This window comes from Reyranella sp. (assembly GCF_004297405.1).
In the GTDB taxonomy this organism is placed as follows: Bacteria; Pseudomonadota; Alphaproteobacteria; order Reyranellales; family Reyranellaceae; genus Reyranella.
In genome coordinates this window covers 561,370-616,122 of sequence record NZ_SCVC01000006.1, presented here as the reverse complement: position 1 = coordinate 616,122, position 54,753 = coordinate 561,370, and the positions used below count along the sequence as shown (strand labels likewise).

The following is a 54,753-nucleotide window of genomic DNA, read 5'->3' as shown; positions in this document are numbered from 1 at the left end:
GGCGATCTCGTGGTCCATCGCGAGCACGGCGTCGGCCGCTACGAGGGATTGATTACGCTGGAGATCCAGAACGCACGCCACGACTGCCTGCGGCTCACCTACGAAGGTGGCGACAAGCTCTTCGTGCCCGTCGAGAACATCGACGTGCTGAGCCGCTACGGCTCGTCGGAGGAGGGCGCTGTCCTCGACCGCCTGGGTGGCGTGGCCTGGCAGTCGCGCAAGGCGAAGCTGAAGCAGCGCATTGCCGACATGGCGGACCGGCTGATCCAGATCGCGGCGGAACGCGCGGTGCGGCGCGGCGAGACCCTGAGCCCGCCCGAGGGCCTCTACGACGAATTCTGCGCCCGCTTCCCCTATACGGAGACCGACGACCAGCTCCAGGCGATCTCCGACGTCATCGAGGACCTGTCGTCGGGCAAGCCGATGGACCGGCTGATCTGCGGCGATGTCGGCTTCGGCAAGACCGAGGTGGCCCTGCGCGCGGCCTTCGTCGCGGCCCTGTCCGGCAAACAGGTCGCTGTCATCGGCCCGACGACCCTGCTGGCACGCCAGCATCATCGCAATTTTGTCGAACGCTTCCAGGGCATGCCCGTGCGCATCGGCCGCCTGTCGCGGCTGGTCGGAGCCAAGGAGGCCAAGGCCACCAAGGAGGCGATGAAAGAGGGCACCCTCGACATCGTGGTCGGCACTCATGCGCTGCTGGCCAAGAGCGTCGAGTTCAAGGATCTCGGCCTGCTGATCGTCGACGAAGAGCAGCATTTCGGTGTTGGCCACAAGGAGCGGCTGAAGGAGCTGCGCGCCGACGTCCATGTGCTGACGCTGACGGCGACGCCGATTCCGCGCACCCTGCAGCTTGCGCTGACCGGCGTGCGTGACATGAGCCTGATCGCCACGCCGCCGGTTGATCGCCTGGCCGTGCGCACCTTCGTGACGCCATTCGATGGCGTGACGATCCGCGAAGCGCTGCTGCGCGAGCAGTTCCGCGGCGGCCAGAGCTTCTACGTCTGTCCTCGCATCGAAGATCTGGCGGCCATCTCGGCCGAGTTGCGCGAGCTGGTGCCGGAGGTCCGCATGGCCATGGCACATGGCCGCCTGCCGCCAACGCAGATCGAGAACACCATGCAGGAGTTCGTCGAGGGCAAGTTCGACGTGCTGCTCTCGACCAATATCGTCGAAAGCGGCCTCGATATCCGTAACGCCAACACGATGATCATCCATCGCGCCGACATGTTCGGCCTGGCGCAGCTCTATCAGCTTCGAGGTCGCATCGGCCGCGGCAAGACCCGCGCTTATGCCTATCTCACCGTGCCACCGGGAAGAGCGCTGAACGAGGCAGCCGCCAAGCGGCTCGAAGTCATGCAGACGCTCGACACCTTGGGCGCAGGCTTCCAACTCGCCAGCCACGATCTCGACATCCGGGGCGCCGGCAACCTTCTGGGCGAGGAGCAGTCCGGCCACATCCGCGAAGTCGGCATCGAGCTTTACCAGCAGCTTCTCGAAGAGGCGGTGGCAGCGGCGCGCGACCGATCCCAGGAAGCGGAGCGGGCAGAATGGTCGCCGCAGCTCAACCTCGGCATTCCGGTGTTGATCCCCGAAGAGTATGTGCCGGACCTCTCGGTCCGCATGGGGCTCTATCGCCGTCTCGGTGGCCTCACCACCCAGGCCGAGATTGATTCCTTTGCCGCCGAGCTGGTGGATCGCTTCGGCAGGACGCCCGTCGAAGCGGAGTTCCTGCTGAACACGGTGGCGCTGAAACTGCTGTGCCGCGCCGCAGGCGTGGAGAAGATTGATGCCGGCGAAAAGGCGCTCGTCTTCTCTTTCCACGAGAACAAGTTCGCGCGGCCGGAAAGGCTGATCGGCTGGATCCAGAAGAACGCGCCGCTGGTCAAGCTCCGGCCCGACCACCGCGTGATCGTGCAGCGCGTTTGGGCCGACGAGCGGCAGCGGCTTTCCGGCGTGACATCGATCGTTTCTTCTTTGGCGAAGCTCGCCGCCTGACCACCGGTTTCTTCGGCTTCTTCTTCGCCGGCTTCTTCATCAGCGACCTGGCCGTGCGGCGTGCGCAGCGCAGCAGCCAGTCGCTGAGGCGCGTATCGCCTGAAGCACGGGCCAGCACCACGGCTCCGACCGCCAGGATGGCGACTGCCGTCGCGTCGGCATCCAGCCCTTTGCGGCCGCGCGCCTTGGCCAGCTCACCGATGACGGCATGCAGGACATTTGCATAGGCGAGCCGCGCAGGAAGCGTGGAACGCGCAATGTCGCCGGGCAGAGCGGCCAAGGTACAGGCGAGTGCATTGGCGGCAAGCTCTTCGCGGTCGAGATAGGCTTCGAGTGCGACCTCCGCGGACCCGCCGCGGACCTTCGGCAACAGCCCATGTCCCATGCGGACGATCTCGGCGAACAGGTCGTCCTTCGAGGTGAAATGGGCATAGAAGGCGCCGCGGGTTAGGCCGGCCGCCAGCATGATGTCGTCGATATTGGTCCCGGCATGGCCGCGCAGCCGGAAAAGCCGGGCGGCATGTTCGACGATCTCGGCCCTGGTCCGGGCCTTTCGGGCGGGGCTTTGCGGCATAATATGTCGATAATCATATCATATGATCATCGACATATCATCGACCGGAAACGAGTCTAGACCGTCGACTGAGCCGCACTTGTGGCGGCGTCGCGTTCGGCAAGATTGAAGACCTCGACGAAGGCGGAAGGCGGTTGCGCACCCGAGACGGCATATTTGCGGTTCACGATGAAGCAGGGCACGCCGTTGATGCCGAGGCGGCGGGCATAGACGTCGGAAGCGACGACCTCCTGACGGCCTTCGTCACTCGCGAGGTAGGCGCGGGCGCGCTCCTCTTCGATACCCGCACGGACCGCACATTCGATCAGGGTGTCGAGGTCGCCGATATCGAGGCCCTCTTCGAAATAGGCCTTGAACAACTCGGCCACGACCTCGTCCTGCCGTTCGATCTTGGCGCTCCAATGAACAAGGCGATGCGACAGCACCGTATTGGGCGTGCGCTTGATGCGCGAGAACTGGAACTCGATGCCAGCCTCGCGGCCGCTTTCGGCGATCGCCTGATAGATCTGGCGCGGACGGTCACCGCCGCCGAACTTCGCGCGCACATAGTCGTCCCGCGTCATGCCTTCGGAAGGCATGTCGGGGTTGAGCTGGAAGGGACGCCAGGCGACGGCAATGTCGGTGCGTCCGCTCTGCATCAGCGCGCGCTCGAAGCGGCGCTTGCCGATGTAACACCAGGGACAAATCGTGTCCGAAACGATGTCGACATAGATCATGCTGCGAGCTTACGCCTTTCGCGCCAGTGCAGGAAGAGAGCGGCCGCCACCACGAGCGCCAGGGCCACCGACGTAAGCCACGCCGCATTCCGCCAGCCACCGGACACAACGAGTGCGCCGGTGATCGGTGGCCCCAGCAGCGCACCGAGGTTGGAGCCCTGCATCAGGAGCCCCGTCGAGGCCCCAGCCAAGTCCGGCCGTGGCGTGTGGATCGGAATGGCCGTGAAGAGGGCGCCCGGCACGACACCGATGATCATCGAGTAAACGCCCGCCAGAACCAGACGCATCAGATCGGGTACACAATCGACGAAGATACCGGCGGCGCAGAACGCCATCGAGATTGCGGCGCCGACAATCATCGCAACCCTTGGCACGCCGTGATGCAACAGCCACCCGGCGGAAAGGTTACCGAGCGCATTCACCGCCGTGACCAGGGCCGTCACGATCGCCGCCGTCGACGCCGTAAATCCCAGGCGCTCGACCTGAAGGGTCGGCAGGAACCCCACCACGGCGAACCAGCAGCAGGAATAGGCGGCAAAGCAGAGAGCGATGGCGAGCGGTCCGCCACTCGTCGCCACCTCTCTCATCTCCGCCAGCACCGGATGGCGTCGCGCCGGCACGGGATCGAGTTCCTTTGCGGGTGCCGCGCGCAACAACAAGGCTACCAACATCACGGCCGCCGCGGCGGCTGCAACCAGCCAGATCACACGCCAGGAAGTGCCGGGCAGCACGAGAGCCGCGATCAGCATCATCGTGCCCGCACCGGCCGGCATATAGGTCGTCCACATCGCCATGACGATGCGCTGGTCGCGGGGCTGCGCGATCCGCAGCAGGAGAGCAGGGGCGGCGGCGGTAACCGCGATGAAGCCCAGCCCCTCGAAGACCCGGCCGACCATAAGCTGATCGACGCTTACCGCGAAGGCGCCCGCGAGACTCGCCGCGCAACAGAGTGCCGTGCCGAAGACGACCATCCGGCGATGGCCCATGCGGTCGGCGCTGAGCGCTATCGCCATGCCGCCTAGTGCCGTCATCAGGTTGACGGTCGACAACAACCAGCCGGCCTGCCGCAGGCTTGCGTCCAGGTCCTCACGGATCGAGGGCAGGGAGGGCGGCGCCTTGCCGACCTGGAACGCTGCGATGATGCCCGCCGCGACGAGCAGTCCGACCAGCGCCCAGGGCGTGCGCGGTGTGTTCAGTACTGCACCCGCGCCGTGATGGCGCCATCGACGATGAAGTTCGTCCCGGTCACGAACGAAGCCGGCGTGCCTGCAAGGAAGACGACGGTGTTTGCCACCTCTTGCGGCGTGCCCATGCGACCGAGCGGATTGCGCGCCAGCGAACGCTTGTAGCGCTCGCTGCCAGCGTCGCGCTGGCGGCCCCAGGTGTTGCCGTCTTCCAGAATGGTGCCAGGCGACACCATGTTGGCGCGGATACCTTTGGGCGCGAGATCGATGGCCAGAGACTTCACGAAAGGCACGAGTGCGGCCTTTACCGAGCGATAGGGCTGGGTCGGGCCGGACACTTCAACCAGCGACACCGTGCCGATGATCGTGAGCGTCGAACCGGCGCCCTGTTTCTCCAGGTGGGGCCGCACGTGATGCACGGAGTTCACGGTCGAGACGAGGTCGATCTCGATGGCCTTACGCCAGCCCTCGGTGTTGTCCTCGGTCCCGAGCGCACTCACGTTTGCCACGAAATGGTCGATCCCGCCTTCTGCGGCGAAGCCATCGACCCACTTCTTGAGTGCCTGGTTGTCGGTCACGTCCAGTGCCGTGCCCTGGACCCGGCCTTGCTTTGCCTGCCAGTCCTTCTCGCGTTCCTTCACGAGCTTCTCGTCGCGTGCGCAAAAGCCCACCACGGCGCCTTCGGCCAGGAAAGTATCGACGATGGCGCGGCCAATGCTCTTGGTGCCACCGGTTACCAGTACACGCTTGCCTTTGAGACCGAGGTCCATGTTTCCTCCGAACGGGTCGCTCGCCTATAAGGCCGGCATGAAACAGCGGAGCCATGGCCATGTCCAAGCGATTCGACCTTAGCGGCAAGGTGGCCCTCGTCACCGGCGCATCCTCGGGCCTCGGCGTCCATTTTGCGCGGACTCTCGCCGAAGCGGGTGCTGCGGTCGTCCTCGCCGCGCGACGTGCAGATCGGCTCGCGTCTCTACAGGCGGAACTGCAGAAGAACGGCGCGAAGGCTACGGCCGTGACGCTCGATGTGCAGTCGGGCGAGGCTGTTGCTGCAGCCTTCGATCAAGCCGAGAGCGCACTGGGCCCGGTCGACATCGTGGTGAACAATGCGGGCATCTCGATCGTGAAGCCGGCGCTGGAAATGCCCGAACAAGACTGGGACTCGGTGGTCGACACCAACCTGCGTGGCGCCTGGCTGGTGGCTCAGACCGCAGGAAAGCGTTGGGTCACCGCCAAGCGGCCCGGCACCATCGTCAACATTGCCTCCATCCTGGGCCTGCGCACTATCGGCCAGGTGGCGCCCTACAACGCCTCAAAGGCGGGGCTGATCCATCTGACGCGTGCGCTTGCCATGGAATGGGCGCGCCACCAGATCCGCGTCAATGCGATCTGCCCGGGCTATATCGAGACCGAAATGAACAGCGACTTCTGGAAGACGCCGGGTGGGCAACGTTTGATCGAGCGTATCCCGCAGCGCCGTATCGGCCAGCCTGAGCATCTCGACGGCGCGCTGCTGCTGTTGGCGTCGGAAGCCGGCGCCTTTATGACCGGCAGCGTGCTCACCGTCGACGGTGGCCACACGGTGAACTCGCTCTAAAGCTGGATGGCTCCATAGATTGGCGCCTTGCCCCAGACGAAGAGATCGTAGCCTGTTCTCAGGCCGAGCTTGAAGTACGGATCTTCTTCGACCAGGCGGACTGCTTCCGCCCGGTCCGAGACCTCGAGGACCCACAAGCCGCCACAGAACCATTCATCCGGTGAGGGCCGCAGACCTCCACCGATCTTGATCCTGTCGCTATGGGCGGCGAGATAGTCGAAGTGTTCCTTGTTGTGCTTCTTGCGAACCCAGTCGGCTGACGGATCGTCGCGAAAGAGGGCAACCCATCTCGCCATCGCGTCACCATCCGTTGATGCGGTCGTAGACGTCGACGACCGACTTGCCGCCGTCGAGGTCGCTGTCGACCACGTAGTAACGGTCGTAGGCCGCCGCGGTGATACAGGCGTGATTGGGAAGCACGCGGACGCGCGCGCCGACCGGCAGATTGCCGTAGGGCAGCGGCTCGTCGGCACCGACGAAGCCATGCTCCTGCGAGCAATCGACCACCGCCATGGCGCGCACCGGTGCATCGACGATCGTGCCGTAGCCAACCTTGGGCTGGAACTCCTGGGCGCTGATGTCCTTGGAGAGCGCCAGAGCCCCGGCATCGATCAGCAACTGGTTGCGGTGCGGATAGTGGCCGATCACCGAGGCCAGCACGGAGAGGGCGATGTCACCGGCACCGCAGGAGCCGATATACTCCTGGTCGAGGTCGTTGAAGACATAGACGCCTGGCCGCATCTCGGTGATGCCGGTGAAATCGCGCGACAGCATCGCCGTCGGTGTCGAACCACCCGAGACGATAGGGCAGGGAATGCCGGCAGCGCGCAGTTTCTCCGCCGCCGTGACGATCGCCAGCCGCTCCTGCTCGGCAATGGCTGCGATGCCGTCCGGCGTGCTCTGGTGATAGGAGTGGCCGGCATGGGTCATCACGCCCGCCAGCTCGACGCCTGGCGCCTCGTGCAGGACGCGGGCGATATCAAGCAGCCCCGGCAAGGCGGGGAAGGGCAGGCCGGCGCGGCCGGCGCCGCTGTCGATCTCGATGAAGACCGAGAATGTATTGCCGTCCGTCGCTGCCGCCGCGATTGCTTTGGCAACGGCGAGATTGTCGGTGACGACCCGCAGATTCACACCCTGGCGGCGCAGCTCACTCACGGCGGCGAGCTTCGACGGCACGATGCCGACGCCGTAGAGAATGTCCTTGAAGCCGCCGTCGGCGAAATAGCGCGCCTCGGCCAGGGTCGAGACGGTAATGCGACCGTCATGGCCTTCGACGGCCATACGGCCGACCTGAATCGACTTCGCGGTCTTGAGATGGGGCCGCAACATGACGCCTGCGTTACGCAGGCGCTCGCTCATGCGCTTGGTGTTGCGGCGCAGGATGGCGCGGTCAAGAATGAGGGCCGGCGTCGGCAGGTCGTCGATCGTCTGAGTGGACATGGGAACGAACCTAGCATGCCGATCGAGAACGAGCGCAAATTTGTCCTGAAGGATGACGGTAAGCTCGAAGCTCAGTTGGCCGGCCGGCCGGGCGTCTCACGCAACTTCCTGCGCCAAGCCTATCTCGATGCGCCGGGCCTGCGCATCCGCTCGATCGAGGCAGACGGCAAGACCGACCACGTCTTCACCTACAAACGCATGATCGATGGCCAGGTGGTCGAGATCGAGACCGGCCTCAGTGCTGTCGATTTCGCACGGCTGTGGACCCAACGCATCGAGAGCCTGCAGAAGGTCCGGTACTCCTGGGGGGAGGGTCGATTTCACTGGGATATCGACTTCTTCAGGCGCGACGACGGCTCGACCTACTTTGCGATGGCCGAAGTCGAGATGCCGGAGGAGGACATCGAGCCGCCGCCGCTGCCGGCCTGTTTGGCGGGCCATCTGCTGGGCATCGCCCCGGCAGGCGACCAGCGCTTCACTTCCAAGCGCATCGCCAACCAGGCTCACGCCGAGCAGCTGTTGGCCGATATCCTGCGCAAGGGCCGCGTCGACTGACTCAGGCGCGGCGTGGGCGGTTGCGCGGCACGGTGATGAGTTTCCACGGATCGGGAAGCTGGCCGACCGGGCAGTCGATCAGCATCGGTCCGCCCTTGGCGATGCCGCGCGCGATGGCAGTGCCCAGTTCTTCCGGGGAATTGGCGCGCACCGCGTCGATGCCGAAACTCTCGCCGAGCTTCACGAAGTCCGGGTTGCGCAGGTCCGAGGCGATGGTGCGGTTATTGAAGGACTGCTGCTGGATACGTCGCACATTGCCGTAGGCGCCATCGCTGAAGACGACCGCCACCACGCCGATCCCGTGCTGCGCCGCGGTTGCCATTTCCATGGCCGTGAACATGAATCCACCATCGCCGCTGATCGACACGACCGGCGTATCCGGTTTGGCCACCTTGGCGCCGAGTGAGGTCGCATAGCCCCACCCCAAGGTCCCCTGGTAGCCGGGAGAGAGAAAGGTGCGCGACTTGTAGGTCGGGTAGGCGAAGCGCGCGGCATAGCCCATCTGCGTCAGCTCATCGACCAGGATGCCGTCCTCGGGCAGTGCCTTGCGCAATGCCTCGAGGTAAGCGATCTGCGGTGACAAGGTCTCACGGATTGTCTTGTTCGCCGCCGCCTTCGTCTCGGCGACCTCGTCGGCGCGTCCGTTGCGCTTGCGATTGTGTCCGGCCAGGCGATTGGCCAGTGCCTTCAGGGTTGCCGTGGCGTCGCCCACGATGCCTATCTCTGGCTTGTGCTGGCGGTCCAGTTCCTCGCTGTCGACGTCGATGCGAATGATCTTCAGGGAAGGATCGACGCCCCAGTTCTGCTGCTGCGGTTGCAGACGCGTGCCGACGGCCAGCACGACATCGGCCTCGCCCCAGAAACGATAGCCGGCTGGCGCTGTAACGGAGAGCTTGTGCCGCCCGTCGATCACCCCCTGGCCCATGCGACCGGTCATCACCGGCGCGTCGAGCATTTCGGCGATGCGGGCCACGTGTTTGCCGGCACCTTGGGCGCCGCCGCCTACCACGATCATCGGCCGCTCCGCACTGCCCAGCAGCTTGGCGGCGCGTTCGACGGCTTCCTCGTCAACGGGGCAGGGATCGGGTGCTGCCGGCGTGCCCATCAGCTCGACCGGTGCGCGGCGCGCCCAGGTATCGAGCGCGCACTCGAGCGCCACCGGGCGCTGGCGGCCGGAAAGCAGACGGCGGAAGGCCTCGTTGACCAGTCCCGGAGCCGCCGCGGGCGAGGGAATACGGTCAGCCCACTTGGTGAGGCCGCGCATGATGGCGAGCTGGTCCGGCAGCTCGTGTAGCAAGCCGACATTGCGCCCAATCATCGACTGCTGGATCTGGCCGGTCAGCGCCAGCACGGGCGCGTTGACCGCATAGGCGGTCGAGAGCGCGGCCGTGGTGTTGAGGAAGCCGGGACCGGGGACCACGACATAAGCGGAAGGTTTGCCGGTCGCCATGGCATAACCCAGCGCCATGTAGGCACAGGCCTGCTCGTGGCGGGCGTGGATCGGCCGGATGGCATTGGTGCGATCGTAGAGGGCATCGAAGAACGCATCGTTCTGAACGCCGGGCAGGCAGAAGATCGTGTCGATGCCGTTCACTTCGAGCATCGATACGACAGCTTGCGCCGTGGAGAGTGTCTTCATGGAGTGGCCCGCCCTTTGTGGAAGCGGGAGCAACCATGCCGCTCAATGTCCGCGAAGGCTACTTCCCGCGCCTGCATATGAGAAATGATCCCGTGGGCCGGGAGATTTTTGAGGGCTCGTCGATCCCGTCATCGTCGACAGGATCGACGCTATTCCCTTCTTACTCTACGCGCGCGCCCGATGCCTTGATGATCGGCGCCAGCCGCGCTTCTTCGGAGTCGCGGTAGGCCGCAGTGTCGGCTGGAGAAGACCAGGTGGCTGTAGCGGCCAGGTCGAGGAACTTGGCCTTCAGGTCTTCGCTTTCCAGTGCCTTCTTCGAGAGCTCGGAAAGGCGCGCGATGATGTCGGGCGGCAGCTTGGCTGGGCCGGTCAGCGTGGTCCAGGAGTTGATGTCGAAGCCTGGCAATGTCTCCGCGATCGCCGGAACGTCGGGCACTACCGGCGTGCGCTCTTTGGACGTGACACCGAGTGGGCGCACCTTGCCCGGACGCGTCTGGGCCAGTGCTCCAGGAATGTTGTCGAAGATCATGTGGATCTGGCCGGCCAGAAGATCTTGCATCGCCGGTGCCGCGCCACGGTAGGGCACGTGGAGGATGTCGACGCCCGCCATCATCTTGAACAGTTCGCCGGAGAGATGGAGCGTCGTTCCGTTGCCCGCCGAGCCATAGGAGTACTTGCCGGGGTTCTTCTTCAGGAAGGCAATCAGCTCCGCGACCGTCTTCGCCGGTATGTCGAGATTGACGACCAGCATGTTAGGGAGCTGCCAGATCCTCGAGACGAAAGTGAAATCCGTCTTCGCATTGAACGGCAACTTGGCGTAGAGCGTCGGCGAGATCGCGTGGCTGGCAATGCCACCCAGACCCAGCGTGTAGCCGTCTGGTGGCGACTGCATCAGCGCCTCCATGCCGACATTGCCGCCCGAGCCGCCCCTGTTCTCGACAATCCATTGCTGCCCGCTCAGCTCCGACAGCTTGGCGCAGAAGAGACGTGAAAGCGTGTCGGTGGCACCGCCGGCGGGGAAGGGGTTGATGTAGCGGACGGCCTTGTTGGGATAGGTGCCTTGAGCTGAGACAATGGCGGGGGCGCCCAACACGGCCGCAGTCATTCCACCGGCAATGCCGCCGATGAGGGTACGACGTCCGATAACATTCCTTCGTTCAGTCATTTCATTTCCTCCCTTTTTTAAGTGACGAGAGCCTGCCAAAGCGCCCGGCTGCCGTCGACTGCAGTTTGTTGTCGATCGCCATGGCTTGCCACGCTCATACAAATGCCCGAAAAGGCGGTTTATTGGTGATTTTCGCCTATCGACTGCGGAGCTGTGGGAGCGCTGCGGTGGCACGAGGATGGATCATGTGGGGTTTCGCGCATCGAACGGCGTGGGCGTTGGCTGCCTGCGCCGTCGGTCTTGTATTCGGCAATGCGGCGGTGGTGGCGCAGCAGAAGCCGCAACCGCAACAGCCTGCCGCTGCGAACAAGACGCCCTCTCCAGCAGATGTCTGCTACGGCCTGACAGGTGCCGACGCTGCCACGAAGGTCGCTGCCTGCAGCGAGGCCATTACCAAGGGCACGTTGAGCGGGGGCGCGCTGGCACTGGCCTACCTCAATCGCGGTCTGGCCGAGAGCGGCCCCGACAGCGACAAGCGCTCCAAGGCTGACTATCGCCAGGCGATTAAGATCTTCACCGACGCAATCACCGTTTCGCCGCTCAACCCGCATCTCTATATTCAACGCGGTGTCGTCTACCAGACAATCGGTGAAGCCGACCGGGCGATCCTCGACTATAGCGACGCGATCCGGCTGGCACCGCGCGAGACCCTGCCGCTGATCAACCGCGGCGTCGTCCTCTACACCAGGAAGGACAACAACGAAGGCGCGATTGCCGATTTCAACGCGGCCATCAAGATCAATCAGCGCGAGATCAGCGCCTACGTCAACCGTGGCATCGTTCATCGCCGAAAGGGTGAACTCGACAAGGCGATCCAGGACTTCACCACGGCGATCAAGCTGCTGCCCGACAAGATCGAGCCCGTGCAAGTCAAGCTGGTGCCCGATTCGGTGACCAGCCAGCTCGCGCCGACTACGGACGACACCAAAAAGCGCATCGCCTTGCAGGGTGCCTTTGTCTATTTCCAGCGTGGGTTGGCCTGGTATGACAAGGCCGACTACAACAAGGCGATTGCCGACTTCACCGAATCGATCCGTCTCAACCCGCAGGATGCGGCGCCTTATGTCGGCCGCGGTGCGTCGTACATGTACAAGAACGACGTCCAAGCGGCGATTGCCGACTTCAGCACGGGTATCAAGCTGTCGCCTGGCCAGGCTTTCGCTCATGCGCAGCGTGGCATTGCCTACCACCGTATCGGCGACGCAGACCATGCGCTCGAGGACTATACGATCGCCCACGAGCTCACGCCCAAGGATCCGGGCCCGCTCGTCAATCGCGGCATCGTCTACTACACGAAGAAGGGTAAGTTCGACGAAGCGATCGCCGACTTCGACCTGGCGCTGAAGCTCAACCCGAAAGAAATCAACGCTCTGATCAACCGCGGCGTGACCTGGCGTCAGAAGAACGACGCTGACCGCGCCATTGCCGATTTCACCGAAGCAATCCGACTCGGTCTGCAGACCGCCGATATCCTGCGGTTGGCCCGCAAGAGTGGTTCAGCCCCGGATCCCGAAGTAGCGCAGACTGCCGATCAGGTCGCCAATGCCTACTATCAACGTGGCATGGCGATGATCGACAAGCAGGACTATGAGGCTGCCGTAAAGGATTTCGAGTCTGCGCTGGAGATCAACGAGAAGGATTCTCGACCCTATCTCGGTCGCGGCGCGGCCTATCTCAAGCTGGACCGGCCGAAGGACGCAAGAGCCGATCTGGAGCGGGCGATCAAGCTCGCTCCTGGTGTGGCTTCTGTCTATTTCGAGCGTGGCGCCGCTTACCATCGTGTCGACGACTACGACAATGCAATCGCCGACTACTCCGAAGCAATCAGGCTCGAGCCCAAGGAGCCACTGACCTACATCAATCGAGGCATGGCGTTGATCTTCAAGAACAAGGTCGACGACGCCATCGACGATTTCGATCGTGCCCTCAAGATCAGCCCGGACGACATCAATGCCCTGATACAGCGGGGGTTCGCTTACGGCCTCAAGAAGGATTTCCCCCGCGCCCTGGCCGATATCGGCGAAGCCTTGAAGCTTTCGCCGGGCAATCCGACGGCGCTGCTCTATCGCGCCCAGGTATTGGCGCTGCGCGGCGACGTGGCCAGGGCCATCGACGACTACAGCGATGCCCTGCGCACCGACAGCAACAATCCACGCATCTATGCCAGCCGCGCCGCGCTCTACAACAGCATCGGCGACTACAACCATGCGATCGACGATCTCAACCAGGCGATCAGACTGCGGCCCAAGGACCCCAACCCGTTCCTCAATCGCGGCATCGCCTATTTCAGCAAGAGCGACTATGCCAAGGCCATCAGCGACTATGACGAAGCGCTGAAGCTCGATCCGAAGATGGCACCGGCGCTCAACAATCGTTGTCTTACGCGGGCGGTGATGGGCCAGAACCTCGACGCGGCATTGGCTGACTGCAGCGAGGCCTTGAAGCTGCAGCCAGACGATCCGTATACACACGACAATCTCGGCCTGATCTACCTGAAACAGCAGCAATACGCCAAAGCCATCGCCGAGTACGATGCCTCGCTCAAACTCGATCCCAACCGCGCCCGTGCTCTCTATGGTCGTGGTCTGGCCCGTTCAAAAAAGGACGAGGGACCTGCCGGTGCTGCCGATATGTCAGCGGCTATTGGCATCCAGCCGAACATCAGTAACGAATTCAATCGCTACGGCGTGCGCTAAGCCAGAAGGCGCAACCCCTCACGTACGATCCCGGCATCGGTCCCCGTAAGGAGACCGTCGATCTCACCCTGGGTGCGCCGCCAGATCGGCAGCGCGTCATGCAGCAGCGTGCGGCCAGCCGCCGTCAAGATCACCAAACGACCTCGGCGGTCCGCGGGATCCACCTTGGTGTTCACCAGACCTCGGCGCTCCAGGGGCTTCAGGTTTGCTGTGAGCGTGGTGCGGTCCATCGCCAGCAATGCTGCGATGGAACCGATCGAGGGCGGGGCGGGTTGATTGAGCGACATCAGTAGGGAGAACTGACCGCTGGTCAGTCCGACTAGACGCAATGCCTCGTCGAAACGGCGCGCCAGGGTACGGGCCACGCGCTGAGCCGCCAAGCACAGGCAGTGGTCGCGCACATATTCCGTCGTCTCGAAGGTGACGGTTTCGAACTTTGACATGATGTATTTATGTTGATATCAACCTATTACGTCAAGACCCAATCCCACAGCAGGAGTAGAGCATGTCTTATGTGAGCGGATTCGTTGTCGCTGTCCCCGCGGCCAACAAGGAGACCTATCGCAAGCACGCTGCTGAAGCGGCGCCCCTGTTCAAGGAATTCGGCGCGACCCGTATGGTCGAGGCGTGGGGTGACGACGTGCCGGACGGCAAGGTCACCGATTTCAAGGGAGCGGTGAAGGCCAAGCCAGACGAAGTCGTCGTCTTTTCCTGGCTCGAGTTCCCCAGCAAGGAAGCGCACGACGCAGCGAACACCAAGATGATGAGCGACCCGCGCATGAAGGACATGGGCAGCAACATGCCCTTCGACGGCCAGCGCATGATCTACGGCGGCTTCGCCTCCCTGGTCGACGAGCGTGCAGCGGGCAAGACGGGTTACGTCGACGGTTGCCTCGTGCCAGTGCCGGCCGGCAACAAAGAGGCCTATCGCGATATGGCGACCAAGACCGCGGCTCTGTTCAAGGAATTCGGCGCCGTCCGCGTCGTCGAGGCCTGGGGCGATGCTGTGCCTGACGGCAAGGTCACCGATTTCAAGGGCGCGGTGAAGGCAACTGGTGACGAGCAGGTCGTTTATTCCTGGATCGAGTGGCCTTCCAAGGCAGTACGCGACGCCGGCTGGGAGAAGATGATGGCCGATTCCCGTATGCAGGGCCGGGCGATGCCGTTCGATGGCAAGCGCATGATCTATGGCGGTTTCGCCCCGATCCTCGACGTCTAAGACAAGCTTTGTTGGGAACCGGGCAGCCAAAAGCTGCCCGGTTTCACATCCCGACCCTTCCAACCGCTGCTCAAAACGGAACCCGAAGGCACACGCTGCTTGCCGTCGGGTGACGTCCCGCCTTAGCCTGCCCTCAAGAACGCAACGACGCGCACAAGCGCGCGGGATGGAAAGGGCTGCAGCAGCATGACCGATATTCAGTATTTGGCACCGCGGACGCTCGACGAGGCAGTGCAGGCCTTCGCCGCCAGTTCGGGGAAGGGGCGCATCCTGGCCGGCGGCACCGACCTGCTGGTGCAGATGCGTGCCGGCACGGTGACGCCGCACACCATCATCGACATCAAGAAGATCGGCGAGATGACCGCCATCGAGGAGACCGCGGGCGGCGGCTTTCGCGTCGGCGCCGGCGTATCGGGCGCGATACTGCGTGAGCATCCAAAGCTCAAGAAGGTCTGGCCGGGCGTCGTGGAGGCCGCGAACCTGATCGGTTCGACGCAGATCCAGGGACGCGCCACGGCAGGCGGCAATCTCTGCAACGGTTCGCCGGCGGGCGACAGCGTGCCGGCCATGGTCGCAGCCGGCGCCATCGTCACGATCCAGGGGCCGAAGGGCAGGCGAGAGCTGCCCGTCGAAGCGGTGCCCAAGGGACCGGGTCGCCTGAACCTCGAACCCGGCGAGATCGTCGTCAGCTTCACGCTGCCGGCGCGGCCCAAGGGATCGAGCGATGCCTATCTGCGCATGATCCCGCGCACCGAGATGGATATCGCGGTCGTTGGTTGTGGAGTCAGCCTGACCCTGGAGAAGGGCGTCTGCACCGCCGCCCGCGTCGGCCTGGGCGCCGTCGCACCGACCGTGTTGTTGGTCGAGGGCGCCGCCAAGGCGCTCATCGGTTCGAAGCTGGACGAAGCGGCACTCGACAAGGCCGCCAATGCCTGCCGCGCCGCCTGCCGTCCCATCGACGACAAGCGCGGCACCATTGCTTACCGCACCCAGATCGCGGGCGTGCTGCTGAAGCGCACCGCGGCGATTGCCGCCGAGCGCGCCGGAAGGAACTGAACACATGGCCAAGCTGCACGTTTCCACCACCATCAACGGCGAGCCGCAGGAATTCCTGTGCGATGCCGACCAGAGCATGCTCGATGTGCTGCGCGGGCCACTCGGTCTCACCGGCAGCAAGGAGGGTTGCGGTTCGGGTGATTGCGGCGCCTGCTCGATCACACTCGACGGACGGCTCGTCTGCTCCTGCCTGATGCTCGCGGCCGAGGCCGAGGGCCGGCAGATCGCCACGATCGAAGGCATGGCGGGTGAGGAGCTTCACCCGCTGCAGACCAAGTTCCTCGAGATGGCGGCGCTCCAGTGCGGCATCTGCACGCCGGGCGTGCTGATGGCGGCGAAGTCGCTGCTCGAGCGCAATCCAGATCCGACCGAGCACGAGGTCCGCTTCTGGCTGGCCGGCAATCTCTGCCGCTGCACGGGTTACGACAAGATCGTCCGCGCCGTGATGGAAACGGCTGCCGACATGAGGGGAGGCGCACGATGAGCACCACCACAACGACTACCGCGGGCGACGACAACAAGTGGATCGGCAAGCGCACGGTCCGCCCCGACGGCGCCGACAAGGTGACCGGCCGCGCCGCCTACGCTGCCGACACCAACATGCCCGGCATGATCTGGGGCAAGGTGCTGCGTAGCCCGCATCCGCACGCCCGCATCAAGTCGATCAACACCGCCAAGGCGGAAGCCCATCCCGGTGTGAAGGCCGTGGTGACGGCCAAGGATGTCGTGGATTTCCCGATCGCCAAGTCGGTGATGCTGGGCATCCAGGACATGCGCTGGATGTGCCGCAATGTCATGGCGCGCGAGAAGGCGCTGTTCGTCGGCCATCCGGTGGCCGCGGTCGCCGCGACCTCGGAGAAGATCGCGGCCGAGGCCTGCAAGCTGATCGAGGTCGAGTACGAAGTGCTGCCCTTCGTCATCGACGTCGAGGAAGCGATGAAGCCCGACGCGCCGGTCCTGCACGACCACATCACCTTCGAAGGCAAGCCTTCCAACATCGCCGGCAAGCTGGAACACAAGCTCGGCGACGTGGGCGAGGGCTTCGCCAAGGCCGACGTGATCATCGAGCGTTCGTTCCGTACCCAGCCCGTGCACCAGGGCTATATCGAGCCGCACGCTTGCCTGGTCAGCGTCTCCGACGGCAAGGCCACGATCTGGAGTTCGAGCCAGGGCCAGTTCATGGTCCGCGCCATGTGCGCCTATCTGACGGGCATCCCGCAGAACGACATCCGCGCCATTCCCGCTGAGATCGGCGGCGGCTTCGGCGGTAAGACCATCGTCTATCTCGAACCAGTGGCGACGCTGCTGGCCAAGAAGTCCGGCCGTCCGGTGAAGATGGCGATGACGCGCACCGAGGTATTCCATGCCTCGGGTCCGACCTCGGGCTCCTACAGCAAGGTCAAGCTCGGCGCGACCAAGGACGGCAAGATCGTCGCCGGCGAGGGTACCTATTGCCTGCAGGCGGGCGCGCTGCCGGGTTCGCCGATCCGCGGCGCCGCGGGCTGCGCCTTCGCGCCCTACGACATCCCCAATGTCCATTCCGTTGGCTACGACGTGGTGTCCAACCGCTCCAAGGTCGCGGCCTATCGCGCGCCTGGTGCGCCGATCGGTGCCTATGCCGTCGAATGCGTGATGGACGAGTTGGCCGAAGCGTTGAAAATGGATCCGCTGCAGCTCCGGTTGAAGAATGCCGCGAAGCAGGGGACCAAGGCGGCGCACGGGCCGACCTTCCCGCGCATCGGCTTCGTCGAGACAATCGAAGAGGCAATTGCCCATCCGCACTACAAGACACCGCTCGCCAAGCCCAAGAACGGCGTGCTGCACGGCCGCGGCGTGGCCAGCGGCTTCTGGTTCAACGCCGGCGGCGAGTCGAGCGCGCAAGTGAACGTCAACGAGGACGGCACAGTAGTGGTGATCACCGGCCATCCCGACATTGGCGGCAGCCGCGCCTCCACGGCCAACATCGTGGCCGAGGTGCTGGGCATCGACTACCGCAAGGTCTCGGTGCTGATCGGGGACACCAGCGTGATCGGCTTCAGCAACCTGACCGGCGGCAGCCGCGTCACCTATGCCTCGGCAATGGTGGTCACGCAGTCGACCGAGAACGTGATCGGCCAGCTCAAGGCGCGCGCCGCCAAGATCTGGAAGATCGATCCAGAGGCGGTGATCTGGGAGAATGGCGAGGCACGGCCGGCCGGCGACAACGCCGGCAAGTTCGAACCGATGACGCTCGGCCAGCTCGCGGCCCAAGCCAATGCCACCGGCGGCCCGATCGGCGCCGGCACGCAGCTCAACACCACGGGCGCCGAAGGCGGCTTCGCCACGCACGTCTGCGACGTCGAGGTCGATCCCGAACTCGGTATCGTGCGGGTGTTGCGTTACACCTCGTTCCAGGATGTCGGTCGCGCCATCCATCCGGGTTACGTCGAAGGCCAGATGCAGGGCGGTGCCGCCCAGGGCATCGGGTGGGCACTGAGCGAGGAATACATCTACGACAAGAACGGCAAGCTCGATAACCCGAGCTTCCTCGACTACCGCATGCCGGTGACCTCCGACCTGCCGATGCTCGACACGGTGATCATCGAGGTCCCGAACCCCAAGCATCCGCAAGGTGTGCGCGGCGTCGGTGAGGTGCCGCTGGTGCCGCCGCTGGCCGCTGTGTCGAATGCGATCCACAATGCGCTCGGCCAGCGCTTCTACAGCCTGCCCATGTCGCCGCCGAAGGTGCTGGCGGCGCTGGAGAGCAAGACGGCCAAGGCCGCCTAGAGCAGCCGGCGTTAACCGGCTGCGCGCTGCCGCAGCCGGTCGGCCATCCTCTCCGCGATCATGACCGTCGTGAAATGCGTGTTGGCGCGCACGACGGTCGGCATGATCGAAGCATCGATCACTCTGAGCCCGGTGCAGCCGATCACGCGGCACTCAGGATCGACGACCGAACGCGGATCGTCGGCCGCTCCCATGCGGCAAGTGCCGCTGGCGTGCTGGGCGTCCGAGCATTCGGCAAACATCCAGTCCTCTAGCTCCTTTGGCCTGAACGGCTCGTCGATCGACCGGCCCGACATGCCGTAGTCGGCGCGGGTCGCGATCGCCTGGACGTCGGGATGGCGAGCGATGTCCTGCAGCCGCATCACGCCGTCACGCATGCGCACGTAGTCGCTCTCGCTCGACAGCATGCGTTCGTCGATTTGCGGATCGACGGCGGGATCGCGGGTCGTGATCCGCACCGTGCCTTCGCTGAAGGCCTGGAATGCCGAAACGGCAAGCCGCGCCAGCGCCGTGCCGCCATCCTCTTCAGCCCGCAAGTTGCCCGCGATCATGATCATGTCGTTCACGCCGGCACCCGCGAGGCCGGAGGAGTAACGCACGCAGCAATTGGTATGGCGGTGCATCAAGGTGCTGACCCGTGCATCCTCCCGCAGGTGGAGCATCAGGCTGAGGATCGGATGGTCGAGCAGGTGCTCACCCACCGGACGGTCGGCCACGGTCTCGATGCCGAGCCGGTGCAGCACGGAATGCGGGCCGATGCCGGAGCGCTGCAGGATCGCCGGCGAATGGATGGCGCCGGCCGACAGGATCACCTCGCGCCGCGCCCGCACGGTCCGCGTCTCGCCACCGACCCGCACTGCAACGCCGGAGACGTGCGGGCGATTGCCCTCGAATTGCAGCGTATCGACCAGCGCTTGGCCCACGATCGTCAGGTTGCTCCGATGCCGCGCCGGTTCGAGATAGCCGTCGTTGGTCGAGATGCGCAGGCCCGCGCGGCTGTTGATGGCATAGGGCGAGGCGCCGGTGCCCTCGGGCGCGTTGTGGTCCTCGCACCAGCCATAGCCCAGGCCGACCGCCGCCTTCATCAAGGCCCGATCGGCGGTCCCCCAATCCTCGACCGGCGCGCGATAGACGGGGATGGGACCGTCCTTGCCGTGATAGGGCCGGTCGCCGAAGTTCACGTCGCCTTCGAGCTTGCAGAAGTAGGGAAGGACCTCGTTCCAGCCCCAGCCGCTCGCGCCCTCGACTTCCCAGTCGGCGAAATCCTCGGGGATGCCGCGGATGGCGATCTGCCCGTTGATGGTCGAGCTGCCGCCAATCGCCCGGCCGCGCCACAAGAGCTTCGGCTCCTGCCGCTCGGTGCGACGCGCCAGCAGCTTGGGCCAGCGATAATTGTCGTCGCCGATGGCGCGCAGCGGATTGGGGATGCGCAGGTGCGTCGGCGTCTCGGCGGTCCGGAAATCGAACCCGGCCTCCAGCAGCAGCACACGGATCGCCGGATCCTCGGTGAGCCGCGCCGCCAGCACTGCCCCTGCCGACCCGCCACCGATGATGATGTAATCGTACTCGCCGTCCATGACTTTACTCGCACCCGTTCAACGCAACCGGGCGCAGTCGATCATCTGGGGCACGCGTTGACAAACGAATCGTGCAGCGCTCGACACCCTGACAGTCAACGCTCGATTGCGTTAGAGTTGCCGGATGAGCGCGCCCACCCACCAGGGGCTGTATCGCAACACCCCGCTGGTTGCCGGCGGGCTGCTGGGCGCCATCGCGCTATTGATCGGCGGAATCGCCGCCGCCCTGCAGATCGCCACTACGGGCGACGAACTGCTGCCTCTGATCTTCGGCACGCTCGGTGCATTTGTGCTGACCTTCGCCATCTGCATGCTGGCGGCGCTGCGCCGGCATCGCTGGACGATCGAACCGGAAGCGGTGCTGATCGAGGAGCGGCCTCTGGTGCCGCTGACCGGCCGGCGACGCACCCGGCGCGTGCCCTTCGCCGAGATCGCCGCGCTGAGCAACGTGCAGAACGCAGCGGACGACCTGTTGGCCCTCACCACCCGTGTGGGCGAACGCTTCGTGCTGCCGCCCGGCCTGGCGCCGGGCAAGGGGCTGATCCGCCCGCCCGACCAGGAGGGGCTCACCGGCTTCGCCGCCCAGCTGCAGACAGCCATGAAAGCCGCGGGCTATGCCGCTCTGCCCATGACCGACGGCCTGGGCTTCTGGAATCGTCCGGCAGGGTTGGCATTACTCGGCGCTACATTGGTATTGAGCCTCGGGCTGGCGGGCATAACGCTGTGGGGCCTGTGGGAAGGCGCCACCGTCCGCCATCGCAGCGGAGAGGCCGCGGCCATCCTGGTGATGCTGCCCGTCGGCGTGGGCTGGATGCTGCGCCGGGCGTGGCGGCGGAGACGGTCGGTGATGCGAGCGATGCAGGGGAGTCCGGTTGCGTCGGGCTGATGTGCCGTCGCGCCATCCATCCACCTCTCAGGCCGGCCACTCACATCACTTCTTGCGCGCCACAATGTAGGGACGTTTGTCGTTGCCCTTCGTCGCGTGGTTTTCAGTGGCAAGAATGTCGAAGCCAGCGGCGCCTATATGCCGGCTCAGCTCCGCCACCCGAAAGACGCCTGCATAAGGCGCCATGCCGATCGCGCGCATCGCGGGCAAGGCAAGCCGGAGGAGCGGATTCATATCCCCGACGCAGGGTGTCTTGGAGATGAACAGGCCCTCTGCTGCAAGCAAGGTGTGGATGCGGCGCAGCGTACCCGGCAGGTCGCGGACCAGATGGAGATAGTTGAATCCCAGAACCGCGTTGAAGGATGCGGCGTCAGGCGCAAGCGCTTCCACCGTCGCGGTACGGAAGGCAAGAGCAGGGATGGGGCCAGCGGCGTGTTTCTCGTTGGCGATCGCGATCATTCCCGCGGAAACATCCGTTGCGAGATAGTCTCGAACATCGCCCGCGAGCCGGAGCGCCGTCGTTCCTGTCCCGCAGCCCAGCTCCAACACCCTGTCGCCTGGTCGCAACAGGCCGCGAGTCCGCTCCAGAGTGCGCTCATATCCGGCCTGATCCGAAATCGCGCTCTTGGCGTACTTCCGCGAACTCCGGTCCCAGAAACGGGCGTCGCTGGCTATGCTCATAATGGGTGCTCCTCGGAGCGTGACCTTAGCTCTATTCGGTATTAGCGGGCGCGGGAGCGAAGTTCTGTCTGCTCATCAGGTCAAGCTCCGCAGAGTATCGCGCGATAGTTGGTAAATGGCGGATGGGGTGGGATTCGAACCCACGGTGGGCGTGAACCCACGCCGGTTTTCAAGACCGGTGCCTTAAACCACTCGGCCACCCATCCATGCTCAGCATTTACAGGCCTTGCAACGCTGGAACGGCGCAAAAATGGGTTTGCTCCCCAAACTGTACCGAGCCAGCGCGGCTAGGCGCTGGGTGCCCTTATAGCATCGCCCAACGCCGCGTCGAGGCGTGTCGCGGCATTCTCCTGCATGGTCGCGGCAATATGGGGAAACAGGTCCAGCGCTGTGGCAACGATGCTGGACCCGAGCCGCTCTTGCGCCACCTTCAAGAGGGAGTTGTGAGGCGGTCTCGTGGCACCGGCATCAGGATGGGCTCGACAGCTTCATGAGCACGATGCCGGCCACGATCAGGAGGGCGGCGAGCACACGGATGGTCGTGAACGCTTCGCCCAAGATCGCGACGCCGACGACAAACGCGCCGACGGCGCCGATGCCCGTCCAGATCGTGTATGCGGTGCCGAGCGGCAGCGAGCGCATGGCGACGGCCAGCAGGCCGAAGCTGGCGATCATCGTCACGATGGTGACAATACTCGGCACGAGGAGGGTGAAGCCCTCCGATTTCTTCATCGAGAACGCCCAGACGATCTCGAGAACGCCTGCCACCAGTAGATAGAGCCATGCCATAGAGAACCTCCCTCCCGTTGCACCGGGGTCAGTGCGCGGGGTGGATCGCGTCGTTGATGTAGGTGCAGGTGAGCACGGTGAAGACGTAGGCCTGAATCACCGCCATCAGCAGCTCAAGCGCCGTGATGATCACGGTCATGGCGAGTGGCAGGACCGCGGCCACGATGCCCACCGCGCCGATGCTGGCGAGGCCGACGACGAAGCTCGCGAACACTTTGAGCGTGATATGTCCGGCCAACATTACCGCGAACAGACGGACGGAATGGCTGATTGGCCGTGAAAGGTAGGAGATCACCTCGATAGGCACGATCAGCGGTGCGAGGAGCAGGGGTACACCTGGCGGCAGGAACAGGCGGAAGAAGCCGAGACCGTTGCGCATGAGGCCATAGAGCGTGACCGTGACGAATACGATCGCCGCCAGCGCGAAGGTGACGCTGAGATGGCTGGTCACCGTGAAGGCATAGGGGACAAGCCCAATCAGGTTCGCTACCAGTACGAACATGAAGAGCGAGAAGACGAGCGGGAAGAAGCGAGCGCCGTGCTCGCCTGCACTTTCCCGCAGTGCCTTCGCGACGGCTTCGTAGAGAAGCTCCACGGCGGCCTGCCAGCGCCCCGGCACGAGCGCTCCCCGCGCACCAACGAGCAGGAAAGCCGTCGAGAGTACGACCGTCAGCATCATGTAGACGGCCGAATTGGTGATCGCGAGGTCTATGCCGCCGATCTTGCCCAGCTTGACGATGTCTGTGAGCGCGAACTGTTCGATAGGACCTGCCATGACCGGGCCTCCAGACTGAGGCCGGGTCGTCCCGGAATGTTCGGCTAAGGCGCGGGTCGTCCCACGCGGCGCCTATTTAACCTTGCAACCCTGACTGTCAAGTGCGGGAAACTGGCAAAGACAGACAGGCACTCCGGACGGAAGAGGAGATCGTCAAGGCAGTCGGCGTCTTCGCCTCATCACGTTAGGCCGCATCGGAGCAGGTTGGCCGTGGCAGTTGCTGAGCGAGATACTCGGCTTCCAACCGATGCACTGGAGGATGCCCTCCGCTCGAGCTCGCTGCCTCGTCGCCTTAGAGTTTGCAAGATTTACCGGCAGTCAGGTATCCGTCGATAAAGCAAAACCAACAGACGGGCCCCTCGATCATGATCAGTCGCAGAATGGTGTGCGCCGCGGCCGCCCTGGCGCCGGCAACGGTCCTTTCCCCGCTTTCGGCGCAGGCGCAGTCGAGCGAGGCCCGGTTCGCGCAGTGGCTGCAGGGCGTGCGGCAGGAAGCGGCACGTGCCGGCGTCGACAGGTCGACGATCGACCAGGCGCTGACGGGCATCCAGGAAATCCCGCGGGTCATGGAGCTCGCGCGCAACCAGCCCGAATTCAAGATGACCTGGGATCGCTACCAGGAGCTCGTGGTGTCGAACGAGCGGATCACCCGCGGCAAGGCGCTCCTGAAGGAGAACCGCGCCGCGATCGAGCGCTTCGCGGTGCCGGCCGGCCTGCCGCCCTCGGTCGTCGTGGCGTTGTGGGGGATCGAGAGCAACTATGGCCAGCGGCTGGGCGACTTCGAGATCGTGCCGGCGCTGGCGACGCTCACCTTCAACAACTTCCGCGCCAAGTTCTTCCGCGAGCAGTTGATCGCCTCGCTCAAGATCCTGTCGCAGGGCCATATCGGCTTGCACGCCATGAAGGGCTCGTGGGCCGGTGCCATGGGGCAGTGCCAGTTCATCCCGACGAGCTTCCTGGCCTATGCCGCCGACGGCGATGGCGACGGCCGCAAAGACATTTGGACCAACAAGCTCGACGTCTTCGCCTCGATCGTGAACTACCTGTCGCGGGTTGGCTGGCGGCCGGGCGTGCGCTGGGGCGACGAGGTGTCGGCCGGCAGCGGCGCAGGCGGCGGCGGGAGGATCGTGACGCCGGCCGGAGCAGGGGGGCCGACCTACCGCACGACCGAGAACTTCAAGGTGATCCTGCGGTGGAATCAGTCCGATTTCTTCGCGCTCGCCGTCGGACTGCTGTCGGATCGCATCGCCGCGTAATCACACACTCGGGAGATCCTTCAACTGCGCTCCTCTAGCGCCGCAAGATGATGTATGATGCGAGCCAAATGGCGCTAACCTTAGAAATATCAGCATCTTCGGCCGCCAGGCTTGTCCGCTTCGCGGGGCTGGCGGCATTGCTGGCGAGCCTCGCAGCCTGCGGCTCGTCGGGCAGCAAAGGGGGCGGGGGCGGCGCCAGCGTCGCCCAGCGCGGGACCTACAAGGTCGGCAAGCCCTACAAGATCGACGGCATTACTTACACGCCGCGCGAAGAATTCAACTACACGGAAACCGGCGTCGCCTCCTGGTACGGGCCCGGCTTCCACACCAAGGCGACGGCCAACGGCGAACGCTACGACCAATCCGATCGTACGGCGGCGCACCGCACCTTGCAGATGCCGGCGGTCGTGCGGGTGACGAACCTCGAGAATGGCATGTCGACAGTGGTCCGGATCAACGATCGCGGGCCGTTCGCCCGCAACCGCATCATCGACCTGTCGCGCACCGCCGCGGAGGAACTCGACATCGTCCGTGCTGGCACGGCCCGCGTACGGTTGGAGCAGCTCCAGCAAGAGAGCATAGCGGTCAAGGACGTCGCCATGAGCGGCGGCGGCCCCGACGAGCAACACCAGGCCATGGCCGCGATCGCGTCCGGCCAGCGCGGTACCCCAGCACCGACGCCGGCCGCTGCGCCACCTCCACCCCCCATCGCCGTGGCCGCTGCTCCACCTGAACCTGCACCGTCTCCGCAACCTGCACCGCCTCCGCCGCCACCCGCGCAGCCGAAGACCCCGGCCCAGGCCGGATGGGGAGGACCACCGCCCCGCAGCGCGCCGGTCACCGTTCCCGCATCGCCGCCCCCGGCCGCGGCAACGCCCGTGGCCGCTAGCGCCCCAGGCGCTCATGCCAACGGCTTCTACATCCAGATCGGTGCCTTCTCGACGCCTGAAAATGCAGAGCGCCAGCGCAATGCCATCCGCAGCTACGGCACCAGCGAAGTGACGCATGGCGCGGCTGCCGGACGCGAGGTTTATCGCGTGCGTCTGGGGCCCTATACCACTTCCGACGCGGCCGGCATCGTCGCCGACCGACTGAAGCGTTCCGGCTATGGTGATGCACGTGTCATTGCGGATTGAACCCAAGCGCGCATTGCGCGCGTCTCTCGCTCCCCTGTTGGCCGTCGGCCTCGTCGGGGGCCTCCTCGGCCCTTCGCTCGACGCGTTCGCGCAGCAGGAGCAGCAGCGCCGACAGCAGACCCAGCCACAGAAGCCCGCTGCCAAACCGAAGCCCTCGCAGGGGACGGCGACGGCCAAGCCGGAGAAATCGACGGCAGCCAAAGTCGAGGCTCTGCCGCCCTCCCAGATCGGCATCGGTACCTTGGCGCGTTACGCCTTCATGGTCGATCCGCAGACCTCGACCGTGCTGCTCTACAAGGACGCCGAGACACCGATGGCGCCCTCGTCGATGGCCAAGCTCATGACGATCTACATCGTCTTCGAGGAACTGGCCGCGGGACGCCTGAAGCTCGACTCGCGCTTCCGCGTCAGCGAGCGGGCACGTGCGATGGGTGGCTCGCGCATGTTCCTCGAACTCGGCAGTGAGGTGAGCGTCGAGGACTTGATCAAGGGCATCATCGTGCTGTCGGGCAACGACGCCTGCGTCGTGATCGCCGAAGGACTGTCCGGCACCGAGGAGGCTTTCGCCGAGCGCATGACCAAGCGCGCACGCGAACTCGGCATGACCAAATCCGTTTTCAAGGATGCTTCGGGCTGGCCATACGAAGGCCAGTACACGACCGCGCGCGATCTCGCGGTGCTGTCGCATCGTACCATCGAGGATTTCCCGCAGTACTACCGCTACTACGCCGAGCAGAACTGGACCTATAACAACATCCGCCAGGAAAACCGCAATCGGCTCCTGAAACTGACGCCGGGCACTGATGGCCTCAAGACCGGCCACACGGAAGAGGGCGGCTACGGGCAGGCAACGTCGGCGGTGCGCGACGGGCGGCGGCTGATCCTGGTGGTCAACGGTCTGACCTCGATGGCCGAGCGCGCCCAGGAAACGGCGCGGCTCATGGAGTGGGGCTTCCGTGAATCGACCAACACCACGATATTCCGCGCTGGCGACACGGTTGCCGAAGCGCCAGTGTGGTTGGGGGCGCAGGACAAAGTCCCGCTGGTGATGCCCAAGGCTGTGCTCGTCACATCGCCGGCCGGCCAGCCGCCATCACCGCGCGTGATTGCCCGCTTCGAAGGGCCGATCCCCGCGCCGATCGCCAAGGGCACCAAGATCGGTACCGCCGTCATCACGCTGGCTGACGGCAAGACGATGGAATATCCGCTCGAGGCCGGCGCCGATGTGCCGCGCATGGGCGTCGTCAGCCGCGTCGGCGCCATGGTCAAGCATTACCTGTTCGGCTGGCTGTCGTGAGCCGCGCCGCCGGGCGCTTCATCACTCTGGAAGGCGGCGAAGGGGCAGGGAAGTCCACCCAGATTGCACGTCTGAAGGAGTTCCTGGAGAAGCGAGGCCGTGCGGTCGTGACGACCCGAGAACCGGGAGGCGCGCCGGGCGCGGAGATGGTGCGCAAGCTTCTGGTCGAAGGACCGGCCGAGCGTTGGGATGGCGTTACCGAGGCGTTGTTGCATTTCGCGGCCCGTCGCGAGCATCTGCGCAGCACCGTGTGGCCTGCGTTGAAGCGCGGCGACTGGGTTGTGAGCGACCGGTTCGCCGATTCGACGATGGCCTACCAGGGTTACGGGCACGGCATCGATCGCGCGTTGCTCGACAAGCTCTACGGTATTGCGGTTGGCGATTTTCGTCCCGACCTTACGCTGATCCTCGATCTGCCGATCGAGGCCGGCCTGGCGCGGGCGTCCGCGCGACGCGGAAACGAGACACGTTACGAATCCTTGCCGCTCGAATTCCATGAACGCGTCCGCAGGGGCTTCCTCGACATCGCCGCGGCCGAACCCGATCGCTGCGCGGTGATCGATGCGACATCGGATGTCGATGCTGTTGCTTCGGCCATCGGCAATGCCGTCGTCCAGCGTTTGCAGGTCTGATCATGGCGCGCGGCAAGACGCCTTCCGATCCGGCCGAACTCGAGAAGCTCGAATGGCCCTATGGCTGGCCGCCGCCGTGGCGCAACAATCGGCTGCTGCATCACGAGACGGCAGAGAAGACGATGTTGGCAGCCCAGCAGAGTGGCCGGCTGCATCATGCCTGGCTGCTGACTGGACCGCGCGGCATCGGTAAGGCCACGCTCGCCTGGCGCTTCGCGCGCTTCCTGCTGGCTGGTCAGCAACAAGGCGGATTGTTCGGTGACGGGCCCGACGGGCTCGACGTTTCAGCCGATGCGCCTGGCCGGTCGCTGATCGATGCTCGCTCGCATCCCGATCTCTTTCATCTCCGGCGTTCACTCAATCGCGACACCGGCCGCATGCGGGCCGAGATTGCCGTCGACGACGTGCGCGACCTCGGCGCCTTCATGCACATGACGCCGGCGATGGGAGACTGGCGCGTGGCCATTGTCGACTCGGCCGACGAGATGAACCGCAACAGCGCCAATGCGGTGCTGAAGGTCCTCGAGGAACCGCCCCCCAAGGCAGTTCTGCTGATTGTGAGCCATGCGCCCGGGCGTCTGCTGCCGACCATCCGCTCACGCTGCCGTCGCCTTGCCCTGCAGGCGCTGCCGAATGAGACCGTGGTGAAGCTGCTGGGCGATTATGCGCCGGACAGCAAGCAGGAGGAGCGGACGGCGCTGGCGCAACTGGCCGAGGGCAGCATCGGCCGTGCACTCGAACTGGCCGGGGCGGGCAGTCTCGAACTCTATCGCGAGATGGTCGACGTGCTGGCGACCTTGCCCGACCTCGACATGCCGCGCCTGCATGGTTTCGCCGAGCGCTTCGCGCGCCGCGGCGAGGAGGCGAATGCCGATTGGCGCTCGCTCAACTACCTGTTCGACGGCTGGCTGAAGGGCCTGGCGCGCTCCGCCGCGTTGGGGCCGGAAAATGACGGAGATGCTGCACCCGTCGTGCCGTCGGAACGCGGCTTGCAGGCCCGTCTGCTGGAGGCGGCGAGCCTTGATCGTTGGATGGAGGCATGGGAAAAGGTCGCCCACCTGTTGTCCCGTGCCGATGCTGTCAATCTTGACCGCAAGCAAACGGTACTCGGCAGCTTCCTGGCTCTCCAATCGGCGATGCGCTGAAGCGCTGATCCTGGCGCTCCGGGAGGAGCGTCTCAGGGATGAGCAGGGATTCGGAGTTCTGTCATCATGTCGGGCCGTAACACTTTCTACACCACCACGCCGATCTACTACGTGAACGATGTGCCTCACATCGGTCACGCCTACGCGACCCTGGCGTGCGATGTGATGGCTCGCTTCAAGCGCCTCGACGGCTTCGACGTCCACTTCCTCACCGGTACGGACGAGCACGGCCAGAAGGTGGAGAAAGCGGCGGACGCCGCCGGCATGTCGCCGCAGGCCTTCACCGACAAGGTGAGCCAGTCGTTCCGTGACCTGGTTGGCGTGATGAACTACAGCCCGGACAACTTCATCCGCACGACCGAGAAGCGCCACTACGCCTCCTGCCAGGCGTTGTGGGAGAAGCTCGTCGCGTCCGGTGACATCTATCTCGGCAAGTATGCCGGTTGGTATTCGGTCCGCGACGAGGCGTTCTACGCCGAGGACGAGACCACCGTTGGTCCCGATGGCAAGCGCCGCGCCGGCCCGGTCAACAACGAAGTCGAGTGGGTCGAGGAGCCGTCGTACTTCTTCAAGCTCTCGGCTTGGGGTGATCGACTGCTGGAGTTCTATGAGAAGAACCCGCGCTTCATTGCACCGGAAAGCCGGCGCAACGAGGTCATCAGCTTCGTGAAGGGTGGGCTGCAGGACCTCTCGGTGTCTCGCACCAGCTTCTCCTGGGGAATACCGGTGCCGGGCGATCCCAAGCACATCATGTACGTCTGGCTGGACGCGCTCACGAACTACATCACCGAGTGCGGCTATCCCGACGAGAGCAATCCCCTTTGGCGCTTCTGGCCGGCGGATGTGCATGTCGTCGGCAAGGACATCATCCGCTTCCACTGCGTCTACTGGCCGGCCTTCCTGATGTCAGCCGGCCTGGTACCGCCCAAGCGCGTCTTCGCTTCGGGCTGGTGGACGACGGAAGGCCAGAAGATCTCGAAGTCGCTGGGCAACGCCATCGATCCGGTGGCCGTGACCCAGGAGTTCGGTGTCGATCCGGTGCGCTACTTCCTGCTGCGCGAAGTGCCGTTCGGCAACGACGGTGATTTTCAGCGCCGCGCCCTGATCGGCCGCCTCAACGCTGACCTCGCCAACGCCTACGGCAATCTCTGCCAGCGCGTGCTGTCGATCGTCGCGAAGAACTGCGGCTCGGTGGTCCCACCCAAAGGCACACTGACGGATGAAGACAATGCCCTGCTTGGCCGTGCCAAGGGCCTCCTTGCCGCCGTTCGCGCCGAGATCGACGAGCAGGCTTTCCATCGCGCTCTGATCGCGATCTGGGAAGTGATCGCCGACGCCAATCGCTATGTCGATGCGCAGGCGCCATGGGCCCTCGCCAAGACCGACCCGGTGCGGCGCGACACGGTGATGTGGGTGCTGGCCGAGACGATCCGGCGCGTGACCTTGCTGGTGCAGCCCTTCATGCCGGAGTCAGCCTCGAAGATCCTCGAGCAGCTTGCTGTACCGCAAGAGGCGAGGGCCTATGTCGCCTTCGATCAGGAGCTGGTGCCCGGCGCGGCGCTGCCCAAGCCGCAGGGAGTCTTCCCGCGCTACGTCGAGCCGGCGAAAGCCGCGAGCTGAGATGCTGATCGACAGCCACTGCCATCTCGATTTCCCCGAGCTGGCCGGCGACGAGACGGCCGTGCTGGCGCGCGCCCGCACGGCTGGCGTGGCCGGGATGCTGACGATCGGCACGCGGCTCGACCAGTTCGAACGTGTGCGGGCCATCGCTGAGCGCCACGATAATGTCTGGTGCTCGGTTGGCGTCCATCCGCATGAGGCCAAGGAGGAGGGGCAACGCACCCCCGATCGGCTGGTCGAGGCGACGCACCATCCGAAGGTCGTGGGCATCGGTGAAACCGGCCTCGATTTCTATTACGAGCACAGCCCGCGCGAAGAGCAAGCCGAGAGCTTTCGCGCCCATATCGCGGCTGCGCGTCAGACTGGTCTGCCGTTGATCGTCCATACGCGCGATGCCGATGCCGAGACCGGCGACATCCTCGAAGCTGAATACGCCAAGGGCGCCTTTCCCGGCCTGATCCATTGCTTCAGCTCCGGGCCGGACGTAGCGCGCCGGGCGCTGGCTCTGGGGCTCTACATATCAATTTCCGGCATTGTGACTTTCAAGGCCGCTGAGAGCCTGCGCACCATCGTGCGCGACATCCCACTCGACCGGCTGCTGGTCGAGACCGATTCGCCTTACCTGGCGCCGGTGCCGAAGCGCGGTAAGACCAACGAACCAGCCTTTGTCGCGCACACGGCAGCCAAGGTGGCCGAGTTGAAGGGCGTCGGCATCGCTGAACTCGAAGCCGCCACCACCGACAATTTCTTCCGGTTGTTTGCCAAGGCGGAGCGTTCCCGGTGCGGGTGACCATTCTCGGCTGCGGGACCTCGGGTGGCGTTCCACGGCCCGGCGGCAAGGATGGGCAAGGGGAGTGGGGAGCCGCCGATCCCAATGATAGCCGTAACCGTCGGCGGCGCTGTTCGATCCTGGTCCAGGACCAGGGCAAGACCGTGCTGGTCGACACTTCACCGGACGTCCGCAGCCAGCTTCTCGACGCCAGGGTCGAGCGCATCGATGCCGTTCTGTGGACCCACGACCATGCCGACCAGGTCCACGGTATCGACGACCTGCGCGCCTATGCGCTGCGCCAGGGCCAGATCGAGTCCTGGTCCGATGAGCGCACGTGGGGGGTGCTGCGTCGGCGCTTCGGGTACTGCTTCGAAGCCGAGGGTGGGGGCTTCTACAATCCGATCTACCGGCACAGCCTGATCAACGGCCCTTTCACGGCCGCTGGCCTGCCTGTAGTGCCCTTCGTGCAGGACCACGGCACGATCCCGTCGCTGGGTTTCCGTTTCGGCAAGGTGGGCTATGCCAACGACGTCGTCATGCTGTCCGACGACGCTCTGGAGACTCTAGCTGGCGTCGAGGTGTTGATTGTGGACGCCATGCGTTATCGGCCGCACCCGACGCATGCCCATCTCGAACGGGCGCTGCAGTGGATAGATCAGGTTAAGCCCGTCCGCGCGTTCTTGACCAACATGCATGTCGACATGGACTATGCCGAGGTTGACCGGGTAACGCCCGCTCACGTCCATCCTTGTTACGACGGATTGGCAATAGATATTTCCTAATCAAAACAACGGATTATGGAATATTATTAATGTGTGAATTGAGATGAGACAAAAACAGTCCGGTCGCCGCTTGTTCTTGTTCACCGGGCTTGCGGCTGGCGCCCTGACGTTTGGCGGCTCATCGGCCAACGCCCAAGGCAGCGAGCCACTTAGTTCAGGCGGCCTCACGTTCCGGGATTTCGGCACCGCCGACAACGGCGCCAGCTTCTCGCATGGCCAGCAAAGCGTTGGCGGCGGCACCACGGGCGCAGGCCGGTCGCCGTCGACGAAGCTCATTGGCGTCGATAGCAACGCACTGTCGGCCCGGGTCCAGTTCCAGTCGATCAAGGTCGAGATGACGCTGCCCATGGGCTGGCAGGCGTCGGAGGACTGGGAGCGGGGCCTCGCCTACAGCGTCGACAAGCGTTACCGCATGGTTGTCTGGCGGGTCGATTTCGAGTTCGAGGGCGTCAAGGATGCCGAGCACTACGCGGCCACCAAGGCCGGCTCGATCAAGGCACGCCGGCCGGGCGTCCAGACCCAGGCCCGCAAGCTCAGCGACGGTAGCCTGCTCGTGGTCTACGAGAACGTCCCGAAGGCCCAGGGAGACAGCGAGCCACGTACGGTCTTCGATCTAGTCGTCCCAAGTCCTAATAATCCCAAAGCCGGCGTGCTGCTGACTTTGGGTGTCCCGGCAAGCGGCGCCAGCCGAGGCCTCAATCTCCTTGCCTTATTGAAGCAAAACATGCGGATCGACTGGCAATTCATTCTATCTAAACCGCAATAGATATTTTCCATAATATATATTATACGATCGATTTACAGGGGCCACAGCGCAGCCTGTTGATTCGTTTGGCAATTTTGTTACCCACGTAATCCTGTGCCTGTGGATGTCCTCTAAGCGTTCCCCACCATATCCTGCGTCTTGACCGGCGCCACAGGCTGAGGCAGCCATCCAATGGACACCATCATTATCCACCATCCAGCTCGCACCATGGACGAGCTGGCCGACGCGCTGGTCACGCTCACCGAGCATGTCGTGAACAAGAGCCCGGATCGGGAGGTGAACGGCTTCCTTGGTGGTCGATTCGGCTACGGCGCGAACTGGTCGTCAGCGGCGTTCGACATGCGGCCCTACAATTGGGATGAATGCGACTGTGGTCAGGCACAGGCTCGCGATGCCCGCGCCCCGCACTACGTCAAGAAGGGCTTGCGGACGCGAGCCCGGATTCGCCGATACATGCGGGAATGGGAGGCGCTGGAGCGTGATCTGCCTTGCAAGCCGACCTGCTGCAGGGTCCTCCCCAATTTCCGGCACCACGCCAGCGGTCTAGAGGTCCGGTGGTACAAGTACATCGGACGAGGCATGGAAACGACGGGCTGCGATACGCCGGACGTTGCCGCCATCCTTGCCGAGTGCATTGCCGACGTGGCCGCCCCGCCCTTCAAGCCTTGGACGCCTCCGCCGATCACCGAGGAAATGATGGATCGTTGGCTGAAGGAGTGTGACGAGCTGCTGGCCGCCTCTGAGGATCTGGCCGAGGCTGACGACGGCGGCCCGTGGGCCGACGATGACATCCCGTTCTAGACACGTGACTATCAGCCCGAGGCGCAAGCACACCCACATCCCCTTCTAGGCACGTGAGATGCCTTAGAGGGGGAGCGCGGTAGATAATGTACTTCGTATACTGAGGATAAGCCTATGACTGACAACTGGCAGCCAATCGACAGCGCACCGAAGGATTGCACGCTCGTACTGTTACTCGACAACAAGGCCAGCAGGATCGTCACGCTGGCACGGTTTGCAGGCGGTGGGTGGCACGACTTAGGCATCATCGCCGCGGCTGGGGTTCGCGACACCTTCGAGCCAACCCACTGGATGGCCATACCGGAACCACCGCAAGCGTAACGTGAGGCGAAGCCAGATTATATCACTCGAATGACGAAAACTAGGCACCCCTAGCTAGTGTGCTAGGCTGACTATCAGACAATCGGAGGGAAGCGTTGTTTAAAACAGAAGAAGATATTGGGACGCCGACAAAACAGAATGGAATGGACGCCTTTCAGGCCAAGGCGGGCAAGCAGGGGTTCCTGATCTTTGGCCCTTATGTGTCCGTTGAGGCTGGCCGGTATATGGCGACGTTCCGCGTCAGCGTGAACCACAGCGCACGGCCCATCCTGCCGACAGTCTGTGGCTGGGTAGACGTGGCGGTGGGCGGCCAAACTATCGCACAGACGATGCTCTACGACACCAGGCTTATCGCCTCCCCGTTCGTGACGCTGCCCTTTGAGTTGAGCGAGACGGCAACCAATGTGGAGTTCCGGGTCATCACATCCGGGCGCCTGCCCTTGATAGCCCGGTTCCCCACGTTCGAGCCGATCGGGGCGGAAGAAGCCCGCTATCACCCCGCGTTTCCGCTTCGGGTAGAGCCTAAAAGCCCATTCATTCTAGAGCACCTTCCCAGCTTTCGCGAACTCCACGAGGAGGGCGCCAATCTGGACGAGGATGCCGTAGGCCCATACGTCGGGTTCGGCCCGCTCCGGTTCGGCATCACCAGCACCGACGATTTCCAGCTCATCCGCGAGATATTGCTCAACAACGAATACAACTTCATCACCGGCAGAAAATCGATCTTCATCGACATTGGGATGAACGCCGGCCTGACCTCGATCCAGGCGGCCTACAAGCCGAATGTGACGGCCGTGCATGGCTTCGAGCCCTTCGAGGCGCCCTACAAGAAAGCCCTGATGAACATCGCCAGGAATAGCGCGGTGAGGGGCAAGATCCACACCTACAATTTCGGCCTGTCGGACTTCAATGGCCCGCTGCAGGTGAACGAGTCGGCAGACACCACGATTGGCAACTCGATCCGCGGCCGGGAGACCGGCACGCCCACCACAATACAGATCAGGGACACAGTCGACGCGCTTTCAGACATCATCACACAGGCCAATAGCCGCGGCGAAAACGTCGTGATGAAGGTCGATTGCGAAGGCTCCGAGTTCGCAATCATGAAGCGGCTGGACGAGGCCAAACTGCTGCCCCAGATCAGGAGCTTCGTAATCGAGTGGCATCGGTGGTGGAACCCGGACTTGAACCACGTCACCTTGACGGAGCCGCTATTGCGCAACGGATATGAGGTATTCGACCGAAGCGTGGCGTCGAACCTACACGCCGGGATGCTTTACGCCGTGCGGGGGTGACCTCAGTAAGGCGACGGCGCCAGACACTTCCCGTCGCGTACCTTGTTGAAGCTGGCCAGCCAGTCGACCAGCGGCTCCCACAGCGGCCGGTCGGCCTTGAAGGCCGCCACCTGGGCATCCGTCGCCCGATAGCGCGAGGTCGACGTGCAGAGCGTATCCACGGCTGCCACGACTGGCGGCGCCGGATCGCAGCCCGGCAACGCACAGAGGGTGACGCAGAGCGCTATCTTTTTGATACCCATCTGCGCTCCCCTCTGATTCCACACGTAATCTCGGCGCTCACGCCGAAAATTCTTGCCAGCTTCCTCCCGCTCAGCGGCGACGCTCTGATGGTTTCAACCTGCTCTTCACTGAGTCGCGCTTGACCATTGCGCGAACCAAAAGCCAAACGGCCCTTCCGGTGCGCATCGGCGGTGTTGTCGGCAGCAGAACCTAAAAACAGATGCTCCGCATTAACGCACGACGGCACATCACACTTGTGGCAAACGAACATGCCTGCAGGAATCGGCCCATTTGCGGCCTCGTACGCGGCGCGGTGCGCAAGCACAACACGCCCCTTCCACCCGAACTGACCGTATCCGCTCGGTTGAATCGACATCATCCAAAGGTGGCATCCGGAATTGGGCTCCGGAATGCTGCCGCGCTCTATCACCTCAGCTAGCGACAAGTGACGCGGGCGCGCGAGCCCAGTAGATTTGCGCTTAGCCATGATCGCCCTCCTACGGCGAGATTGGTTAGAGCCGGTGACGGTGCTGGTAACACCGCCCGGCTCGCCATTTAGTACTATAGATTGCAGGTTATCGCAGCCCATCAACTCGCTCTTCATAGGGCGTCGAGCGTACTTCGTCATCGGCCTTCTCTTTTGCTTTCCGGGCGTCATCCACCTTACGGATCGTCTCCGTCTGGACGGCCGAGGTAACCCCCACCGTCCCGGCCTTCTCGCCCTTGCTGTAGATGTTGCGAACGATCAGCAGCGTGCCGCCGATCAGGATAAAGACCGCCAGCGCGATCAGGCTGTATTTGACGACAGGCTTGGCAAGCCACGCAGCGATTGCGGGAATCATGCGGCCATCTCACGGGCGGCCGTAGCCTCAACAAGGCCCATCGACGTGCCGTAGCGCGCCGGCCACGTCTGCGGATGCGGCATGCCGGGGCGCCAGTTGCGGAGATAGTATTGCCACCCCTCCTCGACTTTGCCGACCTCCGGCAACGCCGCCGGATCGGTGAAAAGCAGCAGCCGGGCCATGCAGGCGCCCAGCACGTCATTCCAGGCCATCGCCTCGTAGACGATGCCGACATCGCAGGGGATCTTGAGTTCGGTGCAGACGGCGGCGATCTTGGCTTTTGAGGAGGAATGCGAGAGGACCCCTGCAACGCCGCCGCCCCGCTCGAATTGCCAGAAGCTCCGGGCCGGGCCACCGATCTGCCGGCGGTGCGCCCACTCACTCTCCTGCCCAGCAATCGCCATCAGCATCAGGCGCGCGCGCTGGTCGGGCTTGATGCCGCACAGGCGAAACAGAAGCGCCAGCGCTGGGTCGATCGCGTCGACAAGAATATCCTTCGGGCTCATGCCGCTATCCCTTCTTCGACAGGTCGGCGATCGTCTGATCCTTGATCTGGCTGCTGTTGGTGCTGCCGGTCCAGAAGCTGCCGACGCCCTTCATCTCACTGATCAGGGCCCCGAGAAGAACGAGAGCGATGTCCTTCTGTGTGACTGGGATTTCCTTGAAATAGAGCGCTAGGCAGGTGCCGCCGAACGACACGGCAATCAGGGTGCTCCAGAGTACGGCGCCGATGTTCTTGATATGTGAGTTCATGGTCAGCGTCCCGGTTTGTCGGCCTTGCGGTCGAGCTTCGCATCCAGATCGCGGAAGCCGTCGCGCATCAGCGTCTTGATCTCTCGAATGTCGTCGGCCACGCGCACCTGCGTCTGGTCCATTGCCGCCCGCTGCTCGGTGATCCTCGCCAGCAACCGCGTTTCCGCATTCACCACGGTTTCCCGTTGCTCGGTCTTCTGGGTCTTCTGCTCCCGCTCCAAGCTTGAAACTCTGGCATCCATGGTCGCGTACCCGGCCGCGGCCACAACGAGGAACGTCCCGGCCGTCAGGATGTGACCCAGGTTGATCGTCGGATCGAAATGGATCTTCCGCTCGGTCATGGACTCGGCCACGGTCTCACTCTTACGATCACATCAGCCTCCCTAGAGCTTCCCGGCTCTTGGTGGGTTAGGGCCTCGGCGTCGTTCACCGCGTCGTCGGGGCCCGCTTCGTTAATTCAGCGCCTTATGTCTTCCCGATCACGAGCCAACAGGTCAGCCCGGCGTTCCATTTCAGGATCACCGATTGGTACTGGGTCAGAGTCACGGCCGTGCAGGTCGAATTGGCGCCGTTGGTGATCGAAAAACCGCCAGATGTGCCAGAGGTCAGCGTCACCACCCGCTCGCTCCACGCGCCAGCTATAGACGTGATCGTGGTCGTTCCCGTCACATACACAGACGAATTGAACGGAAGTGTCACCGAGGCGGCGGAGGCCAGATTCGTGGAGGCATTATCGAGGCCAATATTGTTGGCCATGACCATGACGGTTCCGCCAGAGTCCCTTTGAATGGGAAGGGCGCCGGTGAAAGTGTTCCCGGTGATGTTGACGATGTTCGCTCCAGCAATTCGGATGTCGGTAAAATGCGACCCGCTCTCGCAATCACTGAAGCGGTTTCCAACCACATTTACGTACTGAGACGTGCCGCCGAGGGTGAGAAGCGTAGCGCTGAATGCCCCCGGAGTGCAGAACATGTTTCCCGTGAAACTGATGTACTTCCCGGCCTCAACGCTCACCGTGCTGTCGGCGTAACCGATGATAAAGCGCGATCCCGTGAAGCCAATGTTCTCAACGGTCCCGGCGCCGCTGTTCATAATGCGGACGATCTTCTTGCTCGCGCCGCCGCTGCCGGCCATCCACGCGCCAACGAAGTCCAGTTGCCGAACGATCCCGCCATTCGAGTCAATCAGAAGCTCGTTCACATACGAGGTGTCGCCAGCGAGGTCGCGGGCCAGGAGATAGGCGACCATCTGCCCGGAGCCCGGGAAGATTTTGGTGCCCGTCCCCATCAGGTACGGGGCATTGCCGAACATGAACGGACCGCCCGCGTCGAGGAACATGATGCCCGACGCGGTGTTGGTGGCGGACCCTACATAGGCATTGTCATAGAGGCGGGTGTTGACCGTGTTGCCGCTTGTGCTGTCTTTACCGACGCGGATGGCCGCGCCCCCATCAGATGGCACAAATACAGTGTTTCTCTGCAGCAATGACTCGACATTTTGGTTGCTGCCGCTGCCCGTCACGTCAATGCCAACGAACGGGTAGTTGATCTGGTTGTCCGCGACTATGAACTGCCCGCCAACGCCAAGCTTAATCGCGGCGCCCGACGAGTTGTCGTTAAAGGCGTCGCCCATCTGGAAGCAGACATTAGAGATGGAGCTGTTCCAACCAGTCAGCGTAAGCAGCGTCAGATTGGTTGCGCCGGCCTTCAACCCGGTTGTGCAGGAGCTTGAATAGATTCCGGCCGGCCCCTGGCTCCCCACGATGCCGACGGTGTTGGAGGTCGAGAGCGCGGACGAGATCAAATACAGGTGCGGGCCGAGTTCGATGGTCCTGTTGCTTGCGGCATCCAGTGTCGCTTGCATACAAGCCGTATCGTCGGTGACGCCGTCTCCCTTGCAGCCGAAATCGAGAGGCGACAATCCAAAGCGGTCTGCGAGCTTGCGCGGCGTCGTGGTGCCCGTCGAGAGGACGGGCATGCCCGTGGCGCCCTGCATGAACCAGCGACCGGCCGGCCCGTCTCCACTAGGCGCAACGATGGTCGTTCCGTTTGCTGTCGCCGCGCTGCCGGCAACCCAGTTGTAGAGACCGCCCTTCAGGTCCGTGGAGGTGCCTTCTCCCCGCACATAAACGATAGCCGGGCGCGTGGTCAGGGCGGCCAGAGCCTCAACCGTGGGGACCGTGTAGAACTGGCCTGCGGTCTGTGCGCGAGCGACGCCGAAGTGGGCAACATGGCTCGTCAGGGGCGCGATGAGCAGAAGGCCGATGAAGAGGAGAATCTTTTTCATGCTGCTGTCCATGATCCCGCGAAAAACTGAGCAACCCACTCCGTGGCGGAGCGGCACTTGAGGCGAACGGCTGGGCCGGGAGCGCTGGCGGTCAGTGTTCCGCCGGCGGTAGAGACGGATTCACCTAGGTAGATTAGCACCCCCGGGGGCGCGTCAATCACAAGGTCGAACAGTTCCATCGCAGTGAAGGTGTACGTCAGGCCGACGATCGCCGTCGGCAGCGTGAACGTGACCGCCCCCGCCGCCCCATTATTGTCAAAATCCAAGCCACTCTCGCTGGGCAGCAGGGCATAGTTCGCGGTCTTGGACACGGCTCCCGCAGGAGACGAGCCAAGGTCACGGACCCGTGCGCGAGGGCGGATCAGCATCAGACGCCCTTCCCCGCCACGACGGAAACCGTGGTCGTGCCGCTCTCGGTGATCGCCGCCATGTACAACTCGCTCTGACTGTTGAATGGCGCCATGAAAGGCACTGTCACGCCCGGCAGGATTTCCATGCAGTCGAGAGTCGCCACCACTCCGGCCTGCCCAAAGCGCACAAAGGCCGATACAGTGCCTCCGTTCGTGACCAGTAGCTGCACGTCATTCTCGGCCTGCGTCCCCGGGATCGCTCCCGAACTGGATACGATGCCGCAAGAGAGGCGCTTTCCCATGCCACCGCCATAGATGGGCCGGAAAGAGAAGATGTTGACGGGATCGCTCATGGTCTCACTCCAGCCCGAGGGCTTCTTTCAGGCCCTCTACGGTCAGTCCAAGGGATGCTAACTTCTGCTCGATTGTCCGCGCGGATGGCTCGGGATTCAGGAAGGCCAACAGCTCGACGTCGTCTGCTGCGATTTCTTCCTGATCCGGCCACTGGCGGTTGAGCCAGGCTCCGTAAATCGATCCATCCTCGCGTCGCGCGATGTACATCGATCACCTCCGTCCCCAGGTGAAACCGAGTGTCACAAGCACGTAAAGGTCGACGGTATTCGAGGCGCGCGAGGCGACCGCGCCGGAGGCATTTGTCCGTACGCTAAACTGGCTGATCGCCTGATTCGCCGCCGCGTTATAGAGAACGGCCAGCGGCGTATCGGTGACGCTTGGAGCCGCGTCTGTTTCGTCTGGATTGGCAACGGTTACGGCAACGCCGGTTCCGGAGTTCGACGCCTCGCCTCGGATATGCGCCACGACGGAGTAGGCTTGGGGAACCGAAAGCACATCCGTGCGCCGCGACGTCGTCAACGTGGTCGCAAGGTTCACGTCGCGACGCGGCGTCACCCAGGCGAACTCTAAGCCCCCACCGGCAACCTCATAGGTCTTGAAGGCGACGTTTACCCCGCCCGACCTCTTCAGCCACCCGATCAGGCGCTTGTAGGTATAGTTCGCGGGCATTGTTGGCGCCGTCGCCGACGCCGAGAACAGAACATCAGTGACGCCGGTATCGGCCCGATGGATTAGCCAGATGTAGTAGTCGCCATCAACGCTATTACCTGTATCGAGGCCTCCCTGGACATTGCCGGCCGCCCAGCCCGCGTTAATCTGCTTGGTCAACGCGGAGCCAAGCACGAGAAGCTTGGCGCCCGAGGCGTCCATGGCTGAGCCGATGGCAACAGTGATGTCGTTAGAAGGGTCGTCTCCTGAGTTCTGGTAGGTCAGCCCGTTGATGTGCATGTAGGGCGTGAGTTCTTGGCCCCACTCACCCTCCAGACCATTCGAGCGGAAGACATACCCGGATGTGCCGATGGGGATGCGCTTATAGCCGATGGCATCGCGGGTCAGCAGATCGCCGCGCGTCGTCAGCGTGTCGGCTCCAGTCGTGCCGCTCATTTCTTCGGTCGTCCAGACCTCGACGTCGAGAGCGGTCTTCAGAATGACCTTGTAGTTGCCTGATCCCAGATAGATCGCGGGAAACAGGCCGTTGGCGTCGGCTTCCACGGGGTTGGAAAGCTCGGGCGAGCCGCCGGCATTGGCATAGACCGCCTTCGGGGTCGTCGTGCCGGTGACGTAGAAATACAGCAGCGCGCCGGGCATGACGTGCCCATTGCCATCGACGGCCACCAGGCGGGGGACTGGCATCAGGTTTGCCATCAGGGCACCGCTCTCAGTTCATTCGTTCGGCGAAGGTCGCGGGCACGCATCACGTTCTCAGTGCGTCCAGCCTGGAATGCGGCCTGCCCAATGCCTCGCAGGGCGTTGGTCGTGATCCCGAGGGCATCGGCCACGTCATCAATCGTCCCGATGGCCTTGCCGCCTAGATAGACCGTCTCGCCAACGAAGCGGGGAGAGAAGGCAGGCGCGAGTAGTGCGTTCGCGGGATTGGCGATCAGGCTGGCGGTCAAGCCGCCACGGCCGACGATCCCACGCGGCGCGAGCGCGTTCGTGGACTGGCCGGCAATCGCATACGGCAGATCGGGAACGTACTTGGAAAGCTCTTCCAGAAGCTCGCCACGGTTGCGCCAGCTCGTTTGTGCACCGTCGCGGGTGGCGGCCTGCAGCTTGCGTGCGGCGGTTTCACCGGTGGCGCGCTCGCCGAGCGAGAAGGTGCGAGTGACTTCCTTGAGCTTTTCGGAGGACCTTGCGTAGTCCTCCATCATCTTGGCGTAGGCGGGAGCCTGCGTCTCGATTTCAGTCTTTACCGCATTGTAAACGCGGTCAGCCGCCACTCTAGCGGGTGTGCCGTGCTCAGCCGAATCGCGAACAGCACCAATGCTGCGCTTAAGAGCATCGAGCCCCTCGGGCGTGTGAAATTCGGCAGGATCCAGCGCCTTCCATTCCGACACGATAGCCGAAATCTCGTCCATCGTCTTGCCGGCCGGGCGGTTGATGTTCACACCCTTGAAGGCCCCGACCTCAGAGGCTTTGCCAATCGCCGCGTCGATGTCATCGAACGGAATGACGGTCTTGTCCTTGCTGAGGTCGACCTTTCCGGCCTTGTAGGCTTCGGCACGCTCCTGTCGAATTTTCTCAAGACCCGACTTCGCCATGTCGACGATCTGATCGACTGGCACGTCGCCGCGCATGTTGGCCGTGAAGGTTTTGGCGGCGTCACCGCCTTCGCGGCCGGCGCGGCCAGCGACGCGAACCGACTCGGTGCCAGCACCGGTGGTCATGCCCAGCGTGTTGGAAATCACCGGCTCCGCTAGGCGCCCGGCCCCCTTCACGGCGTCACCCGCAATCGTGAGAGGATCGATCGCGGCGCCCAATTTGCCCGTGACCTGACCGACCTTGCCGACGATACCGGGCGCGCGAGCGGCGGCGGCCCCACCACCCGTCAAAACGGTTGCTACGTCGGCCATCACCCCCACAGGATCGGTTGCGAGGGTATTCTTGATGCCCTCCTCCGATCCGTAGCGGTCTACCAAGAACTGGCCCACAGCATCGGCCGGCGCTTCGCGCTCCGCGCGCGCCTTCAGTTGCTCGGGCGTAGGTTCTGGATCGCCGACACGCAGCAAATTGCCCGGTCGGCTGATCTTCGATCCCACGGCATCCGCAAGGCTCACAAGAGCTTTTCCGGTATCGATTGGATGGATGATCGGTTGGACCAGCGCATTCACGAAGTTGCCAGCACTGGCGGGGAGATTGCTCAGCGCCTCGCGCGGGACAGTCATCCACGAGCGGCCCGATGCGGGAGGCTGATTCGTATTGGCGGGCCGCGGCTGGCTGATGCCGGCGCGAGCATCCGGCGGCACATAGGCGGGGTTCTCCAGCGCGATCCGGCCCTCGTCTTCTGGCGTCGGCATCGCAGGCGGCTTCTGCTGAATTGCCATCGCTGCGCCGACAACCTTCGGGCGCGCGGGCGCATCCAGAACGAAGCCGGGAGGCAACGCCGCCTTGGGAGTGTCGAGCACGAAGCCCGGAGGCAAATCGCTCATCGCGTCGGCGTCCATTGGCCGTTGCGGAAGATGATCTTCTCGCCGGTCTGCGGGTTCGTGGCGGTCGCACCTTCAGAAACCGTCGGTGCTTGCGCGGGGGTGGTCGCAGGAGCGGCAGTCGGCTCGGTAGGCTGGGTGGTGGCGCGCGCGGGAGCCTTGCTGAGATAGTCGGTGGCCGGCGTATAGGGGCGGAAGCCGTTCTGTTCGCTGTAATAGTCGACCGAGTCGCGGAGCATGCTTTCGTACTCGGCGCGGAAGTTCGCGAGCTTGTCGCGCACGACGTTCGGCGGATCGGCAATCGACGGAATGAAGGGACGTAGGCGCGGAAACTCGGAAGCCGTCACGGCCGCGCCGCTGCGGTCGTGGATCTTGAGCGAGCCGATATCAGCGATCAGCGCGCGCAGCTTCACGCCCTGCGGGTCGCCGAACTCGTTCTGAATCATGCCGGCGCCGGGGATGACCGATGCAATCTTGGAGCCCACGCCGCCGGTGCTGCCGGGATTGGCGTCGAGTTCGCCCAGTGCGCGGTCGATCTGCTTCAGCGCGTTGACGTTCTCCTGCATGCCCTTGGTGATGGTCTGCGGGATGGCCTTCTCTTCGGCCTTGCGCTTGGCGTTCGCGAGTTCGCCGGCCGTCTTGGGATCGGCTGGGCCGCCGGGGATCGGCCGCAGTCCGCCGCCGTCCGGGTTCGGTTCGTAGCCAGCCGATGGCTGTTGTGGCTTGGGCACGTCGATCGCGTCCGGCGTGCCGTCCGGCAATTGGATTCGAAGGCGCCCCTGCTTGTCATAAACGGGCTCCCCCCTGACACCGAGGACGCGGGCGCCTGGGATTTTGCTCTGCACGTAACGCCGAAGGGTTAGCGTCTCATCAGCGGGTGGGAGCGCATTGCCGCTCGCATCGGCGCGCACGGCGTCACCCTGAGGCAAGCCAGCAGGAGCGCCGGCAACCTGCGGGGCGGCGCCGAAACCCGCATTGAATTTCTCGGCGTAGGAATCGACGGACGTGCCCAGCACATCCTTGGCGCCCGGGTTCGTGAGGCCACCGGGGCCACCGAACCAAACGCGGGCCGCCTGCTCTGGGCCGCCGTACTGCTTCACGTACTGGCCGAACTTGTGATTGAACACCGCGTCCTGTGCCTGCGGGTTCGCCAGGAACTCCTGCGGCGTCATCGGCTTGCCGAAAACCTCTTGGGTCCACGGGCCGATATTGAAGTCCATCACCTGATATTTGCCGTAGGCGCGCTGGCCCTTCCCGGTGTCTGGCCCGACGGCGTCATAACGGCCGCCTGACTCAATGCCTGAGATGGCGCCGCCAGCACGAGCAACCACATCGCCCGGAGCGCCAGCCGGCGCCGCAGCAGGTGCGCCACCGGGAGCCGGCCCAATCGGGGTCGGGCGGTTGGCGTTCTCTTCGAACCACTTGTTCGCGTCGCGCGCTTGGCCGACGTAGAAATTCAGCCGGCCTTCAACATCCGGTGTGTACTGCGGCGGCAGTTTGGAAATGTCGTATCCGCGCGCCTTTCCATCCTCCAGCGCGGCGGCATAGGCGGCCGGGCGCTGTTCGGGTGGCGCACTGAGCACACCAAGGGCGGCCTGCTGCGTCCATGCGGCGGCTTCCTTGGCTCGCGTGCGTGTGGCTGCATCAGCGCGCTCCAACAACGGAGCCAGCGCAAAGGCGGTCTTCGGCGACATGGCCGCGACCCTGCCCAATGCATCCTTGTCGCCAGACAGTGCGGCCGGGACATGCTGGCCGACTTCACGCTCACGCGCGCGATCCTCGTCCTCACGGGCATAGGCGCGCTCCGTAAGGGCATTGCGGCGCTCGCTCTGCTCAAGTTGCATGAGCGGGGCCAGCGTGCCGATGACGTTGGGGTATACGATGCCGGCCATCAGGCGAGCCCTAATGGCTTACGGAACATGTAGGCGCCGGCCATGACGTTGTTGATGCCCTGCCCGATGCCGGATGCCAGCGCATTGGCGCCACGCTCATAGGCCGAGCCACGGGCGACGGCGCCCTGCAAGACGTTGTTGCTGCTGTTGGCTGTCAGGCCACTATTCACGCCCGCTGTTCCGCTCTGGGCCTGATTGCCGCCCGTCGAGACGTTGAACAGGTCTGAGATGTAGTTGCGGTACTCGTCGCTCGCGAGGCCTTCGCCGAAGGACTGGACGGCCTTCATCTGCGCACCGCTCACGAGGCGACCCTTGGCCGATGCGCTGCGATCCAGCGCCCTGATGCCCTCGCCAAGCCGGAACTGATATCCCGGCGATGCCTGAAAGCCCGCGAGCGCGTTCTTCTGGATACTGCCGTCGGCGTCGCCGCTGAAGTAGTAGGCGCCGCCGTCACCGCCCTCGCCCCGCATTGAGCCGAAGCCAAGAAGCTGGCCGATCTTCTCGACGGCCGAGCGGCCGGCGCTGATCCAGGGAGAAGCCTGCGAGTAGTTGAAATCGCTCTGCGCCTTATTGGCAGCCTGCGCTTCTTGGGTTGCCTGCCCAATTGCGCCAGCGGCGGCATCGGAGCCGCCCTTGCCAATAATCCCGCCAATGACCGAGCCGATCATGCTGCGCAGTCCTTCCAGAACATATGCTCTGCGAGGGAGTAGCTGCGCTGCCGGTAGAACCGGTAGAGCGCGGTGCTGCGCAACCCTTCTTCCGCCGACATTCCTATCAGGCGGACGCCGCGGGACTTTGCTTCGGTCTCGAAAGCATCGAAGAGCTTCCGACCCGTGCCTTTCCTGTGGCTATGCAAGACATACCACAACAGCTCTTGGCATGTAAGAACATCGTTGTTCCACCACGCCGGACAGACGCCAGCACCAATGACGCCGACGATCTCGTCATCGACCTCCGCAACCAACAGGATGCCCGACTCATCGAGCGCGGCGAGCGTCTTGAAATAGCTGTCGGGACAGAACTGCAGGCCGCGTTCGGCAAGCCCCGCCTCCATGAAGAAGCGGGCGCCAAGCTCACCCAGCCGTGCGCTGTCAGCGGGAGTCGCGCGCCGGATCAACCGACCCTCCAGTTTGTCCCATCACCATGGACGCGCACGACATTGGAGCCGCCGCCGGCCACAACGTCATGAAAGGTCGTGGTGCTGCTGTCGCTGCAATAGGCCTCGGCAAATGCCGTCGGCGTCATGGTCGCAAGCTGGGCCGCCGTATAGCCCTGCCGCTGGATCACGCCGTTGAACAGCTCCTGCAGGTAGCGGATGAACGTCCGCTGCGGCCTGCCAGTGCCGTCGACGATCGGGGCGCGGTCGGAAAGAGGCGCGGGCATCAGTTCTCCAGCCCTTCCATCCCGAAATTCACGCCGTGCAGGGCGACCTTCACAGGGTCGCTGATCGAGAACTCGTACATGCGCTCACGGAACATGCCGTTGCGCTCCCACATGGCCCGCATGCGGCGCTTGCCCTTCGCGCCAATTTTCGCGCGGCGTTCATTCGACCACGTAGCCCCGGCATCGTCGGAGAAGCGCATCATCACTTCCGGCTGCGAGCCCTGACCGACGTTCAGTCCGACGCCAGTCTCAAGCTCCAGCTCCATTTTGTGCATGATCGCCCGGTTGCCATCCGGGTAGATCGGCATCGAGGCCGCGGCCCGGCGGATGGCCTCGCCAGCATCGGTGAAGGTATCGAGGTCCAGCTCATAGACTGCCCCGCGCTCGCCGCCGACAAGGGTCTTGCCGAAGGCTTCGAACATGCAGTTCGCATTCCATTTGGTCGGCGTCAGCCCTGTGCCGCTCTGGCGCTCGTGCCACCAGCTCGTGGCGGCGTCATAGACCACCGTCCGATTGAGGCTCGGCAGGGTCAGCATGTAGAAGGTGTGGCCGGCCTGCGAATAGGTGAAGCCGCGGGCATCCGAGACTGTGCCGGTGCGCAGGATTTCCTCCACCTCGTGCGTGGAGATGCGCTGGGGCCTGAAGCCGTCCGCGCGATACACGATGCGGTCGTTGCCGAGCCAGAAGACGGAGTTGTCGAGCTTGGCCGGGCTTCGAGCCGCGGCGCATCCGCGCTCAAGACGGGCGCCGGGAATACGCTCGAAGGGGAACGGCGAGGCGCCGGTATTCGACCAGACTTCTGTCGAGTCCGTTCCGAACAGCCACGCCTCGCCGTGATCGGCCAACACCCGCAGGAGACCATCGGGATTGCTCTCGGCCGAAGCAAAGTCCAGTGCGTCGAGGCTTTCGAGGTCCCGAAGATCGGAGACGAACCACTCGCCGCTGGTGTCGTTCTTGGTCCAGATGCCATAGCCGTCCATGTAATCGAGGCTGGACGCACCCTCGACGGGATAGGCCTCATCCGTGATCTTGGTCACCGTCGTGCCTTCGATCACGAAGGTATCGGGGACCGTCAGAAGGCCAATCTGCAGGCCGTTGTTGATCATGAACGCATCGCCGACGGGCGGGATCAGGTCGCCAGTGCAGAGCGTAGCGGTGCCATTGGACTCGACGCGATAGGCCCACGAGCCCGATAGGACGTAGGCATAGCCCTGCCCTTGGATGCCGGCGCGCACCGTGTCGTCTCCTACGGTCCCGAACGGCTTGAGCCCCGGCGTGCCGTACAGGACCACGGGACACTTGGAGCCCTCGGGCGCCTTCTCCGCATACAGGTTCACGAGCCGGGCCGCGTTGACCGGCCGGGAGCGCTGTTGCGAGAGGTTGACGGCAATCGGGCTGCGCATCAGATCCTCTGGATGGACGAGGAGCCGCGCAGAAGCCGGTTCTGCAACCCGTCATCGATCTGCGCAGGCGGAACCTCGAAATAGAAGGCCTGTAGCGCGCCCTTGGCCTCCATGATGTCGGCGACCAGCTTGGCGGACAGGGTCTTGCCGTAGCCGTCGGCCATCTCCCACGCGAGCATCAGCATCACGTTGCGCGTTTGCTCGTCCGGTACGTTGAGCGCGCTATCGAGCGTCAGCGTCTCGTGGACGTACTGGATGCCGCGCGAGGGGAAGCCCTGCATGAGGTCGTTGAGCTGCGCGAGGCCGTCGACACTCTGGGGCGCAGTCATCGACTCCTCTTCCGAGAGGATTCCAATGCGCTTCAACGCTTGCTCGATGGTCTGACGGGCGGTGCGGCTTGCCATGTCAGGCCTCGATTCTCGGGCGAACGCGGAAGATCCCGGCCACGACAACCTGAGCGTTGCCGCTCCCATCGGTGGTCACTGCCTGGTGCTCGTAGTCGCCATAGAGGTACTGGGTATCTGCCGGGGTGATCGGCACGGTGAAACTGCCCGCCGCCGCGTCGACCACGGTTCCGGTCTTGGTGAAGATCGGCCAAGACGAGTCGAGGTCGCGCGGGCTGCGGCCGACACGCCAAGAGACAGTCTTGCCGGCCAGCGAGGCGACATTGTTCGACGGATCGCGCGCGTAGAGCGTCGGCGTCCGGTTCTCGCCGGCAAACACGTCTAGGTGCTGCCGGTTCACTGCTTGGCCGACAGCTTTTCGTGGAGCTGGGCCTCGGTCCAACTGTGGTGGGGCTTCTTGCCGAATTCGAGCTTGTAGGCGTCGCGAGCGGCCTTGAGGCCCGCGCTCGGCTCCTCAACGACAACCGGGGCGGCTTTCACCTCAGGAGCCTTCTCGCCGATCACGGTCCAGCCGTGCGGAACGTCGCCGCGGCAATCGAAACGGGCGGTGTTGCCCAGTGGGCCGCGCGCAAGCTTCGGCCACTCGCGCTTCTTCTCAGTCTGCGGGTTCATGCTGCTTCCTTCATCTGTTCGCGGAGCCACTGGCCCCAGTTGCCGGAATAGACGCGGCCATCCTGTGCGACGTGGCGGAAATCCATCTCGGCAATGGCGCGGATCGGGATGCCGGCTTCTCTTGCGAGGCGGCAGAACTCGACGTCTTCGCCCCAGTACCGGCCGTCGCGAATCTCGGTCTTGAAATAGGCCGCGATCTGGCCTGACGGGTCGGCAAAAGTCGGCACGTCGAGCTGGCCGAACACCGCGCGGTTGATGCGCAGGAATCCGGTCGGGACCATCCAGACATCAACGAGTCCGTCGCGGTCCGCCCAGATTTCCCCGGGGTGCAGCCCAACCGGCCACTCGGGCGGTTCGGTCTTCTTGGGATAGATGCCGCCAACAATCGGCCATGTGGTGTTGACGAGCCGCACAAGGCTTTCAGGCTCAAACCCCACGTCAGCATCGATGAACACAAGATCGTCGGCGTCGCCCTTCAGGAAGTTGGCGACCAGAATGGAGCGCGCCCGGTCGATGTACGTCCCGGCCAGCACATCCACGTCCTCGATCTCAACTCCGGCACCTACGAGGGCCAAGCAGCCATCGATGATCGACTGCTTGGTGTCCTCGCAAATGTCGCCATACGCCGGCACGGCGATACGGACCGTCCGCGCCGGCGCAACACGCATCAGTTGGAGCCCTTGATGGCGCCAAGGCTGACCAGCGCCGCACGGAGCTGGATCACTAGGTTGTTGCAGGCGGTCGTTGTCGCGCCCGCCGTGATAGCCCCCTGATCGGTGTGGGCCGGTTGAACAACCGGGGTCACACCATAGAGGCTGATCTTGTCGTCAGTGCTCTGGCCGAGGGAGTAGCCGTCGCTCGACTTGGGATTGACGTACTGAGTCATCTGGCGCTCCCTTTAGTTTGAGCCGCTGACGCGCGTGGCAAGCCACGGCTGGTAGGCCTTGACGCCAACGAGGCAGTCGAAACGCCACTGCGATTTGTCGTTGGTCATGTCGTAGCCCTGCGTGAGGCGCAGATTGAACCCCTCGTAGGACTGCTGTTCACACCACGCCGCGCCCTTCGGCTTCTCCATGTTCGGCATGGCCAGAGTGACCGCGTCGGGATGGAACACGAGGTTCTGGGGGTATCCGACGTTGACCGAACCCTTGAGCGTAATGTTCGCGCCGTCGACCGCTGCCGCGTTGCAGGTCATGTACGGCCCGCTGGTGATGATCGGCGGGCTGATCGTGACATCCGCGTCGCCGGTGCCATCAGCCGTCACGCTGGACTTGACCACGAACTCGCGGAGCCACGGGAGGGTGGCGCCGGTGATCGTGTTGACCGCGTAGACGTTCTCAATGGTGATCACGTCACCCTTGAGCACCGTGCCAGTGTTCGCCGTCAGGCCATCGATGTGGATGGTCATCGTCCACGTGTCCTTCGACGCCGCGTAGGTCGTCGAAAGCGTGCCGTTGTCGATCTCCGCGATGGGAGAAGCGCCCGACCACGTGCCGTTCGTATGGGTAGTGACGTTCTGCGACATGTACATGTCCACGTCGCCGATCATCGGCAGCTTGGCGCGCTCCAAGGCGCTGCGATTCACGCCCTGAATGAACGTACCCGCCAGCGTCGGAACAAGGCCCCAGTGATCGGCCGGCGATAGGATCGCCACTCGGCCGGAGGGTACCGACAATTCGTCCAGGCGCTGCGGCGCAAGGGCGAAGTCGGCGTAGCTGTTGATCGTCTGGCCCGGCGTACCGACCCAGTTCGGGCAGTTGTCCGACAGCTCCCGCATGACCATCAGGTCGATTTCGGTAGCGAGGCGGATCATCTGCGGCTTCAGGATGCGCTTGGAGAACTGATCCACAGAAAGGGTCAGGTCCTTGGAGGTGAACTCAAGGTCCGCACCCAACTGAGTGGCGATGGTCAGCGTCTCGCGGCCCTCGGTGATGTCCTGAGGCTGCATGACGGCGCCGGTGCGGACTTGGCCGTGGATCGGACGGGCGATACGGATGGTATCGCCGTTCTTCACGGCCTTACCGAACTCGGGCTCGAAATCGCGATTGCAGAGCTTCGCGATGACGAGATTGTCCTCTAGCTGCATCATCCCCTCTTTGAGGATGACGTCGTTCGTAAGTAGCGTATTCGTTGCCATTGGCTTGGAGCCCTAAGACGGGCGCCGCGCCGATCAGCGAGACTTAGCTTGCCGTTGCTTGAATTCGGCGGCGTACTCTTCCATCGACATAGCGTCCGGCGACTTCGTCGTTACCGATCGGCCTCCGACGGTTGGTCCCGGCGGCGGCGCAGTGGTGACCCGAGCGGGCTTCGGCGCGAAATCCTTCGCCACCTTGTCCAGCTCACGAACCGCTGCCGCGGAGTTCATGCCGTAGATCCGGCGCGCCTGGTCCGGGTTGTCGGCGAGCCACTGCGCTACAAGCGCGGGTCTCTCCGCTTCCTCCAGGTAGTCGCGCATCGCCGCCGAGACCGGGAACTCGCCATCCGTGATGATTTCCATCACTTCCTCGAAGTCCTCGATATCCTTCCCGTCCGCCACCAGCCGATCAGCGAGAGCCTGATTGCGCTCGTTCGCTTTGCTGGCTGACGCCTGTTGGGTGCTCTTCCGCTGTTGCTCGGTATCCCGGGCCTTCAGCCGCTGATCCACCTTCCAGTCCGTCAGGGCCTCTGAGAAGTCGTCCCACGACGCATACTGTTCTCGGCGAGGCTTCGCGTCGGCTTCCGGCTGCTGTTGGGATTTCGTGGTGATTTCCACGATGCCCTCAAGACGGCCGAGTCGCGTCAGCAACTCCTCATTCTTCCGCGTTAGCGAGGCGATCCGTTTCTCAGCGCGGCGGTCCCGGGTCGGCTTCTGCTCCTCAGGAGGAGCGTCACCATTGGGCCGCCCGCTTACGGCGGTGTCTGCCGGGCCAGTGGTCGATGCTGGCGAGTCCGTCGGCTGAGCCGAGGCGACCGGGTCAGTTGAAGTATTGTTCAACTGTACAGAAGTGTCAACGTCACTCAATGAATTGTCTCCTCAGATGAGGCAATTGGTACGCAGCCAAGCCGCTCCGGCGCGAGGTATGTGTCGAGAGCAGCGGCGTCGATTCCCCAACCCAAGTCGTAGAGCCAGCGGCACACGTTGCGGTGACGAGGGCCGATCTTCTCCATCTCGGCGCGATAGGCGCTGAAGAGTTCGCGGCTCACTTCGACAAACCGGCTCATACGGGCGCTCCCTCAAGAGCCTCGACCTCAACCATCGGCAGGTCGTCCATGGCGGACATGTCGTTCGGTGCGCCGGCGCCAATTCCAGGCATGGGCATCTCGGGCGGCGGCAACGCTGGGGGCTGCCCTGTGGGCGCTCCCGGCTGCTGGCCTGCGATCTGCTGCAACAACGCTTGAATGCCCTGCAGTGTCTGCCCAAAGGCCTGCATGCCCGTAGCCAGCTCGACAATCTTCATGCGGTTGTCGATCTCGATGCCTTCCGTTTCGGCGCGCGTCTTGTCGGCCGTGGCGGCATCCTTGAGCGCACCGGCGGCAGCGGCCGGGTCCTGCTTCTGCTCTTGCTCGATAGGCTCGCCGTCTTCATCGATCCCAATGGCGGCCTTGATGCGCTTGGCGATCTGGTCGGCGCCGGGAAAATCCATGTTCTCTACGATCAGGTCAGGCGCTACCTGCCCGACCATCGGCACGCCCTTGGCAAGCTCCACCATGTGAGCAGCGGATTCGGCCCGGCGGCTGGCGAAGCTGGGGCCGGTCGTGACCACTACGTCGTATTCACCGGCAGAGAGGTCATAGAGCGGCTTCGGCTGGCCCCTCTTGTCCATCTCCTGCTTTTCGCCCGGCACGTTCACGGCCAGCATTTCCGTGCTGCCGTCTTCCTTGAGGATACGAACCTCGCGCTCCTGGTCGTAAACGCGGGGAATCATGTCGGCGAGGATGCGGCCAAGGCACGACAGCGCGCGGGCGAGGTTGTCGGGATACAGGAATGTGGTCGTGTCGCCTTCCTGCTGGCGCTGGGCGATGGCGATGCCAGATGTCTCGTTGCTGGGGGCGCCGAGCATCGATTTGTAGATGCCGGTCGTGGCTTCTACGTCGCCTGAAGCGATGGCGGCCTGTGTGTCTAGGCCAGTGCTGGCGATGGCGGGCTGGGCGCGCTCGGGCTTGAGCGTCGCGGCCTTCTGGTCGGGCTTGTAGGGCAGATAAGCGTGGTTCTTGCTGCCCGCGGTCTTCCACACGCCCTCGAAGCCCGCGATCATGTCGGCGGTCACGAGGTACGGTGCCTTGGGCTGCATGGCGACGGCCTCAACAGAGGCAGTGCGCGAGTAGTTGTAGACGCGCTGCGGGTCGCGGGCGTCGTGGACCATGCCCTTCCGGATCGTGCCGCCGTCGGCCGTGATCTCCTCGCCGACCACCATGCAGATGGGGATGATGCTGCAAGGGAAGTCGTGCGGGCCGCTCAGCACATCGGCGCCGCTGACCATGTAGTAGCAGGCCTGATTAGCCTCTACCTCGCGACGCCGGACCTCGGTGCGATCGGGCGGAATAGCCGCCTCGTCTTCCACGACAGCGCCGTCATCCAGCAGAATCAGCGTCTTCTTGACCGTCTTGAGCTTCCAATACTCCGCGATGCGGATGGACTTGCCGACACGCCACGGGAAGCGGTCGCCTTCCGGCAGGCTGATACTCTCGGCCGAGTGGTTGGGATATGCGGCTTCGTAATCCTCTTCCGACAGGCGCTCGAACACGAAGCCATATCGGGAGTCGGATTTGTCCGGCAGCGTCGCATAGGGGTCCAGAGCCGCGCCGAACGGGTCGCGAATGGGCTTGATGCGGATATCGAGGTCGAACCCATCATCCGAGCTGTACTGGGTGACGACACGGAAGAAGCCTTGACTCGCAATCGCCGCGTTCTCGGTAGCGATGATGTAGCAGTCCTTGGCGTTGCTCTGCTGTTCGATGTGGCGGGAGATGCCGCCATAGGCCTCAGCCGTCTCCTTGGAGGCTTTGCCCTTGGCTGGCAGGAACTTCAGGCTCGGCGGGTTCTTGCGCAGGTCGCCGGTCATCTGGCGCACGATCTGCGGCAGCAGGTTGATCGTCAGGACGGGGCGGCCATCGGCCTCGCGGCTCTTGCGCGCCTTGTCATCCCACTGCCCTTCTCCACCGGCATAGAAACGCTGACAGTCACGGCCCTGTCGGATGTTCTCGCGCTCGGCGTCCCAGATTTCCTCGGCGCGGCGCATGGCCTCGGCGTGGATCTCACGCTTCTCGTCATCCGTCATGGGCGTGGACGGACGCTGAACAGCACCTTTGCTCGTGGTGGCTGCGCCTGTTTCGCCGCCGCGCTGAGAGACGGTCTTGCGGGTGCGCTTAGCCATTGGGCGCCCCATTCGGATAGAGCGCAGACCACACGTCAGTGTCGATCTGGCGGGCGAGCACGAGCATTTGCGGTCGGATAAACGTCGAGGTCCACTCGGATACGCTCAATTCCAAGTCGGTCGACGCGATGGCCCATCCAATATCTGGCGTTGGCGTGGCGGCGACCGCCGGAACAGGAACGGCCGGCAGGTGCGCAACGAGAGGTGCGGCGGCGAGAAGACCGAACAGACGGCGGCGAGAGGTCTTCATGCGGCCATCCACGACGAAGCGCCGGTATCGAGATGCTGCTCCGTCTTGACGGTCGGGGCCTCGTAGACCACGCAGCCCGCGCCGAAGCCGTCGGCGCCGTGCGATGCCCAGTCGTGATTGGGACCGAGGCCGATGTTTCGCTTCTCGTCCTTCTTCTCGTGATACCAGCCGAGAGCATCCAGACCGCCTTGGGTCGTGGCCTCGTTGAACCACATGAACGGGAACAGGCGTCGACCGGCTTCGATGCGGGCCGCAGCAGCGCCCTTCCCCTGATTGGGGACAACAGTCACCTCGTAGCCCGCTTCACGCAGGGCTGAGGCGTAGCTGACGTCATAGACCTTGTCGTTGCTGTCGCCGTCGTGGGGC

The 54,753-nt window shown here is 64.0% G+C and carries 63 protein-coding genes and 1 tRNA gene (2 of these 64 cut by a window edge); 21 read left to right on the top strand and 43 right to left on the bottom strand.

Annotation, left to right across the window (positions count from 1 at the left end; translation table 11 throughout):
- Nucleotides 1-1,998, top strand: partial view of a transcription-repair coupling factor gene (gene mfd / locus EPO50_RS05295; RefSeq protein ID WP_296341696.1) — the 3' portion only. 1,500 nt of this gene lie to the left of the window's left edge; 1,998 of the gene's 3,498 nt are visible here — the last part of the coding sequence; its start codon lies off the left edge, out of view; the stop codon is at nucleotides 1,996-1,998.
- Here mfd and EPO50_RS05290 read toward each other — a convergent pair.
- Genes EPO50_RS05290 through EPO50_RS05275 form a run of 4 tightly spaced genes read right to left on the bottom strand, consistent with a single transcriptional unit; the run spans nucleotide 1,886 to nucleotide 5,242 of the window.
- On the bottom strand, nucleotides 1,886-2,572 hold the full coding sequence (locus EPO50_RS05290) for a TetR/AcrR family transcriptional regulator (RefSeq protein WP_296341695.1): 687 nt from the start codon (nucleotides 2,570-2,572) through the stop codon (nucleotides 1,886-1,888). The genes mfd and EPO50_RS05290 overlap by 113 nt on opposite strands.
- A 56-nt stretch (nucleotides 2,573-2,628) precedes the next feature.
- A complete protein-coding gene (locus EPO50_RS05285) occupies nucleotides 2,629-3,288 on the bottom strand; it encodes a DsbA family oxidoreductase (RefSeq protein ID WP_296341693.1) in 660 nt (219 codons plus the stop codon).
- The gene (locus EPO50_RS05280; RefSeq protein ID WP_367268031.1) at nucleotides 3,285-4,430 is read right to left on the bottom strand and encodes a CynX/NimT family MFS transporter; all 1,146 of its coding nucleotides are present in this window, start codon (nucleotides 4,428-4,430) and stop codon (nucleotides 3,285-3,287) included. The genes EPO50_RS05285 and EPO50_RS05280 overlap by 4 nt, the downstream gene beginning before the upstream one ends.
- A gap of 50 nt (nucleotides 4,431-4,480) precedes the next feature.
- Nucleotides 4,481-5,242 carry an SDR family oxidoreductase gene (locus EPO50_RS05275; protein ID WP_296341691.1) on the bottom strand — a complete coding sequence of 254 codons (762 nt, stop codon included), beginning with the start codon at nucleotides 5,240-5,242 and terminating at the stop codon, nucleotides 4,481-4,483.
- Nucleotides 5,243-5,301: 59 nt separating this feature from the next.
- Between EPO50_RS05275 and EPO50_RS05270 the strand changes: the two genes are divergently transcribed.
- Nucleotides 5,302-6,069, top strand: a complete 768-nt coding sequence (locus EPO50_RS05270; protein ID WP_296341689.1) for a glucose 1-dehydrogenase — start codon at nucleotides 5,302-5,304, stop codon at nucleotides 6,067-6,069.
- On the opposite strand, the gene EPO50_RS05265 is transcribed toward EPO50_RS05270, so the two are convergent.
- Complete coding sequence (locus tag EPO50_RS05265; RefSeq protein ID WP_296341687.1) at nucleotides 6,066-6,365, bottom strand: YciI family protein; 300 nt, start codon at nucleotides 6,363-6,365, stop codon at nucleotides 6,066-6,068. The two genes, EPO50_RS05270 and EPO50_RS05265, sit on opposite strands and share 4 nt — an antisense overlap.
- A 4-nt stretch (nucleotides 6,366-6,369) precedes the next feature.
- Nucleotides 6,370-7,509, bottom strand: coding sequence for an alanine racemase (locus EPO50_RS05260; RefSeq protein WP_296341685.1), 1,140 nt, complete (start codon nucleotides 7,507-7,509; stop codon nucleotides 6,370-6,372).
- 15 nt (nucleotides 7,510-7,524) lie between these two features.
- Between EPO50_RS05260 and EPO50_RS05255 the strand changes: the two genes are divergently transcribed.
- Nucleotides 7,525-8,064 carry a hypothetical protein gene (locus tag EPO50_RS05255; RefSeq protein ID WP_296341683.1) on the top strand — a complete coding sequence of 180 codons (540 nt, stop codon included), beginning with the start codon at nucleotides 7,525-7,527 and terminating at the stop codon, nucleotides 8,062-8,064.
- A 1-nt stretch (nucleotide 8,065) separates the two neighbouring features.
- On the opposite strand, the gene EPO50_RS05250 is transcribed toward EPO50_RS05255, so the two are convergent.
- Nucleotides 8,066-9,703, bottom strand: coding sequence for a thiamine pyrophosphate-dependent enzyme (locus tag EPO50_RS05250; RefSeq protein WP_296341681.1), 1,638 nt, complete (start codon nucleotides 9,701-9,703; stop codon nucleotides 8,066-8,068).
- A gap of 160 nt (nucleotides 9,704-9,863) precedes the next feature.
- Nucleotides 9,864-10,868, bottom strand: coding sequence for a tripartite tricarboxylate transporter substrate binding protein (locus EPO50_RS05245; RefSeq protein WP_296341679.1), 1,005 nt, complete (start codon nucleotides 10,866-10,868; stop codon nucleotides 9,864-9,866).
- Nucleotides 10,869-11,053: 185 nt separating this feature from the next.
- On the opposite strand from EPO50_RS05245, the gene EPO50_RS05240 reads away from it, so the two are divergent.
- On the top strand, nucleotides 11,054-13,564 hold the full coding sequence (locus EPO50_RS05240; protein WP_296341677.1) for a tetratricopeptide repeat protein: 2,511 nt from the start codon (nucleotides 11,054-11,056) through the stop codon (nucleotides 13,562-13,564).
- Here EPO50_RS05240 and EPO50_RS05235 read toward each other — a convergent pair.
- Entirely contained in the window at nucleotides 13,561-14,007 is a 447-nt protein-coding gene (locus EPO50_RS05235; protein WP_296341676.1) for a MarR family winged helix-turn-helix transcriptional regulator, read from the bottom strand. The genes EPO50_RS05240 and EPO50_RS05235 overlap by 4 nt on opposite strands.
- Nucleotides 14,008-14,069: 62 nt before the next feature.
- On the opposite strand from EPO50_RS05235, the gene EPO50_RS05230 reads away from it, so the two are divergent.
- The 4 genes from EPO50_RS05230 (at nucleotide 14,070) to EPO50_RS05215 (ending at nucleotide 18,605) form a co-directional block, all read left to right on the top strand.
- A complete protein-coding gene (locus EPO50_RS05230) occupies nucleotides 14,070-14,783 on the top strand; it encodes a DUF1428 domain-containing protein (protein WP_296341674.1) in 714 nt (237 codons plus the stop codon).
- Nucleotides 14,784-14,978: 195 nt separating this feature from the next.
- Nucleotides 14,979-15,839: a xanthine dehydrogenase family protein subunit M gene (locus EPO50_RS05225; protein ID WP_296342337.1), complete on the top strand. Its 861-nt coding sequence runs from the start codon at nucleotides 14,979-14,981 to the stop codon at nucleotides 15,837-15,839.
- A gap of 4 nt (nucleotides 15,840-15,843) precedes the next feature.
- Nucleotides 15,844-16,323, top strand: coding sequence for a (2Fe-2S)-binding protein (locus tag EPO50_RS05220; protein ID WP_296341672.1), 480 nt, complete (start codon nucleotides 15,844-15,846; stop codon nucleotides 16,321-16,323).
- Nucleotides 16,320-18,605, top strand: a complete 2,286-nt coding sequence (locus EPO50_RS05215; RefSeq protein ID WP_296341670.1) for a xanthine dehydrogenase family protein molybdopterin-binding subunit — start codon at nucleotides 16,320-16,322, stop codon at nucleotides 18,603-18,605. The genes EPO50_RS05220 and EPO50_RS05215 overlap by 4 nt, the downstream gene beginning before the upstream one ends.
- Before the next feature lie 11 nt (nucleotides 18,606-18,616).
- On the opposite strand, the gene EPO50_RS05210 is transcribed toward EPO50_RS05215, so the two are convergent.
- Entirely contained in the window at nucleotides 18,617-20,182 is a 1,566-nt protein-coding gene (locus EPO50_RS05210) for a GMC family oxidoreductase (RefSeq protein WP_296341668.1), read from the bottom strand.
- Nucleotides 20,183-20,306: 124 nt separating this feature from the next.
- On the opposite strand from EPO50_RS05210, the gene EPO50_RS05205 reads away from it, so the two are divergent.
- On the top strand, nucleotides 20,307-21,068 hold the full coding sequence (locus EPO50_RS05205; RefSeq protein ID WP_296341666.1) for a hypothetical protein: 762 nt from the start codon (nucleotides 20,307-20,309) through the stop codon (nucleotides 21,066-21,068).
- 45 nt (nucleotides 21,069-21,113) lie between these two features.
- Here the strand turns inward: EPO50_RS05205 and EPO50_RS05200 are convergent, their stop codons facing one another.
- The 5 genes from EPO50_RS05200 to EPO50_RS05180 form a co-directional block, all read right to left on the bottom strand.
- Nucleotides 21,114-21,749: a bifunctional 2-polyprenyl-6-hydroxyphenol methylase/3-demethylubiquinol 3-O-methyltransferase UbiG gene (locus tag EPO50_RS05200; protein ID WP_296341664.1), complete on the bottom strand. Its 636-nt coding sequence runs from the start codon at nucleotides 21,747-21,749 to the stop codon at nucleotides 21,114-21,116.
- A 116-nt stretch (nucleotides 21,750-21,865) separates the two neighbouring features.
- Nucleotides 21,866-21,955: transfer RNA gene (locus EPO50_RS05195), tRNA-Ser, on the bottom strand.
- Between the two features lie 81 nt (nucleotides 21,956-22,036).
- A complete protein-coding gene (locus EPO50_RS05190; RefSeq protein WP_296341662.1) occupies nucleotides 22,037-22,183 on the bottom strand; it encodes a hypothetical protein in 147 nt (48 codons plus the stop codon).
- A gap of 34 nt (nucleotides 22,184-22,217) precedes the next feature.
- Complete coding sequence (locus EPO50_RS05185; protein ID WP_296341660.1) at nucleotides 22,218-22,538, bottom strand: multidrug efflux SMR transporter; 321 nt, start codon at nucleotides 22,536-22,538, stop codon at nucleotides 22,218-22,220.
- Between the two features lie 28 nt (nucleotides 22,539-22,566).
- Nucleotides 22,567-23,313, bottom strand: coding sequence for a F0F1 ATP synthase subunit A (locus tag EPO50_RS05180; RefSeq protein WP_296341658.1), 747 nt, complete (start codon nucleotides 23,311-23,313; stop codon nucleotides 22,567-22,569).
- 365 nt (nucleotides 23,314-23,678) lie between these two features.
- Here EPO50_RS05180 and EPO50_RS05175 point away from each other — a divergent pair, with 365 nt between their 5' ends.
- From EPO50_RS05175 to EPO50_RS05120, 12 genes are all read left to right on the top strand, one after another.
- On the top strand, nucleotides 23,679-24,569 hold the full coding sequence (locus tag EPO50_RS05175; RefSeq protein WP_296341656.1) for a lytic transglycosylase domain-containing protein: 891 nt from the start codon (nucleotides 23,679-23,681) through the stop codon (nucleotides 24,567-24,569).
- 68 nt (nucleotides 24,570-24,637) lie between these two features.
- Nucleotides 24,638-25,705 (top strand): septal ring lytic transglycosylase RlpA family protein, encoded by a 1,068-nt coding sequence (locus tag EPO50_RS05170; protein WP_296341654.1) that lies wholly within the window; start codon nucleotides 24,638-24,640, stop codon nucleotides 25,703-25,705.
- Nucleotides 25,689-27,002: a D-alanyl-D-alanine carboxypeptidase family protein gene (locus EPO50_RS05165; protein ID WP_296341653.1), complete on the top strand. Its 1,314-nt coding sequence runs from the start codon at nucleotides 25,689-25,691 to the stop codon at nucleotides 27,000-27,002. The genes EPO50_RS05170 and EPO50_RS05165 overlap by 17 nt, the downstream gene beginning before the upstream one ends.
- Nucleotides 26,990-27,634: a dTMP kinase gene (gene tmk / locus EPO50_RS05160; RefSeq protein WP_296342335.1), complete on the top strand. Its 645-nt coding sequence runs from the start codon at nucleotides 26,990-26,992 to the stop codon at nucleotides 27,632-27,634. The genes EPO50_RS05165 and tmk overlap by 13 nt, the downstream gene beginning before the upstream one ends.
- A gap of 2 nt (nucleotides 27,635-27,636) precedes the next feature.
- Nucleotides 27,637-28,779 carry a DNA polymerase III subunit delta' gene (locus EPO50_RS05155; protein WP_296341652.1) on the top strand — a complete coding sequence of 381 codons (1,143 nt, stop codon included), beginning with the start codon at nucleotides 27,637-27,639 and terminating at the stop codon, nucleotides 28,777-28,779.
- A 66-nt stretch (nucleotides 28,780-28,845) separates the two neighbouring features.
- Nucleotides 28,846-30,399: a methionine--tRNA ligase gene (gene metG / locus EPO50_RS05150; protein ID WP_296341650.1), complete on the top strand. Its 1,554-nt coding sequence runs from the start codon at nucleotides 28,846-28,848 to the stop codon at nucleotides 30,397-30,399.
- 1 nt (nucleotide 30,400) lies between these two features.
- Entirely contained in the window at nucleotides 30,401-31,189 is a 789-nt protein-coding gene (locus EPO50_RS05145) for a TatD family hydrolase (protein ID WP_296341648.1), read from the top strand.
- The gene (locus EPO50_RS05140; protein ID WP_296341646.1) at nucleotides 31,180-31,953 is read left to right on the top strand and encodes an MBL fold metallo-hydrolase; all 774 of its coding nucleotides are present in this window, start codon (nucleotides 31,180-31,182) and stop codon (nucleotides 31,951-31,953) included. The genes EPO50_RS05145 and EPO50_RS05140 overlap by 10 nt, the downstream gene beginning before the upstream one ends.
- 70 nt (nucleotides 31,954-32,023) lie before the next feature.
- Nucleotides 32,024-32,719, top strand: coding sequence for a hypothetical protein (locus tag EPO50_RS05135; protein ID WP_296341644.1), 696 nt, complete (start codon nucleotides 32,024-32,026; stop codon nucleotides 32,717-32,719).
- Nucleotides 32,720-32,890: 171 nt separating this feature from the next.
- Nucleotides 32,891-33,520, top strand: a complete 630-nt coding sequence (locus tag EPO50_RS05130) for a hypothetical protein (RefSeq protein ID WP_296341642.1) — start codon at nucleotides 32,891-32,893, stop codon at nucleotides 33,518-33,520.
- Nucleotides 33,521-33,634: 114 nt separating this feature from the next.
- Nucleotides 33,635-33,841, top strand: coding sequence for a hypothetical protein (locus EPO50_RS05125; RefSeq protein WP_296341640.1), 207 nt, complete (start codon nucleotides 33,635-33,637; stop codon nucleotides 33,839-33,841).
- 95 nt (nucleotides 33,842-33,936) lie between these two features.
- Nucleotides 33,937-35,136, top strand: coding sequence for an FkbM family methyltransferase (locus tag EPO50_RS05120; protein ID WP_296341638.1), 1,200 nt, complete (start codon nucleotides 33,937-33,939; stop codon nucleotides 35,134-35,136).
- 2 nt (nucleotides 35,137-35,138) lie between these two features.
- Here the strand turns inward: EPO50_RS05120 and EPO50_RS05115 are convergent, their stop codons facing one another.
- From EPO50_RS05115 to EPO50_RS04980, 28 genes are all read right to left on the bottom strand, one after another.
- Nucleotides 35,139-35,378, bottom strand: a complete 240-nt coding sequence (locus tag EPO50_RS05115) for a hypothetical protein (protein WP_296341637.1) — start codon at nucleotides 35,376-35,378, stop codon at nucleotides 35,139-35,141.
- Nucleotides 35,360-35,845 carry an HNH endonuclease signature motif containing protein gene (locus EPO50_RS05110; RefSeq protein ID WP_296341636.1) on the bottom strand — a complete coding sequence of 162 codons (486 nt, stop codon included), beginning with the start codon at nucleotides 35,843-35,845 and terminating at the stop codon, nucleotides 35,360-35,362. The genes EPO50_RS05115 and EPO50_RS05110 overlap by 19 nt, the downstream gene beginning before the upstream one ends.
- Nucleotides 35,846-35,933: 88 nt before the next feature.
- Complete coding sequence (locus tag EPO50_RS05105; RefSeq protein WP_296341635.1) at nucleotides 35,934-36,200, bottom strand: hypothetical protein; 267 nt, start codon at nucleotides 36,198-36,200, stop codon at nucleotides 35,934-35,936.
- Entirely contained in the window at nucleotides 36,197-36,706 is a 510-nt protein-coding gene (locus EPO50_RS05100) for a hypothetical protein (protein WP_296341633.1), read from the bottom strand. Before EPO50_RS05100 ends, EPO50_RS05105 begins: the two co-directional genes overlap by 4 nt.
- Nucleotides 36,707-36,710: 4 nt before the next feature.
- A complete protein-coding gene (locus EPO50_RS05095; RefSeq protein WP_296341631.1) occupies nucleotides 36,711-36,953 on the bottom strand; it encodes a hypothetical protein in 243 nt (80 codons plus the stop codon).
- 2 nt (nucleotides 36,954-36,955) lie between these two features.
- Nucleotides 36,956-37,306, bottom strand: coding sequence for a hypothetical protein (locus EPO50_RS05090; RefSeq protein ID WP_296341630.1), 351 nt, complete (start codon nucleotides 37,304-37,306; stop codon nucleotides 36,956-36,958).
- A gap of 112 nt (nucleotides 37,307-37,418) precedes the next feature.
- Entirely contained in the window at nucleotides 37,419-39,239 is a 1,821-nt protein-coding gene (locus tag EPO50_RS05085) for a hypothetical protein (RefSeq protein ID WP_296341628.1), read from the bottom strand.
- A complete protein-coding gene (locus EPO50_RS05080; protein ID WP_296341626.1) occupies nucleotides 39,236-39,550 on the bottom strand; it encodes a hypothetical protein in 315 nt (104 codons plus the stop codon). The genes EPO50_RS05085 and EPO50_RS05080 overlap by 4 nt, the downstream gene beginning before the upstream one ends.
- 56 nt (nucleotides 39,551-39,606) lie before the next feature.
- Complete coding sequence (locus EPO50_RS05075; RefSeq protein ID WP_296341624.1) at nucleotides 39,607-39,942, bottom strand: hypothetical protein; 336 nt, start codon at nucleotides 39,940-39,942, stop codon at nucleotides 39,607-39,609.
- A 4-nt stretch (nucleotides 39,943-39,946) separates the two neighbouring features.
- Nucleotides 39,947-40,150, bottom strand: a complete 204-nt coding sequence (locus tag EPO50_RS05070) for a hypothetical protein (protein WP_296341623.1) — start codon at nucleotides 40,148-40,150, stop codon at nucleotides 39,947-39,949.
- 3 nt (nucleotides 40,151-40,153) lie between these two features.
- A complete protein-coding gene (locus tag EPO50_RS05065) occupies nucleotides 40,154-41,308 on the bottom strand; it encodes a hypothetical protein (RefSeq protein WP_296341621.1) in 1,155 nt (384 codons plus the stop codon).
- Complete coding sequence (locus EPO50_RS05060) at nucleotides 41,308-43,107, bottom strand: hypothetical protein (RefSeq protein WP_296341619.1); 1,800 nt, start codon at nucleotides 43,105-43,107, stop codon at nucleotides 41,308-41,310. The genes EPO50_RS05065 and EPO50_RS05060 overlap by 1 nt, the downstream gene beginning before the upstream one ends.
- Nucleotides 43,089-44,981, bottom strand: a complete 1,893-nt coding sequence (locus EPO50_RS05055; protein WP_296341617.1) for a hypothetical protein — start codon at nucleotides 44,979-44,981, stop codon at nucleotides 43,089-43,091. The genes EPO50_RS05060 and EPO50_RS05055 overlap by 19 nt, the downstream gene beginning before the upstream one ends.
- On the bottom strand, nucleotides 44,981-45,649 hold the full coding sequence (locus EPO50_RS05050) for a hypothetical protein (protein WP_296341616.1): 669 nt from the start codon (nucleotides 45,647-45,649) through the stop codon (nucleotides 44,981-44,983). The genes EPO50_RS05055 and EPO50_RS05050 overlap by 1 nt, the downstream gene beginning before the upstream one ends.
- Nucleotides 45,646-46,098 (bottom strand): GNAT family N-acetyltransferase, encoded by a 453-nt coding sequence (locus EPO50_RS05045; RefSeq protein ID WP_296341614.1) that lies wholly within the window; start codon nucleotides 46,096-46,098, stop codon nucleotides 45,646-45,648. The genes EPO50_RS05050 and EPO50_RS05045 overlap by 4 nt, the downstream gene beginning before the upstream one ends.
- Nucleotides 46,095-46,364, bottom strand: a complete 270-nt coding sequence (locus tag EPO50_RS05040; RefSeq protein ID WP_296341612.1) for a hypothetical protein — start codon at nucleotides 46,362-46,364, stop codon at nucleotides 46,095-46,097. Before EPO50_RS05040 ends, EPO50_RS05045 begins: the two co-directional genes overlap by 4 nt.
- Nucleotides 46,364-47,767, bottom strand: a complete 1,404-nt coding sequence (locus tag EPO50_RS05035; RefSeq protein ID WP_296341610.1) for a packaged DNA stabilization protein — start codon at nucleotides 47,765-47,767, stop codon at nucleotides 46,364-46,366. The genes EPO50_RS05040 and EPO50_RS05035 overlap by 1 nt, the downstream gene beginning before the upstream one ends.
- A complete protein-coding gene (locus EPO50_RS05030) occupies nucleotides 47,767-48,171 on the bottom strand; it encodes a hypothetical protein (protein ID WP_296341608.1) in 405 nt (134 codons plus the stop codon). Before EPO50_RS05030 ends, EPO50_RS05035 begins: the two co-directional genes overlap by 1 nt.
- Before the next feature lies 1 nt (nucleotide 48,172).
- The gene (locus tag EPO50_RS05025) at nucleotides 48,173-48,511 is read right to left on the bottom strand and encodes a hypothetical protein (protein WP_296341606.1); all 339 of its coding nucleotides are present in this window, start codon (nucleotides 48,509-48,511) and stop codon (nucleotides 48,173-48,175) included.
- Nucleotides 48,508-48,783 carry a hypothetical protein gene (locus EPO50_RS05020; RefSeq protein WP_296341604.1) on the bottom strand — a complete coding sequence of 92 codons (276 nt, stop codon included), beginning with the start codon at nucleotides 48,781-48,783 and terminating at the stop codon, nucleotides 48,508-48,510. The genes EPO50_RS05025 and EPO50_RS05020 overlap by 4 nt, the downstream gene beginning before the upstream one ends.
- Nucleotides 48,780-49,322, bottom strand: a complete 543-nt coding sequence (locus tag EPO50_RS05015; protein WP_296341602.1) for a hypothetical protein — start codon at nucleotides 49,320-49,322, stop codon at nucleotides 48,780-48,782. Before EPO50_RS05015 ends, EPO50_RS05020 begins: the two co-directional genes overlap by 4 nt.
- Nucleotides 49,323-49,450: 128 nt before the next feature.
- Nucleotides 49,451-49,669 carry a hypothetical protein gene (locus EPO50_RS05010; protein ID WP_296341600.1) on the bottom strand — a complete coding sequence of 73 codons (219 nt, stop codon included), beginning with the start codon at nucleotides 49,667-49,669 and terminating at the stop codon, nucleotides 49,451-49,453.
- A 12-nt stretch (nucleotides 49,670-49,681) separates the two neighbouring features.
- Complete coding sequence (locus EPO50_RS05005; protein ID WP_296341599.1) at nucleotides 49,682-50,920, bottom strand: P22 phage major capsid protein family protein; 1,239 nt, start codon at nucleotides 50,918-50,920, stop codon at nucleotides 49,682-49,684.
- Between the two features lie 33 nt (nucleotides 50,921-50,953).
- Nucleotides 50,954-51,568: a hypothetical protein gene (locus EPO50_RS05000; protein ID WP_296341597.1), complete on the bottom strand. Its 615-nt coding sequence runs from the start codon at nucleotides 51,566-51,568 to the stop codon at nucleotides 50,954-50,956.
- Nucleotides 51,569-51,780: 212 nt separating this feature from the next.
- Nucleotides 51,781-51,984 (bottom strand): hypothetical protein, encoded by a 204-nt coding sequence (locus EPO50_RS04995; protein ID WP_296341596.1) that lies wholly within the window; start codon nucleotides 51,982-51,984, stop codon nucleotides 51,781-51,783.
- Entirely contained in the window at nucleotides 51,981-54,137 is a 2,157-nt protein-coding gene (locus EPO50_RS04990; protein WP_296341594.1) for a portal protein, read from the bottom strand. Before EPO50_RS04990 ends, EPO50_RS04995 begins: the two co-directional genes overlap by 4 nt.
- A complete protein-coding gene (locus EPO50_RS04985) occupies nucleotides 54,130-54,387 on the bottom strand; it encodes a hypothetical protein (RefSeq protein ID WP_296341591.1) in 258 nt (85 codons plus the stop codon). The genes EPO50_RS04990 and EPO50_RS04985 overlap by 8 nt, the downstream gene beginning before the upstream one ends.
- Nucleotides 54,384-54,753, bottom strand: the 3' portion of a protein-coding gene (locus tag EPO50_RS04980; protein WP_296341589.1) for a phage terminase large subunit. 953 nt of this gene lie beyond the right edge of the window; the window shows 370 of its 1,323 coding nt (coding positions 954-1,323); the start codon falls outside the window, past its right edge; the stop codon is at nucleotides 54,384-54,386. The genes EPO50_RS04985 and EPO50_RS04980 overlap by 4 nt, the downstream gene beginning before the upstream one ends.

Bases quoted from the DNA above. Each gene is read 5' to 3' on its own strand.
- EPO50_RS05030 (WP_296341608.1), bottom strand. From the start codon at position 48,171: ATGGCAAGCCGCACCGCCCGTCAGACCATCGAGCAAGCGTTGAAGCGC.
- EPO50_RS05070 (WP_296341623.1), bottom strand. From the start codon at position 40,150: ATGTACATCGCGCGACGCGAGGATGGATCGATTTACGGAGCCTGGCTC.
- EPO50_RS05020 (WP_296341604.1), bottom strand. From the start codon at position 48,783: ATGAACCCGCAGACTGAGAAGAAGCGCGAGTGGCCGAAGCTTGCGCGC.
- EPO50_RS05035 (WP_296341610.1), bottom strand. From the start codon at position 47,767: ATGCGCAGCCCGATTGCCGTCAACCTCTCGCAACAGCGCTCCCGGCCG.
- EPO50_RS05100 (WP_296341633.1), bottom strand. From the start codon at position 36,706: ATGAGCCCGAAGGATATTCTTGTCGACGCGATCGACCCAGCGCTGGCG.
- EPO50_RS05270 (WP_296341689.1), top strand. From the start codon at position 5,302: ATGTCCAAGCGATTCGACCTTAGCGGCAAGGTGGCCCTCGTCACCGGC.
- EPO50_RS05155 (WP_296341652.1), top strand. From the start codon at position 27,637: ATGGCGCGCGGCAAGACGCCTTCCGATCCGGCCGAACTCGAGAAGCTC.
- EPO50_RS05185 (WP_296341660.1), bottom strand. From the start codon at position 22,538: ATGGCATGGCTCTATCTACTGGTGGCAGGCGTTCTCGAGATCGTCTGG.
- EPO50_RS05145 (WP_296341648.1), top strand. From the start codon at position 30,401: ATGCTGATCGACAGCCACTGCCATCTCGATTTCCCCGAGCTGGCCGGC.
- EPO50_RS05170 (WP_296341654.1), top strand. From the start codon at position 24,638: ATGGCGCTAACCTTAGAAATATCAGCATCTTCGGCCGCCAGGCTTGTC.
- EPO50_RS05215 (WP_296341670.1), top strand. From the start codon at position 16,320: ATGAGCACCACCACAACGACTACCGCGGGCGACGACAACAAGTGGATC.
- EPO50_RS05290 (WP_296341695.1), bottom strand. From the start codon at position 2,572: ATGCCGCAAAGCCCCGCCCGAAAGGCCCGGACCAGGGCCGAGATCGTC.
- metG (WP_296341650.1), top strand. From the start codon at position 28,846: ATGTCGGGCCGTAACACTTTCTACACCACCACGCCGATCTACTACGTG.
- EPO50_RS05115 (WP_296341637.1), bottom strand. From the start codon at position 35,378: ATGGGTATCAAAAAGATAGCGCTCTGCGTCACCCTCTGTGCGTTGCCG.
- EPO50_RS05255 (WP_296341683.1), top strand. From the start codon at position 7,525: ATGCCGATCGAGAACGAGCGCAAATTTGTCCTGAAGGATGACGGTAAG.
- EPO50_RS05275 (WP_296341691.1), bottom strand. From the start codon at position 5,242: ATGGACCTCGGTCTCAAAGGCAAGCGTGTACTGGTAACCGGTGGCACC.
- EPO50_RS05200 (WP_296341664.1), bottom strand. From the start codon at position 21,749: ATGAGCATAGCCAGCGACGCCCGTTTCTGGGACCGGAGTTCGCGGAAG.
- EPO50_RS05050 (WP_296341616.1), bottom strand. From the start codon at position 45,649: ATGATCGGCTCGGTCATTGGCGGGATTATTGGCAAGGGCGGCTCCGAT.
- EPO50_RS05010 (WP_296341600.1), bottom strand. From the start codon at position 49,669: ATGACTCAGTACGTCAATCCCAAGTCGAGCGACGGCTACTCCCTCGGC.
- EPO50_RS05260 (WP_296341685.1), bottom strand. From the start codon at position 7,509: ATGTCCACTCAGACGATCGACGACCTGCCGACGCCGGCCCTCATTCTT.
- EPO50_RS05175 (WP_296341656.1), top strand. From the start codon at position 23,679: ATGATCAGTCGCAGAATGGTGTGCGCCGCGGCCGCCCTGGCGCCGGCA.
- EPO50_RS05110 (WP_296341636.1), bottom strand. From the start codon at position 35,845: ATGGCTAAGCGCAAATCTACTGGGCTCGCGCGCCCGCGTCACTTGTCG.
- EPO50_RS05205 (WP_296341666.1), top strand. From the start codon at position 20,307: ATGAGCGCGCCCACCCACCAGGGGCTGTATCGCAACACCCCGCTGGTT.
- EPO50_RS05240 (WP_296341677.1), top strand. From the start codon at position 11,054: ATGTGGGGTTTCGCGCATCGAACGGCGTGGGCGTTGGCTGCCTGCGCC.
- EPO50_RS05065 (WP_296341621.1), bottom strand. From the start codon at position 41,308: ATGGCAAACCTGATGCCAGTCCCCCGCCTGGTGGCCGTCGATGGCAAT.
- EPO50_RS05055 (WP_296341617.1), bottom strand. From the start codon at position 44,981: ATGGCCGGCATCGTATACCCCAACGTCATCGGCACGCTGGCCCCGCTC.
- EPO50_RS05005 (WP_296341599.1), bottom strand. From the start codon at position 50,920: ATGGCAACGAATACGCTACTTACGAACGACGTCATCCTCAAAGAGGGG.
- EPO50_RS05265 (WP_296341687.1), bottom strand. From the start codon at position 6,365: ATGGCGAGATGGGTTGCCCTCTTTCGCGACGATCCGTCAGCCGACTGG.
- EPO50_RS05060 (WP_296341619.1), bottom strand. From the start codon at position 43,107: ATGGACGCCGACGCGATGAGCGATTTGCCTCCGGGCTTCGTGCTCGAC.
- EPO50_RS05285 (WP_296341693.1), bottom strand. From the start codon at position 3,288: ATGATCTATGTCGACATCGTTTCGGACACGATTTGTCCCTGGTGTTAC.
- EPO50_RS05040 (WP_296341612.1), bottom strand. From the start codon at position 46,364: ATGCCCGCGCCTCTTTCCGACCGCGCCCCGATCGTCGACGGCACTGGC.
- EPO50_RS05085 (WP_296341628.1), bottom strand. From the start codon at position 39,239: ATGAAAAAGATTCTCCTCTTCATCGGCCTTCTGCTCATCGCGCCCCTG.
- EPO50_RS04990 (WP_296341594.1), bottom strand. From the start codon at position 54,137: ATGGCTAAGCGCACCCGCAAGACCGTCTCTCAGCGCGGCGGCGAAACA.
- EPO50_RS05125 (WP_296341640.1), top strand. From the start codon at position 33,635: ATGACTGACAACTGGCAGCCAATCGACAGCGCACCGAAGGATTGCACG.
- EPO50_RS05075 (WP_296341624.1), bottom strand. From the start codon at position 39,942: ATGAGCGATCCCGTCAACATCTTCTCTTTCCGGCCCATCTATGGCGGT.
- EPO50_RS05235 (WP_296341676.1), bottom strand. From the start codon at position 14,007: ATGTCAAAGTTCGAAACCGTCACCTTCGAGACGACGGAATATGTGCGC.
- EPO50_RS05130 (WP_296341642.1), top strand. From the start codon at position 32,891: ATGGACACCATCATTATCCACCATCCAGCTCGCACCATGGACGAGCTG.
- EPO50_RS05220 (WP_296341672.1), top strand. From the start codon at position 15,844: ATGGCCAAGCTGCACGTTTCCACCACCATCAACGGCGAGCCGCAGGAA.
- EPO50_RS04985 (WP_296341591.1), bottom strand. From the start codon at position 54,387: ATGAAGACCTCTCGCCGCCGTCTGTTCGGTCTTCTCGCCGCCGCACCT.
- EPO50_RS05210 (WP_296341668.1), bottom strand. From the start codon at position 20,182: ATGGACGGCGAGTACGATTACATCATCATCGGTGGCGGGTCGGCAGGG.
- EPO50_RS05105 (WP_296341635.1), bottom strand. From the start codon at position 36,200: ATGATTCCCGCAATCGCTGCGTGGCTTGCCAAGCCTGTCGTCAAATAC.
- EPO50_RS05095 (WP_296341631.1), bottom strand. From the start codon at position 36,953: ATGAACTCACATATCAAGAACATCGGCGCCGTACTCTGGAGCACCCTG.
- EPO50_RS05230 (WP_296341674.1), top strand. From the start codon at position 14,070: ATGTCTTATGTGAGCGGATTCGTTGTCGCTGTCCCCGCGGCCAACAAG.
- EPO50_RS05245 (WP_296341679.1), bottom strand. From the start codon at position 10,868: ATGACTGAACGAAGGAATGTTATCGGACGTCGTACCCTCATCGGCGGC.
- EPO50_RS04995 (WP_296341596.1), bottom strand. From the start codon at position 51,984: ATGAGCCGGTTTGTCGAAGTGAGCCGCGAACTCTTCAGCGCCTATCGC.
- EPO50_RS05250 (WP_296341681.1), bottom strand. From the start codon at position 9,703: ATGAAGACACTCTCCACGGCGCAAGCTGTCGTATCGATGCTCGAAGTG.
- EPO50_RS05180 (WP_296341658.1), bottom strand. From the start codon at position 23,313: ATGGCAGGTCCTATCGAACAGTTCGCGCTCACAGACATCGTCAAGCTG.